The sequence below is a fragment of the Methylomonas sp. genome (assembly GCF_023228165.1).
Lineage (GTDB): Bacteria > Pseudomonadota > Gammaproteobacteria > Methylococcales > Methylomonadaceae > Methylomonas.
The window spans coordinates 1-57,671 of the sequence record NZ_JALOBS010000025.1; the positions used below are offsets into that span (position 1 = coordinate 1).

Consider the following 57,671-nt stretch of genomic DNA (forward strand, 5'->3'; position numbering starts at 1 on the left):
TTATCCGTTAAATTGGGCGGGGTTAGACTTGGCATTGTTGGAAGCGGGTGAACCGGATAATTGACGGTTTTACCGCTTTATCGGCGGATGACGCTTCGCTTATCCGCCCTACGGCCCTACAACAAGTTTTAACGGGCTTCTTGCAAACAAAAAAATGATTTATGCGTTCGGCGTCGCCGGGTCAGGTACGGTATCTCCAACCGCGTACGGCCAAGTGGATCAGGTCATTGTGAACTATCAATATTAAGAAAGACATGGCCGCCTCCATATTTGCAAATATAGAGGCGGCCTTTTAAGCCATTACGCCGATAGATATTGGCTATACTTATCAAGACCAGTTTTTGCTTGGTAGTCCTCCGGCAAGCTTTTATTAAACTGCATAATCTTGTTAAATATCTCGGCATCACTAGCTCCAGTGCCTTTCAACTCAGTATAAATCTGAATTCGCTGGTCTCTAATGTTATTCGCCTCATTTTCAAAGTCATTGACGTGCTGAGTGTATGCAGCCATGGCCGATGTATCGCTTAGACTGGGCAATTTGTTCAGATCGACAACTTCAAAATCTCTGGAATATGTATAGGCATTAGCCATATCCTTTGCGAACTCAGGATCGCTGTTTACTCGGTCAAAGATGAGCTTCACGCCATCTGATGTTGTGGCATTTGAATCGTTTAAAGCCTTATATGCGGAGCCACTTATTTGTACGCTATCATCGCTACTCGCAGCATTGCCTGCAATGATATTATTGGCCGAGTTAGATTGATAATTGCTAGCAACGGATGAGGTGCCGTAGATTGGGTTCGTATTCGATATTGTGTTTACAAACATACTCTATCTCCTTATTAAATCTGCAAGACAAACATTCAAGATCAGTTTTTAAATTATTAGCATGATTTGTGCCAGAGAATTTTGACGGCTTTATAGCGATCTAATGGCTTTTTCGGCATGGGCTTGCCGTTATTCGAGACTAGCACCAATAATAAGTGGCAATATTTTGCCGACATTGAGTACGGCTGCAATCATGGTCGTTATTTACGACTAATGGCGATTTAAGGATCAATATTTGCGACTTCTAATGTGTTGTTAGGCATAAAGCACCAATAAGACACCATTCACTGTAATATTACACTTAGAACTGTAATATCGGCCAAATATATGACACTAAAAACTGTAATATTTAATTACGTCCGCCGCGCAACTCACATGACCTTGGGTGTGCAAGTGGAAGGTTTTTTTAGCAGGATGACGCCATCAGAGTGGCCCCGCTTGAAGTTAAAAAGCATTAAGGCAAATATTGGTCTCTGAAGCACCGGGGTCAGGTCTTGCAACCAAGCATTTTCCTCGCGTAACACCAAAACAGCAAGATCGAACTCAGTGTTTAAACAAATCAATCTGTTTCATAGCGCTCCGATGTTCGAGCACTTCCAAAACCGAGTATTCCGCCCTCATGCCTTTTGGCGTAAGCCACTGGCATATACGCATTTTGACTTTTAAAATATCGCTTTTGGCAAAGGCTTCTTCGTTGGAATTAACTCGGTTCAAGAAGTCTTCGTCCAGTATTTCAGCAAAAAAAGATTGTGTGCCGTCGGAGAAGCGCCATTTGTTGCCATCGACAAAGGCGGCACTGGCGATTTGCAGATTAACAACGGTGGTTTGGTCGTTGATTTTCTCTTCACCGAGTTCCGGGGTGATAAAGTAGCCGGCTTCTGTTTTTTCGATCAATACCACCGGCGTTTCCGCCTCTCCCGGATCGACGACCGCTACAGATTCGATGCCGTCACGCTGTAACGGTTTAGCAATCATGTCTTCGAAGGCTTTGCGGATTTTGTAGTTTTGCAGCAATTTTAGAGTGAGCTGTTCGGTGTCTAAGTGGTCGTAGTCGATAAATACCCGTATACGGCCATCGTTAAGCGCTTCGGTTTTCGTGATTTTTCGGTTTTTCAGCCAGCGCAAAGCTACAATTAACGAGTTGTGCGAACCTTTTATTAAACCGACGATGCCGGCAGCGTTAAGTACAGCACTGGTGTTGCCGTGATTAAAGATATCGATAGCGTCCAATATCAGGCTTTTTGCCGATGCGACCATTTCGATTCCGAAGCAGCCCGTTTTGAACGAACCTTTTACGCTGACGCCGATTTTAAATTTGTCCCCGTGCATGACATTACCGACTTCTTCCATTAAAACTCCGATAGCCAGTAAAGCCGGAGCCAGATCGTTGACGTTCATTTCGTGGTGTTCCAACGCCGGGCCGTCGTAAACGATTTGGAATTGCGCAGGTTTCATGGATGCATGGCTTGTTAGCGGTTAAAATCAGCGTGTGATTTTAGACTAGGCGTTACGTTTTAGCGATATTTAAAACGCGCAAAAGCTAGATGTTGATTTATTTCTCCTGAATAGCCCGCGGAGCGCCCGGGTCAGGTTTTGCAATCAAGCATCGATAGCTACCATGAACGGCGGCTAACGAATCAACTGCTGTCAATGCCTCTAAAATGTGGCAGTCTGCTTATGGCCGTTTGGTTGAGGTCGCCAACGGCGGCTTTATAGACCTCCCGTCGCAGAATCTGGATTTGGCTGACTAGCCGCTATGGAGAAACGCGACCGGCTCTTATGGGTCGTAACCAGCCGATTATGCGTCACTCCAGCAAACTGTGAATGTTCCGGCGGCGAAATTCCAGCCTTATTTTGCAGAGCCTTTATTTCATTTCGGCCGCGGATGACTCTGCTACGCTATCAGGCTTTAGTTCCGCTAAATAGCGATACCAATCCGTTATCCAATCGACATCCCACTGCCGGCCGAGTTCTTGCCAGTTCAGCTTGGCATCATTTGCCCGGCGGCGGGTTTCCGCCATCACCTGATCGTGGCCCCAGCGCATATTTGCAAATAATGCAGGCTGAGGGGCATTCAGGCCGATCAGTACATAACCGCCGTCTTCCGTTGGCGCCAGCACTGCATCTTTGCCGTTGCGCAGTGCGTTAAAGGCTTGTTGCAAATCTGCGACGGTTAAACTAGGACAGTCGCAGCCCATCAGCACCACATGACGATAGCGGCCGAACGCAGCGCTAAAGGCATTCCGCATTCTACTGCCCAGCTCGTCGCCACGCTGTTCGGCCAAACCGACCGGAAATTGTTCCGCGCAAGTATGGAAGAACGGATGCCGGCTATCCGGTGCGCAATACAGCTGAACCGGGCAAAGCGGCTGCCGGAAGGCCCGGTTCAGCGTCATTAGCGTCAGTTGTTCATGCGCGGCGGCGGCCTGCTCCGCGCTTAAAGCCGGTTGCAGGCGAGTTTTGACTTGTCCGGGGATGGGGGCTTTACAAAATACGATCAGCACACTATCCGGAAATTGGTAATCCATCACTTAATGTTCGCGCAATGGTTTAAAGGGTAGCCAAAGCAGATTTTTGAAACTCAGTTCGTCGACTTGCCGAAACCCTGTTAAACCGATAGTCATTTTGGTTTGCGGCTGCTTTGCCGTGGGGCAATAGGTTTTGAACAACCTATCCCACCAGGATAGGGAAAAGCCATAATTGCTATCGGTTTCCTGACGTAGGGCGGAGTGGTGAATTCGGTGCATGTCGGGCGTCACCAGGATATATCGCAGACGGGGCTCCAAACCGGCGGGCAAACCGACATTGCCGTGATTGAACAAGGCGCAGCCGTTCAGAATCATCTCAAACACAATTACCACAGTGGGCGAAACCCCAAGCAACACCACCAATACCACTTTGTACAGCATGGACAACAGGATTTCCAGCGGATGAAAGCGCACGGCGGTGGTGGTGTCGAAATCGATATCGCTGTGGTGTACCTGGTGCAAGCGCCAAAACCAGCGCCAGCGGTGGGCGGCAATGTGCTGCGCATAAATCGCCAAATCCAGCAGTAGTAAACTGCAGGTAATCGATAGCCATGCAGGCGCGGACACAAGGTTGAACAAGCCGATGTGTTGCTTTGCGGCCCAGATAGCCGCCAGCCAGGCGGCCGCACCTATGCTGATTCGCATGAATAACACATTAATGGCCGCTAGACCCAGGTTAACCGGCCAGCGTTGCGCACGGCCCGAACTCAACTGGCGTTTGGGCTTGAAAAACTCCCAAGCCGCCATTAACAAAAAAATGCCGAAAAATACGCCAAAGCGCAGCAGTGCTTCCATCAGGACTTCCGGTAATATTGGGCCGCCAGCCGGTTCGGGTCGGCGCCGAAAAAATAGGCCAGTCGCAGGCACCACATCAATAATATGGTTTTCAGTACGCCATGCTGTTGCCAACGCCGTGCCGAGGTGACGACTTTAGCATGTAGGCAGCACGGCCAGCCCAGATTTTTCAAGCGGCTGCTGAGGCTGATATCTTCCATGAGGGCGATTTCCGGAAAACCGCCGGCGGCGGCAAATGCCTGCCGGGTTACAAACATGGCCTGATCGCCGGTGGCGATGCCGGTCAGTCGCGAGCGTCCGTTCATCATAAAAGCAATCATCTTAAACACGGGCCGGGAACTGTCGAACTCGACATCGAACCGCCCCCACCGGTAGCCCTGCTCAACGGCATCGACTATCAAGCTGACGGCATCGGCGGGCAGTCGGGTGTCGGCATGTAAAAATAACAAGATATCGGCATCGGCTTCGAAGGCGCCGACATTCATTTGTATGGCGCGGCCGCGCTGGCTGTGCAACACCTTTTCGACCCACGCCGCGGCAACGACCGGGCTGTTGTCATCGCTACCGCCGTCGACCACTATCAATTGGCAGTAGTCCCGCAAGCCCTGCAATGTTTGCAATTTTTCGGCGAGTTGCGCGGCTTCGTTGATGACCGGAATGACGATGCTGAGTTGCGGCTGCATGGTTTAGTGTTTGCGTAACCAGGCGTGATAGCGGCCGAGCCAGTGCAGTAGGCCTACCGGCGCATGCGCCCGTTTCCAGACGCCGGCCGCATATTTATTGGCTTCGGCGAGGGTCGGGTAGATATGAATGGTGCCGAGAATTTTATTCAAGCCGATGCCGTGTTTCATGGCCAATACGAATTCGGCGATCAGGTCGCCGGCATGTTCGCCAACAATCGTAACGCCGAGAATTTTATCCTTGCCGGGCTGGGTCAGGACTTTTACAAAGCCATGCGCTTCGCTGTCGGCGATGGCACGGTCCAGATCGGCTATGCCGTAATCGGCAACTTCATAGGCAATGCCTTGGGCTTGGGCATCCTGTTCGTTCAGACCGACTCGGGCGACTTCCGGGTCGGTGAAGGTCGACCAGGGAATCACCGAATAATCGGTACGGAACATCTTGAACGAACCGAACAGGGCGTTCACTGCCGCATACCAAGCCTGATGCGCGGCGGTGTGGGTGAACTGATACGGCCCGGCTACATCGCCGACGGCATAGATGTTCGGAAAATTGGTTTGTTGAAAGGCGTTGGTGTCTATGGTTTTGCGCGGCGACAAGGCGATGTTCAGCTCTTCGACGCCATAGCCTTGCAGATTGGCGGCGCGGCCGATAGCTACCAACACTTGATCAAAGGCTATCTTGACCGTTTGCCCTTGAAATTCGGCCAGCAGGATGTTTTCGCCGTTTTCGATCGCAAATTCCTTGGCGGTATGGTTGACGCGCAGGTCGACGCCTTCTTGCGCAAAACGGGTCATTACCAGTTCGGAGACTTCCGGGTCTTCGCGCAGCATGATGCGCGGAGCCATTTCCACTTGGGTGACCTGGCTGCCGAGACGGGCAAAGGTTTGAGTTAGCTCGCAGCCGATCGGGCCGCCGCCCAGCACCAATAGCCGTTTGGGTAATTCGCGCAAATTCCAGACCGTATCCGAGGTTAGATAGTCGACCGTTTCGATGCCTGTGATAGGCGGCACGAAGGGCCGGGCGCCGGCGGCGATCACAATCGAACGGGTACTGATGGTGCGCACCCCGTCAGCGCTGTAGACTTCCACTTCCCAAGGGGAAACGATTTTGGCCGTGCCTTGAATGACGTCCACGCCCAATTCGGTATAGCGTGCCACGGAATCGTGCGGTTCTACGGTTTTGATGACCTGTTGCACGCGCTCCATCACGGTGGCGAAATCGAAATCCGCGTCCGCCTTAGCGATGCCGAATTCGCCGGCCCGCTTGACGTGCGACAAGAACTTGGCCGAGCGTATCAGTGCCTTGGAGGGCACGCAGCCGGTGTTCAGGCAGTCGCCGCCCATTTTATGTTTTTCGATCAGGGTGACCTTGGCTTTTACCGCGGCGGCGATATAGGCCGACACCAGGCCACCGGCGCCGGCGCCTATCACCACCAGATTATTGTCGAAGCGGGCCGGTTTGTTCCAGCCCTCATAGACCTTGCGGGCTTGAATAAAATCGAGCATTTTCTTGGCCAAAAGCGGAAATAGCCCCAGCAGGGCAAACGAACCCAGCAAGGCCGGGGACAAAATACCGGATAAAGAGTCGAGTTTCGCTAATTGAGTGCCGGCGTTGACGTAAACCAGCGTGCCGGCCAACATCCCGACCTGACTGACCCAATAAAAGGTCCGGGTCTTAATCGGCGTTAATCCCATCGCCAGATTGATCATGAAAAACGGAAACAGCGGCACCAGACGCAGGGTGAATAAATAAAATGCCCCGTCGCGCGATACCCCGGCGTCTATGGCTTGCAAACGGGTGCCAAAGCGGGATTTAACCCAATCCCTCAGCAAAAATCGGGCGGCCAGAAATGCCAGCGTCGCGCCTATGCTGGACGCAAACGAGACAATCAGCGTACCCCATAACAGTCCGAATACCGCACCTCCGGCCAGGGTCATTACTGCGGCTCCGGGCAACGACAAACCGGTCACGGCGACATACAGCGCGCCATACAATAAAACGGCCAATGCGGGGTGCTGCTGCCGATAGTCGGCTATGCCGGCCTGTTGGGTTTTAAGGCTTTCCAGGGTTAGATAGTGTTGCAGGCCGAAGCCGAAAAATACCGCGATCAGGGCAGCGAGCAACAGCATTATTACGATTCTGGACCTAGTCATAGTATTTTTCCGTTACGGATGAACGATCCGCCAAATTGGGCTGGTAAAAGTATCTAAACGAGTCTGTCTGCTTGAGCATGCTAAAGTTCCTATAATACTGACGGAAGATGGCATTTGGTCGCCTACGGCCGGTTTTCCTTACAAATCCGTAGTCGCGACGCTATTTTCCGAAGCTGAATAGTTTATCGTCGTCGCGTAACAGATATAACATCAAACAACCCGCCAGCATCGGCCATGCCGCGAAAAATAGTAAATGCGGTCCTTCGAACGGTGATAAGTATTGCTGATAGGAGGATAGGGTGGAGACGGAATGAAACGCCAATACGGCGGCATAGCAAAAGCGTTTGTAAATGCCCAGTAAAAAGCCGCCCAGTATGGCCAGTTCCGCTGCGGCCAATACGGTCAGGACGGTGCTCTCAATGCCATGGATCAAATAAAACTTGGCAAAAATCTTCGCGGCATGGCCGGGGTTGACGAATTTGTCCAGCGTCCACATCAGCATGACCGTGAACACAGCCAGCCGCATCAAAAACAACGACCAGCGCAAGGCGGTTTGACGGCTCATGCTATCTCCAGTTTTTGCGCTAATGTTCTCAGCAGCGCTGCGTAAATTTGGTGGCAAAACTCTTTGGCGTCTTCGGTTTGTGCTTCCCAGGATGAGCGCCATTCCACGAATGTACCGTTATTTAAGGTTACCGGGCGCAATTGCAGGGTGCCGACATAATTTTTAATCTCCCGCGATGACACCGGAGAGGGGCCGTCATCGATGGAATAGCGGATGCGGCGCGCCGCAGTGTTACATTCCAACAAAGTCTCGTGAAACACCCCATTCAAAATTCGTTTGGCGCCGATTTCGTTACCGCGGATTTTCCCGACCGCATCGCAATGTTCGATGACGTCCGATGCCCATGAAAAATCATGGAAGTTTTTAATCGTTTCCCAGGCCTGCTCGATAGGCGCTGCGATAACGATGGATTGATAGCATTGCGGCATGAGCTGCTCCTTAATTTTGTATAGATGGATGGAGGGTGATTAGCGGCCGCTGTTGACCGACCAATCGTAGTCGATGTCTGTTTTGATTTTAAGGTCCGGTAAATCGGCTCTGTAATGTTTCAGAAAGGCTTTTACACCGCCGCCGGCAGCGAAGTCGTTTTCGAACCAGTCGAAAATTTGCGATATGCTCAGCGAGTCTTTGTTAACCCTTAAGCCCTTGCCGACATTGTTCAGGAAGCGTTGTACCTGATCGTCGAGCTGCGAGGATAATTGGCCGGCCGTGTAAGGCTGGTTGCGCAAATCCGGACAACCGACCGAGGCGCAGACGATGGCCAGATGGATGCGCGGTTCGCCCATCGGCCTTAAAATTTTATGTTCTACTTCGCCGAGACTGACGGTCTTGCCACCCAGCTCCCCGGCGGGTTTGTCCCACACCGGGCTGAACAGGCCGCCGACATCCTTGATACTGTCGACGGGCCAGCGGTCGGCCACTGTTTTTAAGGCCAGAATGTTGTAGGCATTAATATAAAACGCCAGTTGCTCTTCGCGGCCGACCAACCGCTTGACATCGAAATCAGCAAGCGCTTGATAGGCTTTATCCAGACTGCCGTCTGCCTTAATGGCCGGATAATCCACCAGCATCAGGTCAACACCGTTTTTAGTACCGGGTTTGACCCGACTCAATACGGTCTTATACCTAGTCCAATCCGGCTCTTCGGCGCCGGCGCTGCTGGCGAACCACAACAGGCCGGCGAATACCGTCGTCAATAACTTGTACAACATGCTTTTCTCCAGGATTAAAAAATATGAGTGGGCTTAAGCGCCCGACGGATCGGTTAGCGGATTATCGAAATTTGGCTGCGCCGCAGCCGGTTTTGCTTCGGGGTGATTAGCCAGCATGACGGCTCGGCCAGCGGCGGCATCGGTTGATGTGGGGTAAATCGACGGCGCAAAAAACCGCCGGTGGCCGGCTCGGCTTGGAACAAGGCTGTTTTACGCTTTTCGGCGATAATGCGGACCAAGCCGCCTCCCCAGGCGTCGAATAAGCTCCAGAATAGAGTTAGTCCGATATAGGCGCTAAGCGGTAGATCGGCACCGAACAAATGGAAACCGTCCATTAGCGCTGCCGTCAATAGCCCGAACAGGACGCCCGCCGACACGCCAAGAATACCGACAGCCGGCATGTCCGATTGACTGTAATGACGGCCTGAATGAGTCTTGAAGGTATTTAATCCGGTATCGCCCAAATTGGTGTAATTGGCGTGGGCACTATCCAAGCCCGAGTAGAGGTAATAAAGGCACTTCATGGCGCTCTCCCGATATTAAAATATCAGCCGCATTGCGTGGACGCGGCGATTTTTAACCAAGCGGATGTTGACAATTCCGGTAACAATCAGACGCTTAGTCGCCGAGAAACAGAATTCCTTACAGCCGCTGCCCATGGTAATTCCGGAGTGCCTGTCGGTTTGCCTAAAAGCTCGCTCAGAACATAGAATCAGGCAACCGCGACAAACCAGCTAACCCTTGGGTTGAACCCGTAAGTGTAGAACCCACGCCTTAAGGATAGGCTAAAAATAACATTCCCCGTTGGAAATGGGGGATGGCGGGGGATTTACTTGAAAAATTTCCGCCAGCCCCTCTTTGACAAAGAGGGGCGCGGCAACCGGTGCTTTAGGAGGCTCAGATTAGCAAAAAAAGCTTGTCAAAAACAACGCCGATCGGGCACGGCCTTTAATATTCGGCGTCGTGGAAAACGTTTTGCACATCGTCCAGGTCGTTCAGCATATCCAAAAATTTTTCAAACAATACCAGGTCGTCGCCGCTGATGGGGGTAGAACCCTTGGGCAGAAACTGGATTTCATCGACCTCAAAATCGATTTCGCCCACTAGATCCGTTAACGCCTGCTTGGCCTTAAAATAGTCGGCCTGCGGGGTGAAAACGGTAATTTTGCCGTCTTCGCTTTCAATATCGGTCACATCGACATCGGCTGATAATAATGCTTCCAGTACCGCATCTTCATCCGTGTGCATGAATGCCAAAATAGCGGCATGGTCGAACATGTGGCTGACAGTGCCCTGAGTGCCGATTTTGCATTTTGTTTTGGTGAAGCATAGCCGCACGTCACCGAAGGTACGGTTCGGGTTGTCGGTCAGGCACTCGACAATGGCCATGCAGCCGCCGGGCGCGAAACCTTCGTATCGGGCCGGAGCGAAATCTTCCCCGCCGCTACCCTTGGCTTTGTCGATAGCTTTGTCTATAACATGACTCGGTACTTGGTCTTTCTTGGCTCGGTCGATCAAACCCCGCAAAGCCAGGTTGCCGGATGGGTCGATACCTCCCGCCTTGGCGGCGACATAAATTTCCCGGCCGTATTTGCTGTAGACCTTAGTCTTTGCATCCGCCGTTTTGGCCATGGATACTTTACGGTTTTGATAGGCTCTACCCATTGGGTTATTGCTCCAGTGAAAAAATAAAAGCCCGGATTTTACAGGCAAGTATTTTCGGAGGAAAACTTTTAATCTTTTAAGAATGTAGCGAGAACATAGGCGTACGACAAATCGAACGCTGGGCGGCAGTTGAATTTTACTGCCGTATCCAAAAAATATCCGCGGGCTAACCTCAGCCGGTATGTCATCCTTCGCAACTACGGCATAATATAGGCCATGAAAACACCCAAAAGACTTGAACCTTTAATTGAAAACGGCATGGTTGATGAAGTACTTCGTTCGCTAAAAAGCGGCAAGGAGGCAGCCGTGTATGTGGTTCGCTGCGGCATGGAAACCTGTTGCGCCAAGGTCTATAAGGAAGCCGATCAACGTAGTTTTCGGCAAAGCGTTTTATACCAGGAAGGCCGTAAAGTGCGGAACAGCCGCCGGGCTCGCGCCATGGAAAAAGGCAGCCGCTATGGCCGCCAGGAACAGGAATCGGCTTGGCAGAATGCCGAAGTGACCGCGCTGTATCGCCTGGATGCCGCCGGCGTCAGAGTGCCGAAGCCTTATAACTATATCGACGGCGTTTTGTTGATGGAGTTGGTTACCGATGCGGACGGCCAGCCGGCGCCTCGCCTCAACGATCTCGAAATGACGGCGGAACAAGCCAGAACCTACCATGCGTTCCTGATTGCCCAAATCGTTCGCATGCTTTGCGATGGCTTGGTGCATGGCGATTTGTCCGAATACAACGTGCTGGTCGACAAGGATGGTCCGGTCATTATCGATTTGCCTCAAGCCGTTGACGCGGCCGGCAACAATAGCGCCAGGATGATGTTGGAACGGGATGTGGACAATATGGCGGCTTACTTCGGCCGCTTTGCCCCCGAGTTATCGACTACCGCCTACGGCAAAGAGATGTGGAAACTCTATCAAACTGGCGACCTGCATCCGGAAACCAATTTGACCGGCTTTTTCGAGGAAAGCAACCAGCCCGCGGATCTGCACAGCGTGGTGCGGGAGATTGACGCCGCGCGCGAGGAAAACCAAGCGCGCAAACGCTACTTGGATGGTGTTTCAACGACCTAGAGAAACCCGAGCAAGGTCATTCCCGTGATGATCTGGCTCGGGCAGCTTTAATCAGGCCGGAAGCGAGTGCTGGCTGGCCGATGAGAGGATATTTCCAATCGGACCGAAGCTTACCGTGATAAACTGCTGATTGGAAACGCATAGTCACTATGTCATCCCTTACATTCCGGACAAACGTCAAGATCGCACAAAGGATTTGAACGCTACTCCGCTTCCTTTCCCCTTTGAGACTCTTAATGCCATTTTCCCATCTCGGATTATCCGAAACTTTATTAAAAGCAATTACCGATTCCGGCTATACCACGCCCACCCCCATTCAGATTAAAGCCATACCCGCCGTGTTAACCGGCCGCGATTTATTGGCCGCCGCCCAAACCGGTACCGGCAAAACAGCCGGCTTTACCCTGCCGATTTTACACCGTCTGGCGCAAACCAGTTACGGGCGCAGTCGTCCGGTACGGGCGCTGATATTAACCCCCACCCGCGAACTGGCCGCCCAAGTCGGTGAATCCGTGCTGAAATACGGCGCCCACCAACTTCCGCGTTTAAAGTCGGAAGTGGTATTCGGCGGCGTGAAAATTAATCCGCAAATGATGCGTTTGCGCGGCGGCGTGGATATTTTGACCGCCACGCCGGGCCGGCTGTTGGACTTGGTCAGCCAAAATGCCGTCAAGCTGGATAAAGTCGAAGTGTTGGTATTGGATGAAGCCGACCGCATGTTAGACATGGGCTTTATCAGAGACATCCGTAAAATTCTGGCCCTGTTGCCGAAGCAGCGGCAGAACCTGTTGTTTTCGGCCACTTTTTCCGCCGATATCCGTAAATTGACCGGCGACCTGTTGGTTAACCCGGTGAAAATCGAAGTGGCGGTTGAAAATTCAGCAGCAGAGACCATCGATCAGCTGGTGTATACGGTTAACAAAACCGCTAAAACAGCCTTGCTGACCCATCTGGTTAAAACCAAAAATTGGCAGCAAGTGCTGGTGTTCACCTCTACCAAGCATGGCGCCAATAGACTCACCGAAAAGCTCAACACAGCCAATATCAAAGCGGCGGCCATACACGGCAATAAAAGCCAGGGTGCCAGAACCAGCGCCTTGGCCGGTTTTAAAGCCGGCGATATTCGTGTGCTGGTAGCGACCGATGTAGCCGCGCGCGGCATCGATATCGCCCAATTGCCGCACGTGGTTAATTTCGAACTGCCGCGCTCGTCCAGCGATTATGTGCACCGGATCGGCAGAACAGGGCGGGCCGGCAAAATCGGTCAGGCGGTGTCGCTGGTTTCGCAAGACGAATATCAAGCCTTGCGCTTGGTGGAAAAGCTTATCGGTACCCAAATTCCTCGCGAACAGGTAGACGGATTCGCCGCCGCCTGAATTCAGGCGAAAACGGCATTGGCTTAACCTTTTCGCGCCGGCCGGCTTAACAACTGTCAAAGCCGGTGGGTGTTCTCCTAAAACGTATTCGGTGCTTCCGGCACCGAATCTTCTTCAAAAAGCGGTTTGCTTTCAATACGACGATGTAATACTTGACGGGCAAACGCTAAATCAGTAAAAACGCGCTAATTTTTACAGCGCAATTTATTGTTCAGCATGAACCACGAAACCGTTGCGGCCCGCGTCGAACATATCTCAATGGCAACCGGCATTCTTGCGGGCTTATCCGCCGCGGGCGCGGTACTGGCCGCGCCAACCGGCTTGGACGCGCTTGGCGTGTGGCTGGGCATTTCCGACGAACCCTTGAGCGTCAGGCTGGCACCCGTTCTTGGTTCTTTGGCGACAGCCAGCGGCACAATATCCGGCTTTGCCTATTTCCTGGCCCAACGTCAAAAGCGCTACGCCAAAACAAAGGCAACACAGGATGGCGAGAGCTTGCCCGAATAGGCTAAGTCTATCCTACGGCAACATTCAAGGCTTTTGAGGCAGGAGTAGTGGCAAAAAACATTATTCAACGTTATTTTTTTTGGCCCGTACAAGCGCAAATTCCCCCCAAACCATCCATACCATTGCGCAAATAGTGAATGGCGAGTTTAGGGAGTGAGGTATTGTTGTTATCGACCCTAATCCGGCTGTGATCGGCATTTGCCCAATGGCCGCTCATTGTCACAATCCCGTCACTAAAATGTTATACGTTGCACAAGTCGAACTCGTGAATTCGAATGCGATAGTTGTGTTGCAAATCGACCCATCAATTTAATTTTAAGAATGAACTTAGAAACCAGCCCTTGTGTTCGTGCTGCCTTGGATTTGGGCAAAGCTGAATCCGATACTGGCTAGACGATTTGAAGTAAAGACTCGCTCATTGGTTACCTGTTTAACGCTTAATCCTACACAAATATAATTTCATGAATCTTGTTGCTGAACGTTGCTCGGAAGGGCTACTGCATAAACTCGGTATACCGCCAATTTCACCTGAGTGGTCCTACTTAAATCCTATCGGCCTACCCATTGCATACGACATTGCCGAACAAATCGCATTGATTGCTTATCCGGATCATTACGCGAAAGGGTCTAATCGTTTCTACCGACTGTTTATAGGGTCTATCTGGCTGAATATTAAGGAAAAGGATGCGACTGAAAAAGACCCCGAGAAAATAATAGAAGTGCTTGCGCGCGATACGGAAGATTACTTTGATATCGAACTCTTGGAACAAGCAATTCAGAAAGCATTTGCCGCCTTCAATGATCGCCAAGGTAGTTCCTTTCGAATTGCCATACAAGGTCGAGAGATTTTTCGTTCGCCACAACCAATTATCGATCACCTTAACCGATTCGCTGAGATGGCTTCGGCAACCCAAATGCAGACGGCCGAGGAAAACTTTACGCCTATTTTGGTTAAACCTGAGGAGTTAGAAAAATTTACTGATTACGTAAAGCAAACTTCCTGGGCCGGCCTTTCCAAACCGGCCCGCAAGTTGGTTGAACGCGCCATTAAACGTATCGAGCGGGAACAGAAAAAAGCGAACGAGCAAGCTAAGCGTCTCGAGGAAGTTGTCACTATGCTTGAATGCCGAGTCGATTTAGGACCAAAGTTAAAAAAGCTCTGTGATGACAAGGTGATATGGAAATATGTATGTGAGTATTGTTCTCGCCGGCGGGACGGCGTTTGGATGCATAGAGACGTTCCGCACGAATTCGAACAGCGTTCTCGTTCTTACCTAGGCGGTATTCCCAGCTTAAACTCCCATGCGGATTGGCCCTACGATAATCAAGGCCGTCGCGCATTTTTCGTCGGTCAGTTGGATTGCGCGGAAATCAACAGACTGGTGCCGGGTCACCTACCCGACACTGGCGTTCTTTGCTTCTTTGCCGATCAAGACCTCGAAAGAGGTTGGGATGAAAATCATACACGGAAATGTTACTTGGTTCATGTTGATAGAGATGTAGACTGCATTAGCAACGTGCCGGACGATTATCTTGAGCCGGGAGATTGGTTTAACCTTGTGGAGAGCATAGGCCCGTTCTTTTCTGCATTCGAAAAGCGCGCTGTTAATCCAATGCTATGGCCTAGGATGAATCTTAAGGCGCACAAGTTCGCCACGCTTGAAGACTGGTCTTATTTCTGCGATTCCGAGTTGCTAGATTTCGACGATGACTCTGAAATGGAAGACCGAAAGGACAATCTATGCGAATTGTTAGATCAGATTAACAAACAGTACCAACGCCGCAAAATAACGTCTATCCTCGGCCCTAAGCCAAAGGGAATACAACCAATAAAGCTGTTTCCCAAAACCGTTCCGGTTTATTTCTTTCAACACTTGGAAAAACCGTTTACGACCTATGAAATCGGCTTTCCATGGAGCCGAATGCACATTACCAGGACGATTTTGGAAATCCTCTCCAAAACGCGCGAAGAATTTGACAGTTTAATCAAAGGACATCTATCCGGACTCAAAGAATTATTGGGACTGGATAGCCGTTATCGAAATCAATACAGTTGGGGCTACGGCGAAATCAAAGAGCACCCGGATTATTTGCTCAATACCGACGATTTTCAGGCGTTAGATGAATCTGTTAAGACCCAACATCCGGATTTATACAACGGTTTCCAGTACTGGTTGGAACTCGAACATCTTTATCGCCAAGCGGTTACATACTACGAAGAATTCGTTGATGAGCCGTATGAGGAACCAACTACCGAAGAAAAAGCCCACTTCATCGATTGGGTGGCTGGTTGGATCAATCACGGCTGCGCTCGTGGTGGCATCCGTTTAGCGCATCTGATCGAATCGAAAGGCGATCCTGTTTGGCAAACTCCGTATAGCATTCCAAGAGTCGACACTTCGAACAGCGATAAAACATATTACCAGTTTTTCGGGGACCGTTTGCACTGGGCTTGCTTGTCCGCCTTAAATGCTGCTACTGCTTTGTGCGTCGGTAATTCCGCAGAAGCTGCGGCGCGAATCCCTATACAGGCGTTTAATGATCTTTTACCAAACGACGATATACCTTTGCATTTTCATAAATGCCTGGGCTACGGAGACTGCATCCAACATGCAGCAGATAAATTCAAAGTTAAAGTGCTATTGCTGGAAGTGCAAAACGATCGATATTTATTCAGCAATTTTGGCAGTGGAGCATTACAGTTTTGGATCAGCTCCGAGGATTTAAAGGCCATGCGTTTCGATAAAGCCTTTATGACGGCGGAGTGCACCTAGTTAAAAGCCGAAAATTTTTAGCGATTGAGCAATTGGGTAGAGGTAAAAATTAAAAGAGATGACATGGAGATGTATCAAGAATCTACAAAACAATGGTTTATATTTAATTCGCGCCTTCGAGTTGAGGCTAGAAGTAGTGGCTTATTTTTAGCGCAAGTATGGCCAAACTACTATCATGAAAAATCTCCTCTGATTTTGCCAGCAAAGATCACTTTAAAAAAAGAATACAAAGCCACAGGTCCGTATTTTCGGTTTCATTGCCTAACTCCCGATCAGATGCATAAGTTATTTTCCGACGGACATTTTTGTCGAGAAGACAAAGACATTGGCGTAATGTGGCAAAATGAAGGCTATCAAAGAGCAACTGATGGTGCTTATACGAGAGATATACGAACAATCACTGCTACCTGCAAAAATTCGGGTATTACATTGGAAATACGTCTTGAGGGAAATCTTAGCCCCGTGTTACCAGAATCGCCACCAATAATGCTCTCCGGATCAGATAAACAACCTACTAGTTATCAATTTGATTTTGCCTTGCCAATTGAAAGTATCGATGACTTCATGAGTAATACAAAATAGAACGACGCCTTTCTGGTTACCAGCTGCCATTAGTCGACAATGGGTGATTGACCGGTATTGGCCGCTATGGATAGCTATACATAGCGGCCACTATGCATAGAACCTAACTATGAATAGAAGTAATCTACACCCCACGGGTTTCCTGCGACTAACAGTAGAGTCGCTATGCATAGTTTTAATGCTTGAAGGAAACGCGTAAATTTATTACCAGCTAGAATAAGGCTTCAAACTGGTTGCACATGGCGACATTCAAGCAAGTGAGCCACGATGTAGAGTATCAATTGGCACTGAAGCAGCCATCCTCATATGCGATGCCTGACAAATGTTCTTTGAATTGTCTGAAGCGAATAAATTGTCATTTCAGAAAACCTGCAAAACTATGTAAAGCTTTTTAACTGATGACAGGTCGAAACATCAGTGAAATTAGGCTATGCAGCCGATAGCTTTTTAAGACTACTCATAGTTGCGTACTATGCATAGTGGCCGATGTCCGGCGTTCAAAATCTGGCTGGATTTGTATCGGAATGTCTGGCGGGTTTGATCGGAATACGCAGTCAGTGTTGTTCATGTTTCGCCAATGCTAAGCATAGCCATGCGGGCTCGATACTATGGGGATAATTGACTAATTCAGGGACAACTCCGCCCGCAAGCGCTCCGCCGTTAGATCGACGAAGGCACGAATTTTGGCCGACGAGTGTCGGCCTTCCCGGTGCAGGATATGCACCGGCACCGGCGGGCGCTCGAACTCGGCCAGCACGATTTTCAGTTTGCCGGCCCGCAGCGGTGCGGCGATTTGGTAGGACAGTAAGTGGGTAATGCCTAGGCCGGCCATGGCCGCGCCGGCCGCCGAGTCATTATCGCTGACGCTCAATAGCGGTTGTAACTTTACTGTCTGCGGCTGGCCGTCGCGCGCAAAACGCATTTCATTATGCGGATTCAAGCTGCGCGCCAGGATGATTTTATGCTGCAACAAATCGTCCGGCGTTTGCGGAATGCCGTGCGTGTTCAAATAATTCGGCGCCGCGCACAGCACCCGCCTTACCGAGCCGACTCGCAGCGCCCGGTAGGACGAATCGGGCAATTCGGCAATGCGAATCGCCACGTCCACGCCTTCTTCCAGCATGTTGACCACCCGGTCGACGAATAGCGCGTTGATTTCCACAGCCGGATAGCGGCGCAAATAGTCGACGATACCCGGCATTACATACAAGCGCCCGAACAACACCGAGGCGGTGACGGTGAGTTGGCCGCGCGGTTCGGCGTTGATGCCCAGCACTGCGTCGTCGGCTTCATCGGCCAAGGCGATGATGCGCTTGGCATCTTCGTAATATTTCTGGCCGGCCTCGGTCATCCTTACATAGCGGGTGGTGCGGTTCAGCAATTTAACCCCCAAACGCTCTTCCAACGCCGCCACCGCCCGCGTCACGGCCGGCGGCGACATGTGTAGCTTACGAGCGCCGCCGGCAAAGCCTTCCGCTTCGACCACCGCGACATACACGCTCATTAAATGCAATCTAGCCATTGATAATTCCAGTTATCGGAATAGTTAATTGAAAATTATAGATATTCTTTATTTTTATGCAATTAGGCACACTGTACCCGCCTGCTGAATTTCACCCAGGCCTAAGACTAACCTTTCATAATTTGGAGAACACTCATGAGCCGTATTACTACCGTCAGCAACGAAACCGCCAACATCGAACAACGCCATCTGTTGGATGCGATCCAAAGCCAACTGGGCATGGTACCTAACTTTTTGCGGGTGTTCGCCCACTCGCCGGATGCCTTGAAAGCCTTTCTGGGTTTGCATCACATTGCCAACCACGGTTCGCTGGATGCCGAAACCCGCGAGCGTATCGCATTGGCGCTGGCGCAGCAAAACCAGTGCGAATACTGCCTGTCCGCCCACACCGCCATCGGCCGCAAAACCGGTTTGAACGGGGCGGAAATCGAAGCTAACCGGGCCGGTACCAGCCAGGATGCCAAAGCGGCGGTGGCGGTCAAATTCGCCCGCGCCCTGGTTGAGCACAAGGGCGAGGTCACCCATACCGAGTTGCAATCCATGCGCGATGCAGGTTTTAGCGAAGCCGACATCGTCGAGGTGATCACCCACGTCGGTATGAATATCTTGACCAATATCTTGGGCAAAGCCAGCCGGGTCGATATCGACTTTCCGAAAGTGGCGCTAAAACAGGCCGCCTAGCAAGGTCTCCGGCGCAAGTCCAAGCGCGGACTTGCGCCCGGATTTTAGCGTTGAATCATAGCCGCTATGTTGATTCAACGTGGTCGGCGTCTGCGTCACGGCAAGCGCCAAGGTTTCAAATCCAAGCAGGAGTAGCGTCATGGCCCGTGCATTTGCCAACATCAGTTTCACCCCCGACGTGCAGGCGGTACAAACCGAAATGGGTAGTCGCGCCGCGTATCGAACAGCGGAGACCGGCGAAGCCGAAACGGTGTTGCTGAGCGACTTCGAACAGGCATTTATCGCCGAACGCGACAGCTTTTATCAAGCCACGGTCAGTCAAAGCGGTTGGCCTTACGTGCAGCATCGCGGCGGACCGCTGGGCTTTTTGAAAGTGTTGGACGAACAGACCATAGGCTACGCCGATTTCAGCGGCAATCGCCAATACCTTTCGGTCGGTAATTTACGCGGCGACGATCGGGTCAGTTTGATTTTAATGGACTACCCCGGGCGGCAACGCTTGAAAATCTGGGGTCGGGCGCGGGTGGTGGATGCACGCAGCGAGCCGGCGCTGCTGGCCAAGCTGGAGTTGCCCGACTCGCGCGCCCCGGTGGAGCGCGGCATCCTTATCCGGGTCGAAGCCTTCGATTGGAATTGCCCTAAATATATCACGCCACGCTATAGCCAGAACCAAATCGAAGCGCTGCTAGCGCAAGCCCGTCGCCAATCTGTAGCGGCGGATAAGACTATTCCTAGCGCCCTCGGCAGCGGCGTATTGCCGTTAACGATTAGCGGGATTCGCCAGTTGACGCCGCGCATTCGCGGCTATGAATTGCGCCATGCCGACGGCGAACCGCTGCCGAGTTACCGGGCCGGGGCGCATATCCGCGTGCCGATCGTGCTGCCCGATGGTAGCATTACCGGACGCACATATTCGCTGACCGACGTGCCGGACGAGCCGGATTGCTACCATATCGCGGTGTTAAGAGTGGACGACGGCGAAGGCGGTTCGTCGGCATTGCAGGACGGTTGGCAACTGGGAACCCGCATCAATGTCGATGCGCCGCACAACTATTTCCCCCTGCACGACGACCAGCGCCCGGCATTGTTGATCGCCGGCGGCATCGGCATCACTCCGTTAAAAGCCATGGCCGAAACCTTGGCCGCGCGGGGAGCGGAGTTTCAACTGCATTACAGTGGCCGTGCGCCACAAGAAATGGCCTTTGTCGGGGACTTGCGACGACATTTTTTCGAGCAAGGCCGGTTTTATTTTAGTCGGGCGCAAAACCCAACAAGACTGGACGTATCGGCGTTGCTCGGCAGCGTATCCGCCGATACCGTCATTTACGTTTGCGGCCCAACCAGCCTGATAGCCAGCGTGCGTCAAACCGCCCGCCGGCTCGGGATCGCCGACCAACGAGTGCAATTTGAAAGTTTTGTGTAAACGGCGGAGCCATAGTTTAATGCCTTTGCTGGTCTGGCGGGAGCGGATTAGGGCAGGCAGCGGGATGGGTTTGGTAAACCGGTCCTGAACGTTTCAAGCCCTTGTAGAGGCGCGGCAAAACGGTATGGGTGGATTGAATAATCCGCCCGGCAAAGTTGGAGTCAGGCCGGCAATCAACCTCTATAGCCAAACCGACGGGCAGATATCGCTCCGGCGGCTGTCGTTGGCGATCGAAACCTAACGATCGGATTTTGGCCGGATTGATCCGGCCAAATTAGGGTTTTTGTAGAGATAAACTTCGGTGCCATTTTGCGGGAAGTTTAATTGCTGTTTCGTCCTGCCGGCGCTAAAACCTAGTAAGACTAGACCTCCATTACTTTAATAACGGTTGTAAATACGGCCAGACCTTTTCGGCAATCAGCGGTTGTCCCGCTTCGTTCGGGTGCAGGCCGTCGGCTTGCATCAACTCCGGGTTTAAGGCGATGTCGTCCATGATGAAGGGTACCAGCGGTACCTTTAATTCGGCGGATAATTGCGGATAAACGTTGTAAAACATCTCGATATAGCGCTTGCCGTAATTGGGCGGGATTTTCATCCCCAGCAGCAGCACGTTGGCTCCGGCCTTGCGCGAACGTTGTATCATTTCGGTTAAATTGCTTTTCATGATTTGGGGCGTCAGGCCGCGCAGGCCATCGTTAGCGCCCAGTTCCAATATCACAATGGCTGGTTTATGCCTGGCCAATGCCTGGTCGATGCGCGCCAAGCCGCCCGCGGAAGTATCGCCGCTGATGCTTTCATTGCTGATAATATAGTTGCCGTACCTATCGTTGAACTTTTTTTGCAGCAAGCTCACCCAACCCTGACCGACATTGATGCCGTAACCGGCACTGATACTGTCGCCTAACACAACAATCGATTCGGCCATCGCGGCCATGGGCAGTAACCCGAGAATTAAGGCAAGGACAAGGCTATACATCATGCAAACTCATAGTGAACAAAGCAAACCTTTCATCATCGAGACCCAAAACCTGGGAAAATCGGTGCCGACTTCGGAAGGCGAGCTGCATATCTTGTCATCGGTGGACTTAATCATCAAGCCGGGCGAGAGTATTGCCATCGTCGGCGAGTCCGGTTCCGGTAAAACCACCTTGTTGAGTCTGCTGGCAGGACTGGATACGCCATCTACCGGTTCGGTTTCCATCAACGGTCGCGACATGACCGCAATGAACGAAGACGGCAGGGCGGCATTGCGCAACGAACTGGTCGGGTTTGTGTTTCAGTCGTTTCAATTATTGCCGGCGCTGACGGCGTTGGAGAATGTCATGCTGCCGCTGGAATTGCGCGGTGACGGCGATGCCGAGGCGGCGGCAAGAGCATTGTTGGCGCGGGTAGGGCTGGCCCGCCGACTCACGCATACCCCCAAGCAGCTTTCGGGCGGCGAGCAACAGCGGGTGGCCTTGGCTCGGGCCTTCGTCACCGAACCGGCTATATTGTTTGCCGATGAACCGACCGGCAATCTGGACAGCAAGACCGGTGCGCATATTATCGATTTGCTGTTTGAATTGAATCAGGAACAACATACCACACTGGTGCTGGTCACTCACGATGCATCGTTGGCTGCGCGTTGCGGGCGCATGGTCAGGCTGGCGGCGGGGAGTATGCTATGAACCGCTTTAAATTGGCGCTACGCCTGCTGAAGCGGGATGGCCGATCCGGCGAATTGACTTTGTTGGTGCTGGCATTGCTGATTGCGGTCGCCAGTGCCACCACGATTTCCTTGTTTGTCGACAGACTGCAGCGTACCTTGACGATTCAGGCGGCCGAATTTCTGGCGGGCGATCTGGTGGTGACCAGTTCGACTCCGATTGAAGATACTTGGAGCCAGCGGGCAGAGGGCTTAAATTTAACCCAATCGCAAACCGCCGAATTCAGCAGCGTATTGTTGGAAAACGAGCAGATGCTGTTGGCGGCGATCAAGGCCGTCAGTCAGGGTTATCCGCTGCGAGGCTTTCTAAAAACGCAGGAAGCCGAGGGCGCTACGGAAATCCAAATCACCCATGGACCCCAGCAGGGAACGGTCTGGGTGGAAAAACGTATCTTGTCGGCGCTGAATTTACAGTTGGGAGATATGTTGACAGTCGGCGAGAAACCGTTGCAGCTCACCCGTATCTTGACTTACGAGCCGGATAAACGCGGGGATTTTTACAGTTTTTCGCCACGGGTAATCATCAATCAGGCCGATCTGCCGGCCACGGGGGTGATTCAGCCGGGCAGTCATGTGCATTATTTTTATCAGTTTATTGGGGGGGAAACCCCGCTGGGCGTATTTAAGAAATGGTTAAAACCGCAGCTGAATCCATCCCAGCGGATTCTGGATATTCATGAAGACAGGCCGGAACTGGGTTCTGCGTTGCAACGGGCCGAACGTTATCTGGGTTTGTCCAGCATCGTGGTAATCTTGATAGCGGGCGTGGCCATCGCTATGGCGGCCGGACGCTATACCGAGCGGCATTTCAATGCTTCGGCGTTGTTGCGTTGTTTGGGCTGTAAACAACGGGAAATCCTGTGGTTATACACCGCGCAGTTTTTGGTTTTGGGGGCGCTGGCCAGCGCCGCCGGGTGTTTGTTGGGTTGGCTGGGGCAGCTGGGCTTGTTTTATCTGTTAAAGCCCTTGTTGCCGCAACAACTGGCCAATCCGAGTCTATTGGCCGTGGTCTTCGGTTTTATCACCGGGATGGCGATTTTACTGGGTTTCGCCTTGCCACCTCTGCTGCGTTTACAGAAGGTCTCGCCGTTGCGGGTGTTGCAGCGGGATCTGGAGCCGCTTCCGGCTAAGGCCTGGTTAATCTATGGCTTGGCTATTTCGATCATGTCGATGTTGATCTGGCGCTATAGCAACGACTGGCAAATGACTGCCGGTATCATCGGTGTCGGCATTTTGACCTTGCTGGTGTTGGGCTTGCTGGTAACCGGCATGCTGAAATTACTGCGACCGTTGCTGCCCAAGCTGGGGCTGCCCTGGCGGTTTGGCGTGCAAGGCTTGTTGCGTAACAGCCGGGCCAGTGTCAGTCAGATTTTGGCTTTCAGTATCACGTTGGCGGCGATGAGTTTGAGCTTTACGGTGCGCAACGATTTAATCGATCAATGGCAGCGACAATTGCCCGAACATGCGCCTAATCATTTTGTCCTGAATATTATCCCCGCCCAGCAGCCGGCTTTTGAGCAAGACTTGTTGCGGGCCGGTATCGACAGTAGCGCATTTTATCCGGTGGTTAGGGGGCGTTTGGTCGAGATCAATGCCGAGGCAGTGCAGAAACGGGTCAGCAAGGATAGCCAGGGAGAAGCCGCCATCCATCGCGAATTGAGCCTGACCTGGGCGCCTTCGTTACCGGAAGATAACGTCATAACCGCCGGCGAGGCCTGGTCGGTCGACCAGGCCGGTTGGGTGTCCGTGGAGCAGAAGCTGGCGGACAATCTGGGCATTAAAGTGGGGGACAATTTGCTGTTTACCGTCGGCAGCGCCCAAGTCAAGGCCCGGGTTGCCAATCTCCGCAGTCTGCAATGGGACACCATGAAACCCAATTTTTATATGATTTTTTCGCCGGGTACATTGAATGATTTTCCGTTTACCTATCTGACCAGTTTTTATTTGCCGGATGCCCAGAAAAATCTGTTGAATCAACTGCTGAAAACGTTTCCGGCCATCACCGTTCTGGAGGTTGATCAGATTTTGAAACAATTTAAAACCATACTCATGCAATTGACCCAGGCTATCGACTTATTGCTCTACTTTGCATTAGCGGCCGGGTTTACAGTGTTGTTTGCGGCGGTATATGCCACCCTGGACGATAGAATACAGCAGGGGGCATTGCTGCGTACTTTGGGAGCCGGGCGCGGCTGGCTCAGAAAAACCCATTTGGTCGAATTCGGTTTTATGGGAGCTTTGGCCGGCGCATTGGCGGCGATCATTTTTCAGGTGATTTTGTACGTGTTGTATAGCCGAGTCATGCATATTCCCTATGTATTATCCTGGCGATCAGCCGCGATATTGTTAACAATAGGCCTGTTTACGATTGGCCTTACCGGTTATTGGGGGGTACGCCAGGTCGTCAATCAATCGCCGTTGCGAGTTCTACGCCGCTTGTAATGTTTTACCGGTGAAAATCGTTGGCTGGGCCCAATAAAAATGCTGAATATGTATTTAAACCTTGGGAAATTTGGCTTTGTGGCTAAAATGTACAGCCGATAGCTGCCAGAATTGTCAGGTTGTACTGACAGAGGCGGCGTGGTGTCATGAAAATTCAGACAGCTGAACATTATTTAACGTAAGGATTATGCCGCAAAGTGTTTTTAAACTTGAATCGTTGCTAGAAACCCATGAACAACCCTTCATGGTGATCAGCGCCGATTTGCATGTGTTGGCGGTCAATCAAGCCTGGGAAACGGCGTTTGGTGTTGCCCGGGAAACTCAAATCGGCAAACCGTGTTGTGAGCAACAGGGGATTTGCCGGCATCAACGTTTGTTTCAAACCCTTGAGCCGTATACAGGTATATTCGAGTTTGAAGGGCGCGGAAAGGATAAAAAACTGCTGAATGTGCGGGGATATCCGTTGCTGGATGCCGATGGGCGCTTGTATTTAGGCGAGTCGCAAAGCCTGTTGCATAAAAAAGGCGACGAAGTCCACCAGAGCGGTATGGCGGGTAACAGCGAACCTTTCTTACTGTTGAAAACTAAATTGCAACAAGCTGCGGGCATTCAGGCTCCGGTATTACTATTGGGTGAAACGGGCACTGGCAAGGAACTTGCTGCTGAATTTATTCATCGTCATTCACAGCATGCGCAGGGCGAGTTTGTCATCGCCGATTGCACTGTGTTTGGTGAGGATTTATTTGAAAGCGAATTATTTGGCCATGAAAAAGGTGCTTTTACCGGAGCGGCTTCCAGTAAGAAAGGATTATTCGAACTGGCCGATAACGGGACTTTATTTCTGGACGAAATTGGCGAGTTACCTATTTCGCAACAAGCCAAATTGTTGCGGGCATTGGAAAGCGGACAGTTTCGGCGGGTGGGCGGCACCATCACGCTGAAGGCCAATGTCAGAGTACTGTGCGCAACCCATAGAAATTTGACGGACATGGTAAGGCAAGGCAGGTTTCGCGAGGATTTGTTTTATCGGCTGTCGGTTTTTCCGATCGATATTCCGCCGTTGCGCGACCGTAAACAAGATATTCCGCTATTGGTGGATCATTTTTTAAAGCAATTTGGCCAGTTAAAAGGCCAACATTTGACGATTAGCCGTGAGGGTTTAATTAAATTGATACAACATGGCTGGCCCGGGAATATCCGCGAATTGAAAAACTGTCTACATTTAGCCTGCGGCTTATGTAGCGGCGCCATTATTCAGCCCACGGATATCCATTTCATGCGCATGATAGGTGAGCAGGCTCAGTTGTTAGTCCCCGGTCCGGTCGACCTAGCGCCGCCGCAGCTGGAAAATACCGATAACAGGACTCCACTGGAACAATATGAAGCCAGTTTCATCGGTAGTTTGATCAAAAAATACCAGGGAAACCGTAAATTAATTGCCGCCGAAATGAATATTAGCGAAAGAACCTTATACCGTAAGCTTAATCGGCTTAATCTGAACTAGGTACGTACATGCAGTCATCGTTATTCAACTGGACGCTTAACGCAATTAATCCACAAAACAATGGGTTTACGCCACCCATGGATATGCGTGAGGCTATTTCCAGTATTAGAGCGTTGCCGCCATTACCGGGTAGCGCGGTACGTATCATCAATTTGATTTCAGATCCCAAGGCCGACGTAGACAAGCTGGCCGAAATTATCGAAATGGACCCGTTACTGACCGCGCAAATCATTCGCTGGTCGACCTCTTCGCTGTACGGCTATCGCGGCAAAATTTCCAGCGTGCGCGATGCGATCGTACGTGTGCTGGGATTTAACTTTGTGTTGGATTTGGCATTGGGGTTGGCGGTGTTGGCGCCATTGCGGGCGCCCAAAGAGGGGGTAATCGGTACCCGGATGTTCTGGATTCATGCACTGACCAGTGCCTTGCTGATGAAAAAGCTGGCGCAAAAAGTGCCTGCGGAGTTTAATCTTGATGCGCAGGAGGTGTTTCTAGCGGCCTTGTTGCACAATATCGGCTTTCCGCTATTGGGGCACCAATTTCCTGGTGAATTTGATTATTTAAATAAATTAATCAATGCCAACCCCGGTTTATCGATTTATAACCTCGAAACCTTTGCGTTTGGAGTCAACCATACCCAAATCGGCGCCTGGCTGATGAGTGCATGGTCGCTGCCGCGGTTGATAACCGATATCGTCTATCATCACCACAATCCGTTTTACCGGGGCGATCATTATCAGTTAACCCTTTTGACCTATCTGAATGACTATTTGTTGGGCCAGATTGGGATCGGCGATGCGGCTAATCAAAACTGTCCTGAAGACGTGTGGAGCGTTTTATCCCTGGAGCCGGCCATCGGACTGGAAGTAGTTGATAGTCTTCAGGATGAAATCGTGGCCATTACCGATCTGGCTGATATGCTCACCCAATAAACGCTTGCTGATGGAATGCAGATGATCGCCTCATCTGCCGCGAGTCAGCTAATGAACCCCTCATGAGCCATTCGTTTTGTCCCGCTTGTCTAAATGCCTTGCCCAATTTATCGGTTTGTCCGCGGTGCGGCTGGTATCAGGGTATGAGCGTGGATGCGCTGTATTTAAATCCCGGTACCGTTGTTAACCCGCCTTATCAAGTGGCTCGCGTATTGGGATACGGTGGGTTTGGCATCACCTATCTCGGTTGGGATGCCAACTTGCAAATCAAGGTGGCCATTAAGGAATATATGCCGCGTGAATTTGCCGGTCGCGACCCGCAAACCGGGCATGTATTGGCAAACGCGGGCGAGGCCGGGGTGCAGTTTTCCGCCGGCTTAAACCGCTTTCTGGATGAGGCCCGAACGCTGGCCAAATTTCAACAGCACCCCGGCATTGTGTCGGTACTATCTTTTTTTCCCGCTTTCGGCACCGGTTACATGGTGATGGAGTATGTGGAGGGCCAGACCCTAAAGGGCTATTTAGACCAGCGCGGCCGGTTGGCCTGGACCCAAACACTGGATATTTTCATGCAGATCATGGATGCCTTGCGGGCGGTGCATAAGGCGGGATTGCTGCATCGCGATATCGCACCGGACAACATTTATCTGTGTGGCGATGGCCGGGTAAAGTTATTGGATTTTGGCGCGGCGCAGGCGAGTTTAAGCGGGAGTGGGCAACCAGAGCCTCCGCGGACTGTGCTGGTCAAATCCGGATTTGCGCCGGAGGAACAATATCAAGACGATAGTCGGCAAGGCCCCTGGACGGATGTCTATAGCTTGGCGGCCAGCATGTATTTTTGCCTGGCCGGACAAGCCCCGCCGGATGCCCTGGACAGGCTGAAGCAAGATCGACTCAAGCCACTGGCCGATTATGGGGTGATGATTCCGCCCCTGGCGGAACAAGTTCTGCTGGAGGCCTTAGCGGTACATTCATTGCAAAGGCCGCAAAGTATCGAAACGCTGCAAAAGCAATTTATCGAGTTGCAATCCAAACCGGTATCGGTGCCGCCGGCAAATATAAGCGTTGTAAAGCAAGCTCCGCAGCCCCCTTTAGTGCCCTTGCCGGGCGAACAGCGTAAGTCCGGCCAGATTACGGGGCTGCGTTGGCTGCTGACGGCGGCTATTGCCGTGATTTTGACGTTGATACTGTTTAGTCGTGAGCAAGGCAAGCCGACGACGCTCAGCGAGCGTGAGTCCTTATCGAAACATCTCAACCCGCCCATCGAGCCGGTTCAGCCAGATGATGCCGAGCCGGCCCAACAACGGTTAAGCGAGCGTCAGGCCGCGGAAGCGCTTAAACAGCGGCAGGAGGCCGCATTGCAGCGCTTTGAGGAAAGGCGCCGCCAGGAATTTGCCGTATCGGTGCCGCCGGTCAAGCAGACCGATTCCCAACAATCAGAGCATATCCGTAGCCTGTGTGCGGAATGGGGCGCTACAATGGAATGCCTAGAGCTAAGAAAAAACCAATAACGCACTATGCTATGAACATAAATTCAAAGAAAAGGTAGACCGTTATGAAACTGATACGCTGTGAACGCGGCCATTATTACGACGCTCAGCAACATAGTCGTTGTCCTTCGTGCGGTGTGCCCGGACTAGGCGTTTCCAGTGGGCAAGAGCAAACGGCACAGGCCGAGCCGGATGCCATGGTGACGCAAGTGCGCGGTCAGGTCGGCGCCGTAGCGGATGTAGGCGTGACGGTGGCGATGGTGCGCAAGAAGATCGGTATCGACCCGGTGGTCGGCTGGTTGGTATGCATTCAAGGACCGGAAAAAGGCCGGGATTACCGGGTGCGCAGCGAGCGTAACGGTATCGGCCGTGGAGCGGACATGGCCATATGCATCAATGGCGATGAAGCAATATCACGCGAAAATCATGCCTATATCAGTTTTAATCCGCGGAAAGGCAGCTTCAGAATTGCCCCCGGCGATGGTCGCGGCATGACCTATTTGAACGGTGAAGAAGTGGATGTGCCGATGCCGTTACAGGCCTATGACCGTATCGAGCTGGGTCAGTCGCATCTGTTGTTTGTGCCGCTGTGCGGCGAAAAATTTAGTTGGGAAAGCGAGGAGGAATAAGCTATGCGATATTTTGCCGTGTTATTGCTGGGGGTTCTGTGCGGATTGGCGCAGGCCCAGGAAGTGGACGATTTACGCTTGATTCAGGCCCATGTGCATTTACCGACTTTGCAGGTTTGGTTAAATCTAACCGCCGATACGCAAATTGAGCGGGAACAATTTAATATCAGCGTAGGGCCGCACCCGGCCAAAGTCCTTGCCATAGACCCTTTTCTAAAGACCGGGGAAGGGGTAGGGTATATTTTTTTGGTAGATATCTCCAAGTCGCTGAACAGCCGGCAACTGGTGCAGATCAAACGTTCTCTGCACCGTTGGTTGGAAGGTATGGGGCCGCATGATCAGGCGGCCTTGATTACTTTTGGGCATGAGGTGACTCATACTCAGGAATTTACCAACGACCGGTTCAGGTTGAACAATGCGATTGGCTTGTTGGCGACCAGGGATATGGAAACCAGTTTGTACCACGGCTTGCTGGAGGCGATTAGTTTAGGCCGCAGTCAAGTGCCCGGTTTACCCAGTCGCCGGGCGATAGTGGTGTTGAGCGATGGGATAGACGATAGTCTGGACGGCGTGTCGATGGACGAGGTGTTTAAGCAGAATAGCGAATATCGGGTGCCGATCTACAGTATTGGTTTTGCGGTTCAGCCTATCAACGATAGCAAACGAGAAGGCCTGAAAGTATTAGGCATGTTGTCTCGCCAGTCCGGCGGGTATTTCGTGCAAGCCGATCCGGAACAGTTGGATAACGCTTACGAAACACAACACCAATTAATTTCTCAGGCTTACCGGTTGCGCATCGTTTGCCCGGACTGTGTGGCCGACGGGCAATTGCACCACATCGATTTAACCTGGAGCGACGGGCAAAGAACTTTGAACGACGGTTTCGATATGCGCTTGCTGCCGCAAAAAGTCGTAGCCAGTCGTCCGCATAATTCCCCGCCAGTCGCGGAAAACGATGCAGGATGGTCGATATTGATATTTGCAGTCGCTGTATTGGCATTTTTCCTTGGGCTGGCGCTGGTTTACCGGCAACGTCTGGCTCAACCGAAACAATTTATCGAAGAGAACGCGGTTAGTCCGCCGGCTCCCGCCACGATAACTAAGCCTGCCCCAGGCTTGCTGGTGAAGTTGACGGTGGTGTCGGGTGTACAGAAAGGCCGGAACTATCAATTGAATGTTGCCGAACGTGTCACGTTGGGCCGGGCCGGTCAGTGCGATTTATGTCTAGACGATGATGTTGAGATTTCTAGTCAGCATGCCCTGTTGCAGAACCAAGAGGGTAAGTTGAGCGCCCGCGATTTAAATTCTACCAACGGTACCTTGGTCAACGGCGTGCCCATTCATAACGATTATCCCTTGCGCAGCGGCGATTTACTGCTACTTGGCCGCACGGAACTGCGGGTCGAACTTTGATGATGGAGGTCATCCCCGGCAATGCCAGTCATATTGGGCAGCGTCAGCAGCAACAGGATGCGTTTGCTTTTTCGGATTTTGCCGATGAAACATTTATTAGGCATGGCGGCTATCTGGCCGTGGTCGCTGACGGGATAGGCGGTCTGCAAAATGGTGCGCAAGCCGCCAATATTGCGGTAACGGAAATGGTCAGCCGTTATTTGGCAAAATCAAGCGATAATGCGGTGGATTGCGCTTTGGACCAAGCGCTGGATATGGCAAATCAGGCGGTTTTGGATGCTGGGCATTGGTACAATAGTTTTCGCGAAATGGGCACAACTTTGGTTGTAGCGGTAATTCACCAAGATCATTTGTATTGGCGGGCCGTCGGCGACAGTCATTTGTATTTATGTCGGGATGGGCGTTTAAGCCAACTGAACGCCGACCATAATTTTGCCAGAGAGTTGCAAGCGCAAGTTAACGAGGGTTTGATCAGCCAGGATCAGGCCGATAACCACCCCCATCGTCACGCATTGGAATATTACCTCGGCTTACCTTATTTGCCTGAGGTCGAGCGGAATTTGAACCCCTTGTCGTTGCAGGCCAATGACAGGGTTTTACTATGTTCCGACGGTGTTGACGGGGTGTTGTCTGCCGATGAGATTATTGCTTGTCTGGCAAAAATGCCCATGGAGGCCGCAAAGTGCTTATGCGATATCGCCTTACAAAAACAGCAGGCCGGCCAGGATAATCTGACGGCGGTTATATTGGGATATCAAGTGCAGGAGGTATCAGCTAGTAAAACATCGACAGGCATATTTAAAAATCCTTGGTTGGTTTTTGGCTGCTTGGGGTTTTTGGTGCTATCGGTTTATCAACTATTTTTCATTTCTTGGTCTGGCCGGTTTTAACAGCATATTCATGTTGTTTTGCGCGAGGTAGTGATGAAATACCGGGTTTGCAATATGAATTGTTCCGATTACAAAAGTGATTAAGGCATTGTCATGAGTGCACATGACCGGATCGGTAATCGATATCTCAAGGGATTCATAAGATCGATCAAAAAGTTTACCCTGATTTTCCTCGGTTTTACGGTCGGTTGGTTTTTAGTCACCCAGCTTTTATTGGCCCAGCTGATATCTGACGTTCCGTCCAGCTGGCAATGGTTTAATGTTGCCAAGGATGTCGGCTTTATTGTGCTGGGGTCCGGGCTGTCTTTTGGATTGTTTCGGCGCTGTTTAACCAAACATATCAAGAATATCGCCGAATTAGAGCAAAATGAGGAGAGCCTGCTGTGTGTTTTGGCCGGCAGCCAGTTGGGTTTCTGGGACTGGGATTTGTTGACGGGTGAAGTCAACAGAAACGCCATTTGGGCGGAAATGTTGGGCTATAGTCTGGACGATATCGCATTCACGATTCAGCAGTGGAGCGATTTTGTGCATCCTGACGACAGAGCGGCTGCGTGGGAATCGATTCACGCCGTTTTGGAAGGACGGGCGGATCAGCATCAAATGATTTACCGCATGAAAACCCGGCAAGGTGAGTATAAATGGATACTGGATTGTGCCCGAGTGATTCGAAGAGATGAGCACGGTAAAGCCCTGCGCATGAGCGGTACCCATAGCGATGTCAGCAGATTGAAATTGACGGAAGACGCCTTAAAAATCAGTGAGGAACGCTTCCGGCGCATATTTGAAACCACGGGAGTGGGGATGTCGCAAGTGGGATTGGATGGGCGGTTTTTGCTGGTCAACGATACTTTTTGTCATATAACCGGCTACAGCAGGGATGAGCTGCTGAACCAGAAAAAAAACTTTCAAGCCATTACTTATCCGGACGATTTGCCTATGCAACTTCAGTTGATGAATAGGTTTTGCCAAGGCGAAATTAATCGCTACGATTTAGAAAAACGCTATGTCCGTAAGGACGGCACTATTGCCTGGGTGAAATTATCCATTGCCTTGTTGAGAGATACAACCGAAACCCCTTTGAGTTTAATTACCGCAGTACAGGACATCACCCGTTTGAAAGGTCTGCAACATGAATTGGAGTTGCGGGCGCATATCGATTATTTAACCGAGATTCCCAATCGCCGCTATTTTATGCAGTTGGCCGAGCATGAATTGGCCCGAGCGCAACGTTATGGCAACGATGTCGCCATATTTATGCTGGACGTCGATTTCTTTAAACGGATCAATGACGCGCACGGTCACAAAGCCGGCGATAAAGTCTTGCAAAAAATTGCTCGCATCATGCAAGGCATGCTGCGGGAAGTCGATATATTGGGACGCATTGGCGGTGAGGAATTTGCCATTGTCTTGCCGCAAACCAATCGGCGGATGGCCATGGAAGTCGCTGAACGGTTAAGGCGGCAAGTGGCCGACAGTGTGATGACGCTGGACAACGGTGTGTCGTTAAACGTGACGTTGTCGATAGGCGTGGCCATGATGACACGGCAACATGGCAATCTGGATTCGGTGATAGGGCAGGCGGATAAAGGCTTATATCAAGCCAAAGCCGGCGGGCGGAACAAAGTGATGTTCAGCGATTGATCCGGGTAACGCGCTACCCCAAATTGTCGCCCCTTTCGCCGCTGCTGATACGACCGCCTTCCAAACTGTCGACAATATAGACTTTACCGTCGCCGTGATGTCCGCTATGAGCGACCCGCATGATGGTCTGAAAGATGATTTCAACTTGACTGTCGGGAGCAAAAATTTCCAGACGGGTGCGGGGCAGGAACGGTTTATAGTCCTGGATATGGTCGGTGTGTTCACGTCCGAAACCCTCGCATTCGCTGACGCTCATGCCCGGAAAGCCCGGAATTTCCATTAAGGCCATGGTTAATTGATTCAGTTTATGCGGTTGAATATAGGCGCGTATTTCTTTCATAAACAATCCTTAGGGCTCGTTGGCTTCGGCAAAATAGCGATACAAAGCCGGTAATAAAGTTAACGTCAATAGCGTTGCCGTGATCAGTCCGCCGATAATCACCACGGCAAAAGGCTTGGCAGTTTCCGAACCGACGCTGGTGGAGAGTGCAGCCGGAAACAAACCCAACATGGCCATTAACGCCGTCATCACCACCGGTCGCAAGCGGCTCACGGAACCGTTAACGATGGCATCATGCAAGGGTTGGCCTTCCCGGCGCAGTTTATTCAATTGCGAGACTAAAATTACGCCGTTTTGCACGGCAATACCAAACAAGGCGATAAAGCCGACTGCCGCGGAGACGCTAAGGTTGATACCGGTAATCTGCAAAACTAAAATGCCGCCTATCATGGCAAACGGTACATTCATCACAATCAGCAAGGCATTTTTAACAGACATGAACGCCCAGAACAACAACACAAAAATCAGCCCCAAACTGATGGGCACGATCACCGCCAGTCGCTTCATGGCGCGTTGCTGGTTTTCGAATTGTCCGCTCCAGACGATATGATAACCCGGCGGCAAATCCACCTGCGCGGCCACTTTTTGCTGGGCCTCGGCGACAAAGCTGCCCTGGTCGCGATCGATCAGGTTACATTTGATGGCAATCCGGCGCATGTTGTCTTCCCGGCTGATGCGGGAAGCGCCCTGATTGACTTTGATGGTAGCCAGCTCGGATAACGGAATGCGTTGGCCGCCAGGCGACTGCACGGTCAGGTTTTCCAGCCCGGCCACCGAGTTACGGGCATTTTCTTCATAGCGTAAGGTAATATCAAAGCGTTGTTCGCCTTCTAAAAATTGCGAAGCCGCCTTGCCGCCCATACCGATTTCCATCACCCGCTCCACCTCGGCGATATTAATCCCGTAACGCGAGACCTTGGCGCGGTCGATGTCAACAATCACCTGTGCCAGGCCGGCCTGCTGTTCGGCGGCCACGTCGGTAGCACCTTGAATGGAAGCTAGAATATGCGTGACTTGATCAGCCCTATCCTGCAAGGTTTGCAAGTCGGTACCAAAAATTTTGATGGCGATTTCGCCTTTGACGCCGGAGATGGCCTCTTCGACGTTGTCTTGAATCACCTGGGAAAAGTTGGTCAAAATCCCTGGAAAAATAGCCAACTTCTGATCCATGGCTTTCACCAAATCATCTTTATTTTTATAGCGCCAGGTATCTTTAGGCTTAAGGTCGATCAATACTTCCAGGTTATTGAAGCCTTTGGGATCGGTGCCGTCTTCGGGGCGGCCCAGTTGGGTCAACACCATTTTAGCTTCGGAAAATGTTTCCAGTTTTTCTCGCACCTTGCGTTCAAGCTCCTTGGCAGTGGTCAACGATACCGGCGTCGGCAAGGTAATGGTCAGCCAAATATTGCCCTCGTCGAGTTTGGGCATGAATTCGGTGCCGATGAGTTTCACCGAAGCAAAGCTCAGCAATAATGCAGCCACGGCGGCGAAGAATACGCCGCGCGCGCGTTTTAACACCCATTCTAAAATGCGCCGATAATGCTGTTCCATGGCCTCGACCAGTGGATTATGTTTTTCGGCAATTTTGGGGCCCAGTAAGTATGTCAGCATGGCCGGCACAAAAGTCAGGCTGAACAGCATCGACGCCACCAAGGCAAAACTGAGGGTAAAGGCCATGGGTGAGAAGATTTTCGCTTCGACCCGCTGAAACGTGAAAATCGGCAAAAAGGCGATAATGATGATGGCTTTGGAAAACAGAATCGGCCGACCCATTTCGGTGGCGGTCGTAAGTAAGGATTGCCGCAAATGCCGGTCATCGACACCGCGTTTCAAATCCATCGTCACTTGCACCATGACCGCTTCCACCAGCACCACCGCGCTGTCGACGATAATCCCGAAGTCTATGGCGCCCAGCGATATCAGATTGGCGGAAATGCCATTCAGGTCGACCAGAATAAAGGCAAACAGCAAGGATAGCGGGATGATCAACGTGACTAACAAGGCCGCCAAAAATCGCCGCAGGAATACCAGCAGGATAATCATGATCAACACCGCGCCCTCGATCATGTTGTGTTCCACCGTACGCACGGTGTGGCCGACCAGTTCGGTACGATCATAAATGGGTGTGATTTTTACCCCGGGCGGTAAGCCGAAGTCGTTAAGATCCTGGATTTTCTGTTTGACGCCGCTCAATACCTCGACTGCGTCGCGACCTTTGATTAACAGCACGATGCCTTCGACGATATCGTCGCGTTGATTCATGGCCACGATGCCGGTGCGCGGTTGCGGGCCAATGCTGATATCGGCCACATCCTTGATGCGTATCGGTACTCCATCATTAGTATCGACCACGATCTCGCCTATTTCATCGGCGGATTTCAATAAGCCCACCCCACGGACCACCAAGGCTTCGTCGCCATGTTCGATATAGCCGCCACCGGTATTGGTGTTATTGGCGGCAATGGCGTCAAACATTTGATTGATGGAGATATTGTAATTCTTCAGCCGGTCCGGTTTGGCGGCAACCTTGTATTCCTTGATGCCGCCGCCGTAGGACACCACATCGGCCACGCCTTGCACCGTGCGTAAACGCGGCTCGATCAGCCAATCCTGCAAGGCACGCTGTTCCACCAGCGGCAGGTGCTTGGCATCGATTACATAGCGTAATATCTCGCCGACACCGGTTGAGAGCGGTCCCAATTGCGGTTTGCTGTCGTCCGGGATATCGGCATTCTGCAGGCGTTCCAGCACTTGCTGCCGGGAGAAATAATCCTCGGCATCGTCGTCAAACGTCAGCGTCACCACCGACAAACCGAAGATGGATACCGAACGCATATTCATTAAATGCGGCAAGCCGTTCATTTCCCGCTCGATGGGCAGGGAAATTAGCTTTTCGACCTCCTCCGGGGCTTGGCCGGGGTATTGAGTCACCACTTGCACAAAGACGTTTTGTACGTCGGGAAAAGCTTGTACCGGTAACTGCTCAAAAGCCACAACGCCGGATACGGCAACGGCCAGTGTGGCGCCGATTACCATCAGGCGTTGTTGCAGGCAAAACGCAATGATTCGCTCGATCATAGTCTGGGTTCCTGCCTGAGATTAGGGTTGGGCGGTGTCAGAGTCGACTTCTTCTTCGGCTCGCAGCATCAACGCGCCTTCCGTGACGAGTAATTCGCCCGGTTTGACGCCGGAGGTGATCAAGGCCTTGTCCTTTAAGCGTAAAGCCAGTTCCACCTTGCGTTGCTGAAAGTGATTGTCTTCCAACTGGATAAACACGTAATTCGCTTCGCCTTCCGTGAATACGGCAGCTAAAGGAACCATAATGCCCAAATCATCCGGGTTGCTATCGACGTTGATGGTGGCATACATGCCGGGTAATAAGCGACTGTCCGGATTGGGCAAGTCGCAACGCACTTGTACGGTGCGGGTGGCTTCATCCAGTACTTGGCCGATGTAGTGCACGGTGGCGGGAAAGGTTTCCCCGGGATAGGCGGGCACGGAAACCGATAACGACTGACCGATTCTGATTTTGCTTAAGTTGACTTCAAAAACCTCCATCAGCAGCGTGAGTTTTTTGATATCCGAGACCACGAATAAGGGTGAGTCCAAATCGGGACGGATTTCCATGCCAGGGGTGACACGCCTTTCCACTACAATGCCTGCCAGTGGCGAACGCAGGGCAAAACGGCCATTGCTTTGTTGGACAGGTAATTGTAGATTTTTCAGGCGATTTTGGCTGCGCTGCAATTCACTGCGGGCCGAACTTAAAGCGTCTTGCGCCTGCTCCAGTTCTTTTTGCGCGATGGCTTTGCCGGCGAAGAGCTCTTGTTGTCTTTTATAGGCATGACTGGCCAAGGTCAAATCCGCCTGGGCTTTGACGAAATCGGCTTCCGCGGCTGCTGCATCCGGGCTATTTAACGCCAGTAAGGTGGTGCCTACTTGAACGTGCGTACCCAAGGCGATAGGCGTACCCATCACCCGACCGGCGATAGGTGAGCTAATGCTTGCTGTCTGGTTTTCGTTATACGTCACCTTGCCCGCCAAGGGTTGCAGCAACGGGTGTCGAGACAGCGTCAGAGGCGCTGTTTTGACATAGGCTTTTTTGGGCGAATCGGCCGCCAGAAACACTTCGCCCGGCACGCTGGGCAGCTTGGCAACCGGCTTGGCGCCATCGCTGGAATCCGAGCAACCCGCTACTAGTAGGATCAAAAATAGCCCGCTTAAAGCGGATATTCGTTTAATTCGGCGCGAGGCATGTTTCATATAGGTTGATTCAGTGTGCGAGGATGTTGAGGCAGTGCATCTTGAATTTATTCCAGCGTCGTTGGTGTGAAATGCATCGTTTCCGGGGCAGGTTTATCCGAGTTAGGTTCCACGCCCAGTGCTTTAGCCAGATCGTAGTAGGCGTTGGCGCGATTGATCAGGGCGGCGTAGTAATCGTGCATGATGCTTTTATAACTGCGTTGAGCCTCGATAAAATCCAAAACGCTGGTGGCGCCTTTACTGTAGGCCAATTCGGAACTGTTTCTGACTGCTAATGCATCATCCAGTAAACCCGCTTTGAAACGCTGCACGATTTTGTCCGTGCTGGTCCATGAGGCTAGTGCGCCAACCACTTCATTGCGAATACCCAGTTCCGTTTGTTCTACCGCCAGTTGATTTTGGTTCATGTTTACGGCGGCTTTATCGGACTCCCCCTGGTATTGATAGAACAACGGAACCGGTACGCTGACGCCGACGAAGGCGGAATTAAGGGCATTATTACTCGGATCGCGGGCATAACCGGCCGTCAGGGTCACATCCGGGTATTTCAAGCGGCGGGCCAGCTCCAGTTCCTTTTCGGATTGCGCTTTGCGTTGTTTGTCTGCTTGTAAATCCGGTCTTTCCTGTAAGGCTTGGGTGATGAGTTCATCGGCTGCTAGGCTTGGGCCTAAGGCTTGGCTGTCGGGCCATTCTTCCTTGGCCACAAACTGCATGCCTTTATCCGGCCAACGCAAAATCATTGCAAAAGCGGCTTGTGCTTGTTCAACAGTGGCTTGGGTGGCGTCCAGGTCGGACTGGGCGCGCATGGCTTCCATTCTAACCCGCAAAAAATCCGACTCGGCAATATCGCCGCTTTTTAGCCGCAAGTGATTGGCTTTGCTGATGTCTTGGTAATGATCGACAATTTCTTGCGCCAACCAACGGTTTTTTTGCGCTTGCAGCAGGTCGTAATAGCCATCACGAACCAGGTTGGAAAAAATCCGCACGGCGTCTTTTAAATCGCTTTCCGCGGCTTGGGTGGCAAAACCGCTGCTTTCCATGCGCAAGCCGCGTTTGCCGGCCATTTCGATTAATTGGCTGAACGAAAAGTATTCAGCCGGTCCGCAAGACACCTTGGGGTCATGACTACAGCCGCTGGCATTGGAGCCTTTATTTAGGTTGTTGGCCAGTTCGGAAAGTTGAAAGCCCAGGGTCGGGTTAGGTATGGCCGATGCGATGACTTCATCGGCTCTGGCTTGGTCGATATTGTATTGTGCAGCCAGCAGGTCCAGGTTGCGTTGATAGAATAGGGTCAATGCTTCGTCCACTGAAATGGGGGTTTGCTCGGCATGTGCCTGACTCGTCAGTAGATTGCTTAGTACCAGTACTATTGCAAAGAATGAGCTGCGAACAGCTATGTTGGGCATGCATCAAGCTCCTACGCTAGATTGTTTATTCATTCTCTGCAAAAGCCAGACCAGTCGGAAAGTGTAAAAACGGGTGCTATATCCATCAGTCCAACTAATTGATACATAAGATATAAAACTATGTTTTATCGTTGATTGAATCAACGCCCGAGTTAAGCTGGCGAACAAAAAAGTTGGGTTGTTTGTATCAACCAGAAAAGTAGGCCGAATGCTAATGTTTGCGGGGCAAATGAACCGCTGGCAGTGTTGTAAAATGGCTCGCTTGCTTAACTTGGTCGACCGGAAAAGTATTAGACATAAAAAAGGCGCTGAATGAATAAGTCAGCGCCGGAATTACTGTTTAACGGTTTATTTGGACCGACCGGGGTGGACCATTTTGTCTTTTAGATTGGTTAAGGCCTTTTTTATTTTTCCCCACGTTGCCGACGATTTTTCGGTATGCATTTCATCTTTTAAGTCGTCAATTACCGTATACAGTAAGGCAAAATCATCCTGACTGCCGTAACCCAATAGTTCGGCAATTTTCAGTTCGTCCTTGGCCGCCGCTGTGTTCTTGAGTACTTCAGCCCGGCTGTCGGCTTTTGCCATGTCTTGCTGGTGCTCAATTTCCGAGGCTTTATTTAAAAAGGCTTCTGCCCGCAAAACCGGCAGCGGGGTCACTTCTATCTCCTCAACCAGGGTGTCCAATACTTGTTCCAATAGCTTTTGCGCCTCAACGTTTTTATCGGCATCGATTTGGGCGATCGCGGCTTTAATCACGGCAGGGTAAGTGCCTAGAGGGATACTGACAGTGGTGATACGCATTTCGCTGGCTAGTCCAGCTAATAGCTGTCTGGCGTCTTGTAAATGACCGCCATCAAGTAATTTGTCGGCTTGCTTGACTTGTTTCTCCAGGGTTTTGGCGTCACCCACATAATCGACCACGTCGACCTCCACATCCGCGGGCACAAGAACCATGGCGGGATGCTCGACCAGCAAGATATCCAGTTTGGTCAATACGTCTTGCAATAGTACCCGAGCCGCTTTGGGATCATTATTACTTAAACTGATCAATGCCTGTTGGGTGCCGGATAAAGACCCCTTGGCTTCGTTGATAAGATTTTGGAGTTTTTCGGACAGTACTTTTTGCTTGTTGATAGCCACGGCTTTATTACTGGCGACGGAAGAAGCCTTCTGGCTTTTTTTCTCGGCGTCGGCCAGTGTGTCAAAAGACAGCGGTAGTGATGAAACTAAAATCAAAGCCGTATAGCTTGCAAGCTTATGAATGGTATGCATAGTGTCCTCCTTATAAAGACTGATGACCTGATATTGGAAACGCAAGAGCCCAGGCTTTGCTTCATCAGGCAATGCAGTGAACATAAAGCAGCTATCGGGCCATGTTCGGCGATTGAAAATAAATTAATGTTAACAATGGGTTACTAGAAAATTGCTGTCGTTGTGCATAAGCCGCATGTTTAAATCCACCATCAGCTTGGGTTTTTCAACCAAGGCCCTATCAAAATTGAGTTTGCCGGTTAAACGGCAAATGTTTCATTTTTCCGGATACGTCCAGAGGAACATGCGGATGGGGGCGATATAAATGCCCATAATAATTAACCAGGAAAAGGGTGATATTTGGCGGACGAATGCAGATACGCTCAACACTCTACACGGCGACATTTAGTGCGGTTCCTTATAACAAACCCATCAAGGCGTTTTATCAACGCTTGATCGCTCGGGGAAACTCAAAAAGGTAGCTCGGGTTGCCTGCATGACAAAGCTATTGATTACTCTAAATTCTTTGGCGAAAACCAAGAGCAAATGGCACCCTGGCTTTGCAAAACCAGCTTGATTTTGAACACAGTTGCTTGGTTGTTGCCGAAAACCTTGGCGGAATCGACCGATGCAAACAACCATCCCCCGCTGTTGTAGGTTTTTAGCAAGCGGTTAAAACTCAAAATGGGCTCGCACGCCATAAACATGCACCGGTCCACGATCGGCGTTGTAGCCGGGGTTGGCAATATGCTGATAGTCCAGCGTCATCCAGGCAAAGCTCAGCAAATTGAATTTGTAGTAAAGATCGACTACTTGCTCCGGCCGGTAATTGATTTTGCCGTCGCCGATAAACGCATCTACCCCGCCCAAGTTTAAATACGCCACATGACTGCTTGCCAACCAGTTACCGGCATAGCCAATACCTAGCGCATCGTTGGGCCTACCCCAACGGTTGCCGCTGATTTGCGCGCCGAACGATAATGACCGGTCCGACGAGGTGTAGGAATACACCTCTGTTTTTCCATCGCTGACCATCCCGCGCAGAAACACGCCAATATCCTCGCGAATTTGTTGTTCGAGATTAAGACCCATGCCTATTTTGACATTGGCTTTTCGCGCCCAACAAAGATCCGGAGCATTACTATTGGTGGAATCGTAGCTAAAGGTGGCGCAGTTTGCGGCATTTTGCGCTGGATTGGTTTGCAGGGCGGCAATGGCGTCGTTCCAGCTTGCCATATGCTCCCGGTTTCGGTAGGCCAGTACCCGGATTGCACCGGGTTGATCAAAAATAACATGCCGATGTTCCAGTTCCGCTTGGTCGCCATAGTATTTGAATAATCTAAAATCCAACGGCAAGTCGTTGGGGTTTTGTGGGGTGGCGAAGCGTCCGATCCTGAAGGTCCAGTCGTCGTAATAATATTCGGCGGCCAGGCCCACACTATAGCCGCGCGCATCGGCGGCAAAGTCGTAAGCGGCGTTGGCCAGAAAAGCCATATTGAAAAACTGCTGGCGCAAGTTGGCGGCATAGTTGTTTTTATCGAAAATATCCAACACACTCAGGTTGCCGCCGGTAACAACCAGCCGTCGATTCTGTTTATATCCGCCTAATTGCAATTGACCCGATTCGACATGTTGCTCGCCGCCTCCGAAATTAAAGGTTTGTTGTAGATAAAAACGCGATTTGTACCAAGTGGCGCTGGCCGAGCCGTTCTTCTGCAGTTCGAAATTCTGGATGCTGCCGCCCAGGCCTTTCAGACCTGACAGCGGTAACTCGGAGATCATCTCCGGTGCCAGATAAATCTCGCCCCCCGTCCAGGCCTTTAAGCCGAAATAAGCCGTGACGGTGCCGGTAAAGCTGCGTTCGGCGTCGGGCGACAAGGAATGCGGACTGCCGTTGAGATTGGTATAGGCAGCTGGAAACGCCGGTTTCCAGCTGGAGATATAGGTGGCTTGCGCATAGGCGTTCCAACGCTCATCCTGCATAGCGTGCCAGTCCGAATCGGCTAACGACTGCATCAGGGAAAAGCGATCGCTCTGCTCGGCAGCCTGCACCGGCGGCGCGGATGCCTCTACTATTAGCCAAGATACCGCCGATATGAAAGCGAGGAATAATCGTGTTCTGGATAAAACTGCCGACATTCGCATATTCTCGCTGTAGAAAAGCCTTTTGGGTTAATGGGTAAAGCGCGGGCCCGAGCGCCGCGCCGCCGACCCGGTTTCGATCGAGACTACACTCGGCCCGGTCTTCTCGCGCTTCAATTTTTCAGAAGTCGGGGGTGAACAGCAGCAGTAAAGTGAACACCTCCAACCGTCCCAATAGCATAGCGATAGCGCAAATCCAGGTTTGAAAATCGTTCACACCGGCATAATTGCTGGTGGGGTCGACGTTGTTGATGCAGGGATTATGGCGCTGAGCGCGGAAATAGGCTACAGGCCGGCGAACATCCGCGCCACCGAGAAAGGCGAGCAATGAGCTAGATGGTTTTTGCACTATTGGGCCTGCTTGTGTCCGGCGTTTTTAGCATGTGTCGGGCGTATTGTTGAAACGCCACTAAGGTTTTGGCATCGGTAAACCGAGTCTTAACTAATGAGCCAAAAAAACCGGCATCAAATTACCGATGCCGGTCACCAGTGACCTCAGCGGGAACTAACTCTATACACTAATATCGTCTAAGCAAATATTTATTCGGACCGGTCGAGACAGGGGGTCCTTCTCAAGCCTGACGGCCGAGTCTTGGACGCGATTTAAAATTTATAGCTTAGATTGAACTGCACGTTATGCGTGAACAAGTTATTGCCGGCTTTGCTATACACGTATTGGCCCATGTACCCCAAATCGGCCCCCAGCTGTTTGGTGATTTGATAGTTGAATCCGCCAAAGGCGCGGTTTTCGCTAAAACCGGTGCGGCCGAAACTATTGTTGTTGACATAAAGCAGCATTTCTTCGCCGGCATACATACGTAAGTCTTCGTTTATGAACGCCAGCGGATAACTGAGCTGAAACAATTGCCGCAAGCGCACGCCTACATCGCCGGTACCTTGTCTAATGCGTTGTTCCAGTCGGGTGCGGGCCGTGAAGCGTAAATCCTTCAAGCTGGAGTTCCACAAAAAATCCTCGTAAGGCCGGCTTTCCTGATAAGCCAGTTTATCCAGCGGATGAAGCCAGTCATGCGTATAGCCGACCCAGAAACTGGCATTTTTAGTGACGTCATAGCCTACTTGGGCAAACAACAGGTTTTCCGAGAAACGGTTGCCGCCCGGATTATCGTCCTGGGTTCTGGCTTGATTCATGACCAGCCAACGAAAGCTCTTTAATTTTGGCGATATTTTATCCAGACTACCCGACAAAGTTAACGAACTCCAAGTGCCGCCCACATCGTTGGTCACTGCGTGACTGACGGGTGCAAACCCCGTAGCCAGTAAAGGCAAAATTTTTAATGTGGTTAAAAGTTTATTACGCATCGATTACCTCTAAAAATTGTGAGCCGCGGATAATGAATTTGTCTAAAACTCATTCCATAAAAGCTGGCTAAATCACTGCTGTTAATTAAAAGCAGTCGCTAGCGCTGAATGTTTACCGGACTATCCATCGCCCTCGCTAACGACTGACATAAATCATGCAATGCCAAAAATGTGCCAAGTGATTATGGCCGGGTCTGCCGAGGCTTTAGGTGGTTTTCCGCAGTCAAAGCGGTGTTTATGAACCGTTGTAAAGCGGTGGTTTTAAACTGTAATCAAGTTTTGTTAGAATTTTTGCTTAGCCGCTGAAATGGATGCGGGGGCTTCAGATATCGTTGCGTATGTCGTTTTTAGGGGGTACGGGGGGCATATTAAGCTTTTCTGCACCGAAAATCGTTTGAAAATAACACTCGGCTACGTGCAATCGCTAGTTATAAGCGCGTTTAATCAAAAAATAAGCAATTGCGACAAGCAAAACATTCTGAATGAATATAATAGAGGCGGTCCATAGGCTTGGGGGCGATTGGAATGTTACTGACTAACAGCCAATTTTACATTGCAATGCCAGTTGCAACGGTAATCAAAGAAATCAGCAAATGGGGGGGAAACTTTCCGTGTAAACCGCAATTTGCGAGGCTGTAAATTTCTAAAGTTAAAGCCATTTTTGTTTATAGCAACGCAATGGGCTATACGCACACAGCGTTCTCCTCTTGCGCTCGACGCCGTTACAGGCAACACGGTCACATGCGCTTGTACAAATTACAACGGTGCCAGTTGCACCGCGTTGCGTGTGCTGGCTTTGACTTTATACAAGGCTTTATCGGCCAGCGTTATCAAGGCTTGACAGCCCGGCTTGTCGCCCACGGAGCCAGCCACGCCCACGCTAACGGTGATGGGCCGTCTCAAAGCCAGCCCTTGTGGTTGATGCGTCTCTATGGCCTTGCGTATCCTTTCACCCAGCCATACGGCAGTGGCCCCGTCGGTGTTGGTGGCAATCACCAAGAACTCTTCCCCGCCGAAACGGCAGACGATATCGCTGGTCCTAGCTGCCGATTTCATGATTTTAGCGGCATGAGTCAGCACCATATCCCCGACATCATGGCCTAAAGTGTCATTGACGGATTTGAAAAAATCCAGGTCCAGCATCAATACACTGAACGGCCGGCGATAGCGCAGTGCTGTCGCCCACTCCTGTTCCAGGCGTGTCAGGGCATAACGGCGATTGGGCAGGCCGGTCAGGATGTCGGTATTCGCCATCATAGCCAGGCGGCGGTTGGCGACGGACAGTTCGGCGCTGTAACGTTCGATATCCTGTTTTTCCTTTTCCACGTCTCGTTGCAGCATGACGATACGTTGCCCGGCGTAGATTCGGGCCAGCAAAACCCTTAGACTGACCGGTTTGGTGACATAGTCGTTAATGCCGGCATCGAAGGCTTCCACCAGCTCGTCTTCGGTTTCCGCCGCAGTTAGCATGATGATGTACAGATTTTTGCCGAAGGTCGAACGGCGTAGGGTTTTGCACAAGCTCAGCCCGTCCATGGACTTAATGTGTCTGTCGGTGATCAGTAATTGCGGCATCTGTTCGAGAATTTGCTTCAATGCCGTTTCGGCATCGCGAAAACTTACGACACGATGACCGGCCGCTGTCAGCTGTTTTGATAGGTGTGCCAGCAGCAACGGATCATCATCGACCATTATAATATCCAGCCCCGACAAGTCGGCGCGGCCATTTTTGGCACCATCTGGCAGAGGCAAACGCGCCTGAGTGCGCATCTGGGTCTGGGTGTCTATGTCGATTTGCTTGCCCCATTGCTGCCATTGTTGCTCGATTTCGGCAATGAAGGCTTCAACCATGCTGGCATCGACACCATGGTGTTGCGCTAGCGGTTGCAACTCCGGCATCAGCAAAGCGCGCTGGACATCATCGGAGAGTAAGTAGCGGACAATTTGCCGGGCAAAAGTCAGTTGCTCGGCAAGGCGAGCGGCACGCGAGACTTCCGTGGTGGGTGCAAAGCTCAGTTTCAGTCCATTGACGAATATGTCCGGCAAGCCCCAGTCCCGCAACAGTAGCAGGTTGAGCTCGTGATGATCTACCGCAAAACGTTCACGTTCCAACTGCAGCAAGTTGCCTTCCTGCGCCGATTTTAGACATTCGCCATAACGATCGGACCATGCGGTGGCCAGGGTTAGTTTGCCGATATCCGACAACAAGCCCAGGGTGAAGGCTTCATCCGGCGCAACGGTACCTTCCCGACTGGTGATGGTAGCAATAGCAACAGCCATGGCCAAAGCCTGCGCCCAATATAGGCGGTAATCAAACCCGGGACATTGTCCGTTCTTATGGTTGCCTAGCAAAGACAGACTCAAGGCAAAATTGCGCACCGACTGCATACCCAGCATGATTACGGCATCATGGATGTTTGCCACCGGCCGGTGAGCGCCGAATGCCGCCGAGTTGGCAAAACTGAGGATGCGTGCTGTCAGGGCCGGATCTACCTTGACTAATTCGGATAGTTTATGGACATCGGCATCATCCCGTTGCATCAGTTGCATGATGGCCAATGCGGTACCGGACGGCGTTGGCAGGCGTTCGGTCGCCTTGAACTCCTGAAAGTTAAATTCACTGCGCATAAAATTATTCTCTTTTCAAAATAGACACTAGTTATTGTGGTGAAAATTTCAATTATCGAGTTCTCTGCCAGTCTCCTGGTCCGTTTGGCATCACCTCGATTTGGCGTTAGTCTACCGAGGCTGAATGGTGGTTATGATGGAGATGCAGCTTGATTTGATCCTGTACTTAGTGGCCGGTTTCGGCGCCTTAAGGCGTTTTGCCACGGGGCGTTTGTGCAGCGTTACAATGGGCTTCCCGACAGGCGAATTTTTGCTGGGACTGCAAGTCGCGTTAGGCTGCTGAAATCCGATAGACTTCTAGTTCGACAACGCTAAAGTATCTTCCAAAGCGATTTCCAGTTCGGCCAGTGTGACTTCGGATAGTCCAAGGCGGGTTGCTTCCTCGCTATGCGAAACGACGAGTTTGGGGTCCGGCCGCAGTGTAATGCCCAGTTTGTAGGACACCATGTCGGCAACCCTGACCATTAGTTCAATCGTGCCGGTTTCTTCTGTCATTAGGTGATGGTGTTTCCCCGCGATATCGCAATATATTTCCGGAAGATTCCACGATTTAAGTAACCAAGCGCCTTTTTCCTCGTGCTGGCGAATGATAACCTCGTGAATCAAGTCTTGGGGTAAATTCAAGGCCGGATTCTTTTCGCACATATCCTCAATACACCTAAACAACAAAAGCTCTCCAATATCGTGGAACAATCCCGCCATAAAGGTTTCCTCGGCGAGCGCATCGAAAGCTAGTCGCTTTGCCAGCCACTCGCTGCCTAAGGCGACCGCCACGCTGTGCTGCCATAATTTGACCATGAATTGCTCGGTTTCCGGATTCTTGGAAGAAAAAAGCCCTTTTTGCATGACCAGCGTAGCTATCTGTACCACGCGGGCTAATCCCAGCCGCACTATAGCTTCCTTGACGGTATTTATCTTACTCAAGCCGGCATAGTACGATGAGTTGGCAACTCTAAGAACTTGGCTAGCCAAACTGGCATCCATGCCGATTTGTTTGGCGATGGCGTCTATGGATCGGTTCTCGTCTTTTAAAGCATTGCGGAGTTCGCCGACGGCTTGGGGCAACACCGGCAATGCCGTGCTCCCTGATTCGATGGCTTCATTGATCAAATCCGTAAGTGATTTTTCGCTCATATCGGAGGTTTTAATTTAGCGGCTGCCCAGTAGGCGGCGTAGTTCGTAAAGGGGGCGAAGTTTACTGAAACGGGGTAAGTGATGGATAACTTCTCGTAACGAGGTAATTCCGGCTGCTGCTTTGACCAAACCGTCTTCCAGCAAGGTTACCAAACCGGCGGTTTCCAGACTAATCCGGCGGATTTCATAAGAGCTCTGGCGGCGCAGGATCGCGTCCTTGACCATTTCATTCATGGTTAAGAGTTCGAATACGCAAACCCGGCCAAGGTAGCCGGTGTAGCGGCACTTGTCGCAGCCTTTGCCCAGTAAGAAGGTGCTGCCGCTCAACTCGTTAGGCGTGATGTCCAAGCGGCGGAGCAAGGTCGGGTCGGGCGCCACTGGCTCTGAACAGTTGCGGCATACCCGGCGTATAAGGCGTTGAGATACGATGGAAACGACAGTGGAAGAAATCAGGAAAGCCTCGATCTCCATGTTAAGAAGCCGTAACAGGCCGCCAATGCTATCTTCGGTATGAAAGGTGGTCAATACTTTGTGGCCGGTCAACGCTGCCTAGATTGCGGTGTCGGCGGAAAACCGGTCGCGTATTTCGCCCAGTACGATGATATCGGGATCCTGCCTGACGATGTGCCGCAAGGTTTCCTCGTAGGTCAAATTGATCTTCGGGTTGATCGAGCACTGAGCGATCCCGTCGATCACGTATTCGACCGGATCTTCCGCCGTAACGATGCTGACTTCCGGCGCATTTAGATAATCCAGAGCGCTGTAGAGGGTAGTGGTTTTGCCGGATCCGGTAGGCCCTGTGACGATGACCACCCCGGTCGGTACGTCTAGAGAATCCTGGATAAAATGTTCCAGCATCAAAGGAGCCATACCGACTTCGTGAATATCAAGCAACTCCGTCTTGCGGTTCAACAAGCGCAGAACCACTTTTTCGCCATTGATGGTACTGAAAAATGAAGCCCGCATGTCGATAACATGATTCGTGACAGCTTGTTCGTATAGCACGCGCCCGTCTTGGTGCCGCCGCTTCTCGGCAATGTCGGCACCCGCCAGTACCTTGATTCGGCTAATCAGCGCTTGTGCAAATTTCGGCGAAAAGTCACGATAATGCACCATCATTCCGTCGATACGAAAACGGATGCGCAGTTTCAGTTCCAACGGCTCGATGTGGATATCGCTGACCTCCTGTTGAATGGCGTCGTCGAATATTTGATTGAGAATTGCCACTACGGATTGATCGGTGATCGATTTTTTATCGTAGTTGGTGTTCCGCTCATAATTCAGCAGAAATCGCAGTATCTGCGAATAGCGTCCCACTGCGGGTAAAATTTCGGCACCGAGAACATGGTGGGCAATTTCTATCGCCTCGCTGTCCAACGGGTCGCCGAAAGCCACCAAGATGCCGTCCGTCTGTTTTTCGATTGGCACAAAGCAGTGTTTAGTGGCTGATTTCAGCATCTGTTTCGACATCAGCGTCTGATCGACTCTGGCCACACTGAGGTCGATGACGGGAATTCCCTTCAGATTCGCCAAGACTTCCAGCATCTTGGTTTCGGAAATCAGGTTGCGTTCCACCAGAATTTCGCCCAACTTCTTGTGCTTGCCATCTTGCTGTTTAATCGCCAAAGCTTGCTGAAGGTCAGTGCTGCTGATAAAGCCGAATTCCACCAGGAAACACCCCAGCTTGACCTTAATCGGTTGGCTGCGGAAAATCTCTACGAGCTTGCTGTGTGTGACGTATGCCAAGTCGCAAAGCACAACTAATATGGGTTTGGGAAACTCCAGTTTTGCCTGAACGCGTCGCGCGTATTTCAGTTTGTCGGGATCGATTACGCCTTGTTCGATCAATATATCCAAAAAGCTATCGCGGAAGGTGGTTTCTGAATCCGGGGAGATGGTGTTGTTGGGCTCCATGGCTACTTTATTGTGGCGTTTGTTATTTAATCAAAGTTAAGTTCAGTGTAATTGTAGCTGAATAGCACCGCTATCAATAGGATAAGACGATTGGTCCCGCTTACAAAGGTTGCATGGCTCTATAAACGCCAACCCGATTTATCGCACTACATCGTCAATTATTACGCCGTCAAATTTATAATTTTTTGCCTGGCGTCAATTAACTTTGCCGAAAAGGCCAGTTGTCGCTGGGCAGTTTTACATCCCACCCAACACCGCCGGATGCTTTGAAACGCGACTGAGTAAAGACTCGCTACTCAAAACGGTACTCAGTTGTTGCCGATAGCAGGCACGGTTAAATCTTGCCGATTGTGATCGGCTTAAATGCACCGGCACAAAGGTTGAATTCAGCCGTTCATTTTCGAGGGTTGAGCCAAAAAATGGCCCAATTGAGCCATTGTCCGATGCCAAACGCATGGCATAATTTCTGCGTACTTGTTAAGTAACCGCGAACGATGTTCAATCGCTACCGTCTAAGCAAGTCACGGTGATTATTTTTAATACCTGATGAGGAATTTATGCGTCCATTTTTAGTATCAAGCTTTGCGGCAATTACTTTTTCGCTTGCCTCGCTAGGCCATGCGGATAGCCATCCGGTTAGTATTCCGGAAAAAGTCAGTCAGAATATTTTGAAACGGCATCCGTCCGCTTACGATCTGCGGGCCAGCCATGAAACCCACTTTGGCCAGCAATTATTGGAGGTCGGTTACAAAGACGAAACCGGGCAACCTATCCTGGAATTATTTACGTCTCATGGCCATCTGCTTACCAACGAACTGTTGATTGAAGATTTCCAGGAAATTTATCCACAAGTTACTGCTGTATTGAAACGGGAGTTTCCGCAGCACGAGTTTAAAAAGGCCGAACTGATCGGCAATCCTAATGGGGTGGGCGAAGAGTATGAAATTTATCTGCATGCGGCGGGTACGGACTGGAAGGTGTCGGTTTCCGGCGACGGAGAACTATTAGATAAACAACCGCTAACACCTTAAAGCCATGTCTATAGAATCGATTTCGCATTGTTTGGAGTTGACTGAATGAATACCGAGGAAACACTACAACTTAGCCAATTTTTACAGCAATTGGGTGAGGTTAAACTGCATGAAAAAGACAGCGAGGCGGAGCGATTGATTCAAGCGGCTGTTGCTAATCAACCGGATGCTGCGTATTTATTGGTACAGCGCTGTCTGTTGCAAAACCAGGCCTTGCAAACGGCGCAGACGCAAATTGCCGAGCTGCGAAATCAGTTGCAGCAAAGAAGCACGGGCTCAACCTCGGGCGGGTTTTTAAATCATGACCCTTGGTCCACTCCGGCCAAACCTGCCGCGGGGGTGCCGGGCGCGGAGCATTACCGCGTTCCCAATGCCGCTAATCTTTCCGGACAGGACTTAATTAGGCAGGCGCCGCCAGCGTCCGGGGCTGGGTTCGGCTCCGGCTTTTTGGGCAATGTCGCCACTACGGCAGCGGGTGTGGTGGCTGGATCGTTTTTGTTTCAGGGTATCGAAAATCTGTTGGGGCATCAGCAAGCCGCCGCCGGCTGGGGACAGCAAGCCGCTGGCGATCAGCAGCCGGAACAGACTGTGATCAATAATTATTACGGCGATAACGAAGAACAGTTGGCCGATAACGGTGACAGCAATGATTATCTGGCCAGCAGCGATGACTATTACGACGATGGCGATTCCGATTGGGGTTGACCCTATCCAGTGGATTGGCGGGTAATAGCTGCCAATCCACTGCTGCTTGAATCGGTTTGAACGTGTCATTCATATACCCGGCCGGCAATGATTCGGAGTAAGACCATGCCTATTTTACTTTTATTGTTTGTCGCGGTTGCTGTTCTCAATCGTCAATTCGCCGACAAAGCATTCCTCGGCCAAGATAAACTTATCCAATCTCGCTTACCATGAAATGGCCGTGGCATGCCGGCTGGATCTTGATACTAGGCTGCCTAATCTGGATTGTTATCGGACTCAAGCCGATGCCAGTGAATTTCTTGCATTATCTGGTTTGGCGATGCACAACTGCGGCGGCGAAGGAAACCGGCCATATCGAAACTCGCGGCGCTAAGATACGTTATCTGGTTTATGGCGAGGGGAAGCCGGTTTTGCTGTTGCATGGCGGATTGAGCAATAAACTCAGCTGGTTTTCGCAAATCCCCACGCTGGTGAACGCCGGCCGGCAAGTGGTGTTGATCGATACCCGTGGTCACGGCGAATCTACCCCGGGTCATGCCGAGTTGAAATATGAAACCTTTGCGCATGACGCTTTGCAGGTACTGGACCGCTTGGGGATTCAGCGCACCGACATCGTCGGTTGGAGCGATGGCGGCATCATTGCGCTGTTATTGGGGTTGGAGGCGCCGCAACGCGTGGACAGGATCGTAGCCATTAGCGCCAATTTTCATCCCTCCGGTTTGCTGATTGAGCAACAGGGGCAGGCAACGCGACTCGACAATCGGGTATGGCGTAACCCGTTGTTCGAAGCATTGCGTAGTTGGTGGTCGGGGGCTTACGAACGTCATGCCGGGCTGCAAGCGCAGCTCAACCGCATATGGCGTAGCGAACCGCGACTGAGCCGTGACGATTTAAAAGCGATCGGCGCGCCTACCCTGGTGATAGCGGGCGAAAACGATATTATCGATTTACCGCATTCCGGTGAATTGGCGCAAAGCTTGGCTAATGGACGGTTGGAAATTATTTTGGGGGCGGGACATGCCGCGCCGGTTACCCATGCCGATCAAGTCAACGCTCTGATTGCCGGTTTTTTGCAGCTGTAATCATGGAGACATACGCGTGGCGTTGAAAATTACCGGGCGTTCTCTACTGATTATCGGTCTGCTGATTGCGGGATTGGCGGTGTTTTTGCCGCTCAAGCGGCCCATTATGCATGGCCAACTCGACAGCGATACCTTGGGCAAAGTGGTTACGGCAGCGCCGTTATGGGGTTCTCGTGGCCTGACAGTGGTATTTGCCGACCCACAAAAATTCAACTTTAAACAATTGAGGCAACGACTGGCCGAATTGGGGTTGACGGCCGCCATTATCGATAGTCGGGACTTTCTGGCGCACTATACCGATGAGACTGAGCTGTGCCTGAGCGGTGACCTTATCGGTAACGCTTTGCAGGCATTAACAAAGCAGTTGTCATTGTCTTCGTCGCAACGGCTGTGGGTGGCGGGTATCGGCGAAGCTGGTTTAATCCCGTTTCTCAATGCGTTATCCGCCACCGATGACAATGTCAGTAACCTTTCAATAGGTTTTTCCGTCAAACTACCCGTTGATTTGAATCTATGTCCGCCCCTGCTCAGTCAACAGCAGGGGCAAGACCAAATTCTAGTGTCGGCTCCGGAAATCGAAGGCAGTTGGCTTACGGTTTGGAGCGATCAGCCGGACGATAAAACCGGCGTGTTCATACGTAATTTGGCCAATATCGACACCCGTATAGCGCCATATGGCACGCCGCTGGATGAACTGTTGCTGGATGAATTAAATACGGCTAGCGGCCATAACGATAAAGCGGTTCCGCCGTTGCCTGTGGTGGAGGTGCCGAGCAGTCAAGCCCAACAGACCGCGACGCTGTTTTATTCCGGCGACGGCGGCTGGCGCGATCTGGATAGAACGGTAGCGGAGGACATGGCCGCGCAGAATTATCCCGTGGTTGGCGTGGATGTATTACGCTATTTCTGGCAACACAAAACCCCGGAGCAGGCTGCCGTCGATTTGTCCGCCACCATGGCTTTTTACCGCAAGCAGTGGGGCGTCAAATCGTTTGTGTTGGCCGGTTATTCATTTGGTGCCGATATTTTGCCCGCTATTTATAACCGTTTGCCGGTTGAGAATCAGGACAGCGTGAAGTTGCTGGTGTTGCTGGCACTGGCCGAGCATGCCGATTTTGAAATCCACGTGTCGGGCTGGTTAGGGGAAAAAGGCGGCGAACTGGCCATATCGCCGGAACTGTCGAAAATACCCCGACAAAAAGTGTTGTGTGTCTATGGCGTGGACGAAAAAGCCGAAAGCGCCTGTACGACATTGCAAAATAGCGAAGCTACTGTTTTGGAATTATCCGGCGGTCATCATTTCGATCAAAACTATCCTAAATTGACGGGAGAGATTTTGAACGTATACCGGCGGCACGGCATTGATTGATCACCTCGACTAGACATTATGTTGCTGCTTATTTTGTTTATCGCTTCGTGCGTGGCTTTGTCCATCAGTGCCGTCTGTGGCGGCGGGGCGGGTTTAGTACTCATCCCGACCCTGGGTTTTGTCTTGCCGGTTACGCTAGTGCCAACCGCATTGACCATAGGCACGGCCGGCAGCGCATTTTGCAGATTCTGGCTGTTTTATCAGGCTATCCGCTGGGATATTTTTAAATTGTTTCTGTCCACGGCATTATTGGGCGTTTTTATCGGCACCTGGTTGTTGAGTTACCTGGACCCGGTTTATCTTGAGTTATGCATGAGTGTGTTTTTGGTTGCCAATCTCACCCAGTTGATAGGCGGGTCAAAATCAACCGCCGGCCAGTGCTTTTTGCCTGCCCGGCTGTTAAGGCTGAAGGGCTTTTTAGCCGGGTTTATTTCCGGCTTAACCGGTGCGGTGGGGTGCTGTTTAATCGATTTTATTTTCGTTTTGGTTTGAGCAATCAGGAAATCGTGGCTACGCGGGCCGCCAATGAAGCCTTATTACACTTGTCAAATATATACGTCCACTTGGGCTTGTTGACGATGCAGTCGTTACAGATAGATCTTATCGTGGCTTTGGCGGTGTTACTGTCGTCCCGAGCGATGAAAGCGCTGCTGCCCAAACTTTCCAAAACCTTATTTGTCCGCTTCGGTTATGGGGCGATGGTTGTAGCCGGGGTTTTGATGTTCAACAGCGCGGTTGTGCAGATCAAAATAGTCCATCATCCTGATATTAGGGTACAGCAATTGGCTAAGGGCTTGGATGCCTCCTGGTCATGGGATGCATTGATCTATTCCCTGGAATTTAAATACGCCGAAGGTTTGGAGTTTGAAAAAGTGGTGCCTTTTTCGCGTTATCGGCCGATGAACAGGCATTTGTGCATGCGCAACAGGCGCTTTATACCAAGGTGATAATCGAAAAGGTGTATACGCTGACTTCACAATCTTACGAAGCTTATTACTGTGATGAAAAAGACCGTTTGATAAACAAGGTCAAATTCAATTTCCTGCGCTAACAAGATACTGCCCAGGTTTGATTATCAGCCCTGAAACGCACTCAAAAAGGAATGCCGTTGTGACATTAAATTACCGTTTAAGTAGATTAAAAGTCGGTGGGTTCGAAGTCATCAGGCCCACGCGGCACGATGTATATATTTTTGCCGGCTGGATAGTGTCATTATTGCCGGCGCTCGGCATTTTCTTACCCGGGGTGACCGGTTTGGATGTTCCGTTTGTCGGATATTTTTCCGAGGCTTTGTCTGGTTTTGGCGACCTATATGGAACATGATATCGGTGTTGTCATTGCCATTTCGGTCATGATGCTGTGCTTGTCTGGCTATCCGGCTAAAGCAGCTGTCGAGATGGCCGGCGCAAACGAAACCGACCTGAGCTGAAACATTCAACATGACCCAAGAGTCCCTGAGTCGTCACATTCAGAAAATTGCGCAGTTCCTGCCGATGCTGTTGTTTGCCTGCGCGCTTTATATGGTGCATCAGCAACTGAAACAGTACGATTTGAGCGAAATTCTGGCTTCGCTGCAGAATACCCGGCTGGATGTCATTAGCGCCGCCGTGTTGTTAATGCTGCTGAATTATCTGGTGTTGGCCGGTTACGACTGGCTGGCACTGCGGTTTACCGGGCATGGCAATATTCCCTTGCCCAAAATGATCGCCGCGGCCCTGTTGAGTTATGCCATCAGTAATAACACCGGACACGCCTGGGCGGCCGGTGGATCGATTCGTTACCGGTTTTATGCCAAGTGGGGCGTACCGGGCTGGGATATTTTAAAAATCTCGTTTTTCCAGGCCGTTACTTATTTGCTGGGCGCACTCACTCTGGGCTTGGTCGGCAGCGTGTTGCTACCTTATTACCTGACTCGCGCCGAACAAGATCCGCCTGCCATTCATTGGGTCAGTCTGCTGTGCGGCGCCGCTTTGATCGGTTACTGGGCGGCGGTATTTTTATGGCGAAAACCGTTATTGATCAAAGGTTTTGAAGTGTATTTGCCAACCCCGAGCATGACGGTCTGGCAGACGCTGGTGTCCAGTGTCGATGTGGTGTTGTCGTCGTTAGTCCTGTGGCTGTTGTTGAAGGGGCAAATCGATATCGATTTTGGCGCTTTCTTAGTGGTGTTTGTGGTAGCTCAGGTGATCGGCGTGTTCAGCCAGGTGCCAGGCGGTATCGGGGTGTTTGAAAGTGCATTTTTGTGGTTGATGTCGGATATCGAGGCCAGCGATCAGCATTTGATCTTGATCGGCGCCTTATTATTGTATCGGCTGATTTATTATTTCGTGCCTTTGCTGCTGGCCGGCAGTGGCTTGCTGAGTTATGAAGTTTATAGCCGTCGGCATTTGCTGATTGAAGGCAGTGCGGTGGCGGGGCGGATGCTATCCGCCATCGTGCCGCAACTTTATTCGTTGTTGTTGCTATTGGCTGGCGGTATGTTATTGGTTTCCGGGGCTATTCCGGCTAATGCCGATGCACTGAGCTGGTTAAGTGATTTTTTGCCCTTGCCGGTGATCGAAATATCGCATATGGCCGGTAGTTTGATAGGCTTGCTGTTGCTGTTTTTGGCCCGAGGCATTCACCTCAAAATCGATGTGGCTTGGCAGGGTAGCATGTTGTTAATCGGACTGGGGATTTTTGCCTCGCTATTTAAAGGGCTCGAGTGGCGCGCGGCCTTATTGTTATTAAGTATTATGCTATTGCTATTACCGACCCGCGCTCATTTTCAACGGCATTCGTCGTTGTTGCGGATGGCGTTTTCCAAATCCTGGCTAGCCACTACTATGATGGTGTTGGGCGGGTGTTTGTGGTTGGGTTATTTTGCGCATCGTAATCTCGAATATGCCAACGAACTGTGGTGGCAATTTTCCTATGACGGCAGCGCGCCAAGATTTTTGCGAGCCTGGTTGCTGTTGGCAATCGTGATAGTCTGTTACGGTTTGTGGCGGGTGCTAAGTATTGCCGCACCGTATCCCTTCGTCAAGCCTTCGGCAACCGAACTGGATCAGGCTCAATGCTTATTGAGCCACGCAGAGCATACCCAAGGTTTTTTGGCCTTGCTGGGCGATAAATGTTTGTTCTGGAATCCCGAGCATACCGCTTTCGTGATGTTTGCCACGACACCGCAATTCTGGATTGCCATGGGCGACCCGGTCGGCGATGCTGCGGCCATGGAAAATTTGTTGTACCGGTTTCAGGAGCAGGCCGACCAATTTGGGGCGAAAATCGTATTTTATCAGGTCAGCCCACAGTGTTTGCCGCTTTATCTGGATTTGGGTTTATCTTTTTTTAAACTCGGCGAAGAAGCGCGAGTGGATTTAAGCCAATTTAGTTTGCAGGGCAAGTTACGGGAGACTCAACGCGGCGCAATTAATAAGTTTGGCAAACTGGGCTATGAATTTGAAATACTCTCAGGAACCGCTGTGAAGCAGGCTATGCCGACGTTGCGACAGATTTCGGCTGCCTGGGTTATGCAGAAAAATACCCGGGAAAAAGGCTTCTCGCTGGGTTTTTTTAATGAAGACTATTTATTACGCACCGGGATTGCCGTGGTAAAAGACCCGGCAGGCCGGATCAAGGCCTTTGCCAATCTTTGGCAAACCGCGGGTCGACAGGAATTGTCCATGGATTTGATGCGTTACGACCCCGATAGCCCCAAAGGTATCATGGACTTTTTGTTTGCCGAACTAATGTTATGGGGAAAGGCTGAAAGCTACCAGTGGTTTTCGCTAGGCATGGCACCGTTGGCAGGCCTGGAGCGGCGGCCCTTGTCGCCTATCTGGCATAAGGTCGGCGCCGCTATTTTTGAGATGGGCGATCGGTTTTACAACTTTGAAGGTTTGTATGACTACAAGGCCAAGTTCGCCCCGCAGTGGCAGCCGCGTTATCTGGCTGCTCCGGCGGGTTTGTCCGTGCCGTTTATCCTGATGAGCATCACGCGGCTGATTTCAGGCGGCTGGCAGGGTGTTTTCAGCAAATAGTTTTTTTAAAGCCCTAATGCCCTGGGCATCTGCCATGCAAATTGAATCTA

The 57,671-nt window shown here is 51.2% G+C and carries 49 protein-coding genes and 2 pseudogenes (1 of these 51 running past the window's edge); 26 read left to right on the forward strand and 25 right to left on the reverse strand.

Going from position 1 to position 57,671, the window contains the following annotated elements; genetic code table 11:
* Positions 1 to 124: 124 nt before the first annotated feature.
* Positions 125 to 247: pseudogene (locus M0R33_RS24470) on the forward strand (hypothetical protein); the annotation flags it as partial.
* Positions 248 to 300: 53 nt separating this feature from the next.
* On the opposite strand, the gene M0R33_RS17385 reads toward M0R33_RS24470, so the two are convergent.
* From M0R33_RS17385 to M0R33_RS17435, 11 genes are all read right to left on the reverse strand, one after another.
* Positions 301 to 828 (reverse strand): hypothetical protein, encoded by a 528-nt coding sequence (locus tag M0R33_RS17385; protein ID WP_292572144.1) that lies wholly within the window; start codon positions 826 to 828, stop codon positions 301 to 303.
* A gap of 543 nt (positions 829 to 1,371) precedes the next feature.
* Complete coding sequence (locus M0R33_RS17390) at positions 1,372 to 2,283, reverse strand: hypothetical protein (protein WP_292572147.1); 912 nt, start codon at positions 2,281 to 2,283, stop codon at positions 1,372 to 1,374.
* 410 nt (positions 2,284 to 2,693) lie between these two features.
* The gene (locus tag M0R33_RS17395; protein ID WP_292572150.1) at positions 2,694 to 3,356 is read right to left on the reverse strand and encodes a TIGR04282 family arsenosugar biosynthesis glycosyltransferase; all 663 of its coding nucleotides are present in this window, start codon (positions 3,354 to 3,356) and stop codon (positions 2,694 to 2,696) included.
* Between the two features lie 3 nt (positions 3,357 to 3,359).
* Positions 3,360 to 4,151 carry a sterol desaturase family protein gene (locus M0R33_RS17400; RefSeq protein ID WP_292572153.1) on the reverse strand — a complete coding sequence of 264 codons (792 nt, stop codon included), beginning with the start codon at positions 4,149 to 4,151 and terminating at the stop codon, positions 3,360 to 3,362.
* Entirely contained in the window at positions 4,151 to 4,834 is a 684-nt protein-coding gene (locus tag M0R33_RS17405; RefSeq protein ID WP_292572155.1) for a TIGR04283 family arsenosugar biosynthesis glycosyltransferase, read from the reverse strand. The genes M0R33_RS17400 and M0R33_RS17405 overlap by 1 nt, the downstream gene beginning before the upstream one ends.
* A gap of 3 nt (positions 4,835 to 4,837) precedes the next feature.
* Positions 4,838 to 6,988, reverse strand: a complete 2,151-nt coding sequence (locus M0R33_RS17410; protein ID WP_292572158.1) for a bifunctional TVP38/TMEM64 family protein/FAD-dependent oxidoreductase — start codon at positions 6,986 to 6,988, stop codon at positions 4,838 to 4,840.
* A gap of 160 nt (positions 6,989 to 7,148) precedes the next feature.
* Entirely contained in the window at positions 7,149 to 7,553 is a 405-nt protein-coding gene (locus tag M0R33_RS17415; protein ID WP_292572161.1) for a hypothetical protein, read from the reverse strand.
* Entirely contained in the window at positions 7,550 to 7,981 is a 432-nt protein-coding gene (locus M0R33_RS17420; protein ID WP_292572164.1) for an SRPBCC family protein, read from the reverse strand. Before M0R33_RS17420 ends, M0R33_RS17415 begins: the two co-directional genes overlap by 4 nt.
* Positions 7,982 to 8,020: 39 nt before the next feature.
* Complete coding sequence (locus tag M0R33_RS17425) at positions 8,021 to 8,764, reverse strand: DUF547 domain-containing protein (RefSeq protein WP_292572167.1); 744 nt, start codon at positions 8,762 to 8,764, stop codon at positions 8,021 to 8,023.
* A 53-nt stretch (positions 8,765 to 8,817) separates the two neighbouring features.
* Positions 8,818 to 9,288 (reverse strand): hypothetical protein, encoded by a 471-nt coding sequence (locus M0R33_RS17430; protein WP_292572169.1) that lies wholly within the window; start codon positions 9,286 to 9,288, stop codon positions 8,818 to 8,820.
* A gap of 424 nt (positions 9,289 to 9,712) precedes the next feature.
* Positions 9,713 to 10,429, reverse strand: coding sequence for a YebC/PmpR family DNA-binding transcriptional regulator (locus M0R33_RS17435; RefSeq protein WP_292572172.1), 717 nt, complete (start codon positions 10,427 to 10,429; stop codon positions 9,713 to 9,715).
* 216 nt (positions 10,430 to 10,645) lie between these two features.
* Here M0R33_RS17435 and M0R33_RS17440 point away from each other — a divergent pair, with 216 nt between their 5' ends.
* From M0R33_RS17440 to M0R33_RS17460, 5 genes are all read left to right on the forward strand, one after another.
* Positions 10,646 to 11,500, forward strand: coding sequence for a PA4780 family RIO1-like protein kinase (locus tag M0R33_RS17440; protein ID WP_292572174.1), 855 nt, complete (start codon positions 10,646 to 10,648; stop codon positions 11,498 to 11,500).
* 236 nt (positions 11,501 to 11,736) lie between these two features.
* A complete protein-coding gene (locus M0R33_RS17445) occupies positions 11,737 to 12,876 on the forward strand; it encodes a DEAD/DEAH box helicase (protein WP_292572177.1) in 1,140 nt (379 codons plus the stop codon).
* Between the two features lie 216 nt (positions 12,877 to 13,092).
* Positions 13,093 to 13,383 carry a hypothetical protein gene (locus M0R33_RS17450; RefSeq protein ID WP_292572180.1) on the forward strand — a complete coding sequence of 97 codons (291 nt, stop codon included), beginning with the start codon at positions 13,093 to 13,095 and terminating at the stop codon, positions 13,381 to 13,383.
* A 461-nt stretch (positions 13,384 to 13,844) separates the two neighbouring features.
* Positions 13,845 to 16,157 (forward strand): DUF1963 domain-containing protein, encoded by a 2,313-nt coding sequence (locus M0R33_RS17455; protein ID WP_292572183.1) that lies wholly within the window; start codon positions 13,845 to 13,847, stop codon positions 16,155 to 16,157.
* Between the two features lie 63 nt (positions 16,158 to 16,220).
* On the forward strand, positions 16,221 to 16,739 hold the full coding sequence (locus M0R33_RS17460; RefSeq protein ID WP_292572186.1) for a hypothetical protein: 519 nt from the start codon (positions 16,221 to 16,223) through the stop codon (positions 16,737 to 16,739).
* Between the two features lie 622 nt (positions 16,740 to 17,361).
* On the opposite strand, the gene M0R33_RS17465 is transcribed toward M0R33_RS17460, so the two are convergent.
* Positions 17,362 to 18,261: a LysR family transcriptional regulator gene (locus M0R33_RS17465; RefSeq protein WP_292572189.1), complete on the reverse strand. Its 900-nt coding sequence runs from the start codon at positions 18,259 to 18,261 to the stop codon at positions 17,362 to 17,364.
* Between the two features lie 135 nt (positions 18,262 to 18,396).
* Here M0R33_RS17465 and M0R33_RS17470 point away from each other — a divergent pair, with 135 nt between their 5' ends.
* The gene (locus tag M0R33_RS17470) at positions 18,397 to 18,942 is read left to right on the forward strand and encodes a peroxidase-related enzyme (RefSeq protein WP_292572192.1); all 546 of its coding nucleotides are present in this window, start codon (positions 18,397 to 18,399) and stop codon (positions 18,940 to 18,942) included.
* Here the strand turns inward: M0R33_RS17470 and M0R33_RS17475 are convergent.
* Positions 18,925 to 19,083, reverse strand: coding sequence for a hypothetical protein (locus M0R33_RS17475; protein ID WP_292572195.1), 159 nt, complete (start codon positions 19,081 to 19,083; stop codon positions 18,925 to 18,927). The two genes, M0R33_RS17470 and M0R33_RS17475, sit on opposite strands and share 18 nt — an antisense overlap.
* On the opposite strand from M0R33_RS17475, the gene M0R33_RS17480 reads away from it, so the two are divergent.
* Positions 19,082 to 20,365, forward strand: coding sequence for a pyridoxamine 5'-phosphate oxidase family protein (locus M0R33_RS17480; protein ID WP_292572196.1), 1,284 nt, complete (start codon positions 19,082 to 19,084; stop codon positions 20,363 to 20,365). The two genes, M0R33_RS17475 and M0R33_RS17480, sit on opposite strands and share 2 nt — an antisense overlap.
* 373 nt (positions 20,366 to 20,738) lie before the next feature.
* Here the strand turns inward: M0R33_RS17480 and M0R33_RS17485 are convergent, their stop codons facing one another.
* Positions 20,739 to 21,341 (reverse strand): arylesterase, encoded by a 603-nt coding sequence (locus M0R33_RS17485; protein WP_292572286.1) that lies wholly within the window; start codon positions 21,339 to 21,341, stop codon positions 20,739 to 20,741.
* A gap of 1 nt (position 21,342) precedes the next feature.
* Here M0R33_RS17485 and M0R33_RS17490 point away from each other — a divergent pair, with 1 nt between their 5' ends.
* The 9 genes from M0R33_RS17490 to M0R33_RS17530 all read left to right on the forward strand — a co-directional run bounded on the left by M0R33_RS17490 (position 21,343) and on the right by M0R33_RS17530 (position 33,011).
* Positions 21,343 to 22,032 carry an ABC transporter ATP-binding protein gene (locus tag M0R33_RS17490; protein ID WP_292572199.1) on the forward strand — a complete coding sequence of 230 codons (690 nt, stop codon included), beginning with the start codon at positions 21,343 to 21,345 and terminating at the stop codon, positions 22,030 to 22,032.
* Complete coding sequence (locus tag M0R33_RS17495) at positions 22,029 to 24,512, forward strand: FtsX-like permease family protein (RefSeq protein WP_292572201.1); 2,484 nt, start codon at positions 22,029 to 22,031, stop codon at positions 24,510 to 24,512. The genes M0R33_RS17490 and M0R33_RS17495 overlap by 4 nt, the downstream gene beginning before the upstream one ends.
* Positions 24,513 to 24,699: 187 nt before the next feature.
* Positions 24,700 to 26,016: a sigma-54-dependent Fis family transcriptional regulator gene (locus tag M0R33_RS17500; protein WP_292572203.1), complete on the forward strand. Its 1,317-nt coding sequence runs from the start codon at positions 24,700 to 24,702 to the stop codon at positions 26,014 to 26,016.
* Between the two features lie 8 nt (positions 26,017 to 26,024).
* Positions 26,025 to 26,948 carry an HDOD domain-containing protein gene (locus M0R33_RS17505; RefSeq protein ID WP_292572205.1) on the forward strand — a complete coding sequence of 308 codons (924 nt, stop codon included), beginning with the start codon at positions 26,025 to 26,027 and terminating at the stop codon, positions 26,946 to 26,948.
* A 62-nt stretch (positions 26,949 to 27,010) separates the two neighbouring features.
* Entirely contained in the window at positions 27,011 to 28,459 is a 1,449-nt protein-coding gene (locus M0R33_RS17510) for a serine/threonine-protein kinase (RefSeq protein ID WP_292572207.1), read from the forward strand.
* Positions 28,460 to 28,503: 44 nt separating this feature from the next.
* Positions 28,504 to 29,067, forward strand: coding sequence for an FHA domain-containing protein (locus M0R33_RS17515; RefSeq protein WP_292572209.1), 564 nt, complete (start codon positions 28,504 to 28,506; stop codon positions 29,065 to 29,067).
* Between the two features lie 3 nt (positions 29,068 to 29,070).
* Positions 29,071 to 30,480: an FHA domain-containing protein gene (locus M0R33_RS17520; protein ID WP_292572211.1), complete on the forward strand. Its 1,410-nt coding sequence runs from the start codon at positions 29,071 to 29,073 to the stop codon at positions 30,478 to 30,480.
* Positions 30,480 to 31,370 (forward strand): protein phosphatase 2C domain-containing protein, encoded by an 891-nt coding sequence (locus tag M0R33_RS17525; RefSeq protein ID WP_292572214.1) that lies wholly within the window; start codon positions 30,480 to 30,482, stop codon positions 31,368 to 31,370. Before M0R33_RS17520 ends, M0R33_RS17525 begins: the two co-directional genes overlap by 1 nt.
* 93 nt (positions 31,371 to 31,463) lie before the next feature.
* On the forward strand, positions 31,464 to 33,011 hold the full coding sequence (locus M0R33_RS17530; protein ID WP_292572218.1) for a sensor domain-containing diguanylate cyclase: 1,548 nt from the start codon (positions 31,464 to 31,466) through the stop codon (positions 33,009 to 33,011).
* Positions 33,012 to 33,024: 13 nt separating this feature from the next.
* On the opposite strand, the gene M0R33_RS17535 is transcribed toward M0R33_RS17530, so the two are convergent.
* The 11 genes and pseudogenes from M0R33_RS17535 to M0R33_RS17585 all read right to left on the reverse strand — a co-directional run bounded on the left by M0R33_RS17535 (position 33,025) and on the right by M0R33_RS17585 (position 49,412).
* Positions 33,025 to 33,351, reverse strand: coding sequence for a P-II family nitrogen regulator (locus tag M0R33_RS17535; RefSeq protein ID WP_292572221.1), 327 nt, complete (start codon positions 33,349 to 33,351; stop codon positions 33,025 to 33,027).
* Positions 33,352 to 33,360: 9 nt separating this feature from the next.
* Complete coding sequence (locus M0R33_RS17540; protein WP_292572224.1) at positions 33,361 to 36,429, reverse strand: CusA/CzcA family heavy metal efflux RND transporter; 3,069 nt, start codon at positions 36,427 to 36,429, stop codon at positions 33,361 to 33,363.
* A 21-nt stretch (positions 36,430 to 36,450) separates the two neighbouring features.
* Positions 36,451 to 37,560, reverse strand: a complete 1,110-nt coding sequence (locus M0R33_RS17545) for an efflux RND transporter periplasmic adaptor subunit (protein ID WP_292572227.1) — start codon at positions 37,558 to 37,560, stop codon at positions 36,451 to 36,453.
* A gap of 101 nt (positions 37,561 to 37,661) precedes the next feature.
* Positions 37,662 to 39,020, reverse strand: a complete 1,359-nt coding sequence (locus M0R33_RS17550; RefSeq protein WP_292572230.1) for a TolC family protein — start codon at positions 39,018 to 39,020, stop codon at positions 37,662 to 37,664.
* 348 nt (positions 39,021 to 39,368) lie between these two features.
* Positions 39,369 to 40,295, reverse strand: a complete 927-nt coding sequence (locus tag M0R33_RS17555) for a YfdX family protein (protein WP_292572233.1) — start codon at positions 40,293 to 40,295, stop codon at positions 39,369 to 39,371.
* Between the two features lie 651 nt (positions 40,296 to 40,946).
* On the reverse strand, positions 40,947 to 42,413 hold the full coding sequence (locus M0R33_RS17560) for a carbohydrate porin (protein WP_292572236.1): 1,467 nt from the start codon (positions 42,411 to 42,413) through the stop codon (positions 40,947 to 40,949).
* Between the two features lie 124 nt (positions 42,414 to 42,537).
* Entirely contained in the window at positions 42,538 to 42,765 is a 228-nt protein-coding gene (locus M0R33_RS17565; RefSeq protein WP_292572239.1) for a hypothetical protein, read from the reverse strand.
* Between the two features lie 254 nt (positions 42,766 to 43,019).
* Positions 43,020 to 43,736 carry a DUF2490 domain-containing protein gene (locus M0R33_RS17570; RefSeq protein ID WP_292572240.1) on the reverse strand — a complete coding sequence of 239 codons (717 nt, stop codon included), beginning with the start codon at positions 43,734 to 43,736 and terminating at the stop codon, positions 43,020 to 43,022.
* 756 nt (positions 43,737 to 44,492) lie between these two features.
* Positions 44,493 to 46,364: a diguanylate cyclase gene (locus M0R33_RS17575; RefSeq protein WP_292572243.1), complete on the reverse strand. Its 1,872-nt coding sequence runs from the start codon at positions 46,362 to 46,364 to the stop codon at positions 44,493 to 44,495.
* Between the two features lie 297 nt (positions 46,365 to 46,661).
* On the reverse strand, positions 46,662 to 47,498 hold the full coding sequence (locus M0R33_RS17580) for an HDOD domain-containing protein (protein WP_292572245.1): 837 nt from the start codon (positions 47,496 to 47,498) through the stop codon (positions 46,662 to 46,664).
* 15 nt (positions 47,499 to 47,513) lie between these two features.
* Positions 47,514 to 49,412 (reverse strand): annotated as a pseudogene (locus M0R33_RS17585) (GspE/PulE family protein).
* 557 nt (positions 49,413 to 49,969) lie between these two features.
* Here M0R33_RS17585 and M0R33_RS17590 point away from each other — a divergent pair.
* From M0R33_RS17590 to M0R33_RS17630, 9 genes are all read left to right on the forward strand, one after another.
* Positions 49,970 to 50,443, forward strand: coding sequence for a hypothetical protein (locus M0R33_RS17590; protein WP_292572247.1), 474 nt, complete (start codon positions 49,970 to 49,972; stop codon positions 50,441 to 50,443).
* A gap of 45 nt (positions 50,444 to 50,488) precedes the next feature.
* Complete coding sequence (locus M0R33_RS17595; RefSeq protein WP_292572250.1) at positions 50,489 to 51,148, forward strand: DUF2076 domain-containing protein; 660 nt, start codon at positions 50,489 to 50,491, stop codon at positions 51,146 to 51,148.
* A gap of 284 nt (positions 51,149 to 51,432) precedes the next feature.
* Positions 51,433 to 52,230: an alpha/beta hydrolase gene (locus tag M0R33_RS17600; RefSeq protein WP_292572253.1), complete on the forward strand. Its 798-nt coding sequence runs from the start codon at positions 51,433 to 51,435 to the stop codon at positions 52,228 to 52,230.
* A 16-nt stretch (positions 52,231 to 52,246) separates the two neighbouring features.
* Positions 52,247 to 53,599 carry an AcvB/VirJ family lysyl-phosphatidylglycerol hydrolase gene (locus tag M0R33_RS17605; RefSeq protein ID WP_292572256.1) on the forward strand — a complete coding sequence of 451 codons (1,353 nt, stop codon included), beginning with the start codon at positions 52,247 to 52,249 and terminating at the stop codon, positions 53,597 to 53,599.
* 18 nt (positions 53,600 to 53,617) lie between these two features.
* Complete coding sequence (locus tag M0R33_RS17610; protein WP_292572258.1) at positions 53,618 to 54,091, forward strand: sulfite exporter TauE/SafE family protein; 474 nt, start codon at positions 53,618 to 53,620, stop codon at positions 54,089 to 54,091.
* Entirely contained in the window at positions 54,055 to 54,546 is a 492-nt protein-coding gene (locus M0R33_RS17615; protein WP_292572260.1) for a hypothetical protein, read from the forward strand. Before M0R33_RS17610 ends, M0R33_RS17615 begins: the two co-directional genes overlap by 37 nt.
* Positions 54,547 to 54,709: 163 nt before the next feature.
* Positions 54,710 to 54,922, forward strand: a complete 213-nt coding sequence (locus M0R33_RS17620; RefSeq protein WP_292572262.1) for a hypothetical protein — start codon at positions 54,710 to 54,712, stop codon at positions 54,920 to 54,922.
* Positions 54,923 to 55,038: 116 nt separating this feature from the next.
* On the forward strand, positions 55,039 to 57,621 hold the full coding sequence (gene mprF, locus M0R33_RS17625) for a bifunctional lysylphosphatidylglycerol flippase/synthetase MprF (protein WP_292572264.1): 2,583 nt from the start codon (positions 55,039 to 55,041) through the stop codon (positions 57,619 to 57,621).
* 34 nt (positions 57,622 to 57,655) lie between these two features.
* Positions 57,656 to 57,671 carry the 5' portion of a GGDEF domain-containing protein gene (locus M0R33_RS17630; RefSeq protein WP_292572266.1) on the forward strand. It continues 845 nt past the right edge of the window, so only the first 16 of its 861 coding nucleotides appear in the window; its start codon is at positions 57,656 to 57,658; its stop codon lies off the right edge, out of view.

Bases quoted from the DNA above. Each gene is read 5' to 3' on its own strand.
- M0R33_RS17385 (WP_292572144.1), bottom strand. From the start codon at position 828: ATGTTTGTAAACACAATATCGAATACGAACCCAATCTACGGCACCTCA.
- M0R33_RS17390 (WP_292572147.1), bottom strand. From the start codon at position 2,283: ATGAAACCTGCGCAATTCCAAATCGTTTACGACGGCCCGGCGTTGGAA.
- M0R33_RS17395 (WP_292572150.1), bottom strand. From the start codon at position 3,356: ATGGATTACCAATTTCCGGATAGTGTGCTGATCGTATTTTGTAAAGCC.
- M0R33_RS17400 (WP_292572153.1), bottom strand. From the start codon at position 4,151: ATGGAAGCACTGCTGCGCTTTGGCGTATTTTTCGGCATTTTTTTGTTA.
- M0R33_RS17405 (WP_292572155.1), bottom strand. From the start codon at position 4,834: ATGCAGCCGCAACTCAGCATCGTCATTCCGGTCATCAACGAAGCCGCG.
- M0R33_RS17410 (WP_292572158.1), bottom strand. From the start codon at position 6,988: ATGACTAGGTCCAGAATCGTAATAATGCTGTTGCTCGCTGCCCTGATC.
- M0R33_RS17415 (WP_292572161.1), bottom strand. From the start codon at position 7,553: ATGAGCCGTCAAACCGCCTTGCGCTGGTCGTTGTTTTTGATGCGGCTG.
- M0R33_RS17420 (WP_292572164.1), bottom strand. From the start codon at position 7,981: ATGCCGCAATGCTATCAATCCATCGTTATCGCAGCGCCTATCGAGCAG.
- M0R33_RS17425 (WP_292572167.1), bottom strand. From the start codon at position 8,764: ATGTTGTACAAGTTATTGACGACGGTATTCGCCGGCCTGTTGTGGTTC.
- M0R33_RS17430 (WP_292572169.1), bottom strand. From the start codon at position 9,288: ATGAAGTGCCTTTATTACCTCTACTCGGGCTTGGATAGTGCCCACGCC.
- M0R33_RS17435 (WP_292572172.1), bottom strand. From the start codon at position 10,429: ATGGGTAGAGCCTATCAAAACCGTAAAGTATCCATGGCCAAAACGGCG.
- M0R33_RS17440 (WP_292572174.1), top strand. From the start codon at position 10,646: ATGAAAACACCCAAAAGACTTGAACCTTTAATTGAAAACGGCATGGTT.
- M0R33_RS17445 (WP_292572177.1), top strand. From the start codon at position 11,737: ATGCCATTTTCCCATCTCGGATTATCCGAAACTTTATTAAAAGCAATT.
- M0R33_RS17450 (WP_292572180.1), top strand. From the start codon at position 13,093: ATGAACCACGAAACCGTTGCGGCCCGCGTCGAACATATCTCAATGGCA.
- M0R33_RS17455 (WP_292572183.1), top strand. From the start codon at position 13,845: ATGAATCTTGTTGCTGAACGTTGCTCGGAAGGGCTACTGCATAAACTC.
- M0R33_RS17460 (WP_292572186.1), top strand. From the start codon at position 16,221: ATGGAGATGTATCAAGAATCTACAAAACAATGGTTTATATTTAATTCG.
- M0R33_RS17465 (WP_292572189.1), bottom strand. From the start codon at position 18,261: ATGGCTAGATTGCATTTAATGAGCGTGTATGTCGCGGTGGTCGAAGCG.
- M0R33_RS17470 (WP_292572192.1), top strand. From the start codon at position 18,397: ATGAGCCGTATTACTACCGTCAGCAACGAAACCGCCAACATCGAACAA.
- M0R33_RS17480 (WP_292572196.1), top strand. From the start codon at position 19,082: ATGGCCCGTGCATTTGCCAACATCAGTTTCACCCCCGACGTGCAGGCG.
- M0R33_RS17475 (WP_292572195.1), bottom strand. From the start codon at position 19,083: ATGACGCTACTCCTGCTTGGATTTGAAACCTTGGCGCTTGCCGTGACG.
- M0R33_RS17485 (WP_292572286.1), bottom strand. From the start codon at position 21,341: ATGTATAGCCTTGTCCTTGCCTTAATTCTCGGGTTACTGCCCATGGCC.
- M0R33_RS17490 (WP_292572199.1), top strand. From the start codon at position 21,343: ATGCAAACTCATAGTGAACAAAGCAAACCTTTCATCATCGAGACCCAA.
- M0R33_RS17495 (WP_292572201.1), top strand. From the start codon at position 22,029: ATGAACCGCTTTAAATTGGCGCTACGCCTGCTGAAGCGGGATGGCCGA.
- M0R33_RS17500 (WP_292572203.1), top strand. From the start codon at position 24,700: ATGCCGCAAAGTGTTTTTAAACTTGAATCGTTGCTAGAAACCCATGAA.
- M0R33_RS17505 (WP_292572205.1), top strand. From the start codon at position 26,025: ATGCAGTCATCGTTATTCAACTGGACGCTTAACGCAATTAATCCACAA.
- M0R33_RS17510 (WP_292572207.1), top strand. From the start codon at position 27,011: ATGAGCCATTCGTTTTGTCCCGCTTGTCTAAATGCCTTGCCCAATTTA.
- M0R33_RS17515 (WP_292572209.1), top strand. From the start codon at position 28,504: ATGAAACTGATACGCTGTGAACGCGGCCATTATTACGACGCTCAGCAA.
- M0R33_RS17520 (WP_292572211.1), top strand. From the start codon at position 29,071: ATGCGATATTTTGCCGTGTTATTGCTGGGGGTTCTGTGCGGATTGGCG.
- M0R33_RS17525 (WP_292572214.1), top strand. From the start codon at position 30,480: ATGATGGAGGTCATCCCCGGCAATGCCAGTCATATTGGGCAGCGTCAG.
- M0R33_RS17530 (WP_292572218.1), top strand. From the start codon at position 31,464: ATGAGTGCACATGACCGGATCGGTAATCGATATCTCAAGGGATTCATA.
- M0R33_RS17535 (WP_292572221.1), bottom strand. From the start codon at position 33,351: ATGAAAGAAATACGCGCCTATATTCAACCGCATAAACTGAATCAATTA.
- M0R33_RS17540 (WP_292572224.1), bottom strand. From the start codon at position 36,429: ATGATCGAGCGAATCATTGCGTTTTGCCTGCAACAACGCCTGATGGTA.
- M0R33_RS17550 (WP_292572230.1), bottom strand. From the start codon at position 39,020: ATGCCCAACATAGCTGTTCGCAGCTCATTCTTTGCAATAGTACTGGTA.
- M0R33_RS17555 (WP_292572233.1), bottom strand. From the start codon at position 40,295: ATGCATACCATTCATAAGCTTGCAAGCTATACGGCTTTGATTTTAGTT.
- M0R33_RS17560 (WP_292572236.1), bottom strand. From the start codon at position 42,413: ATGTCGGCAGTTTTATCCAGAACACGATTATTCCTCGCTTTCATATCG.
- M0R33_RS17570 (WP_292572240.1), bottom strand. From the start codon at position 43,736: ATGCGTAATAAACTTTTAACCACATTAAAAATTTTGCCTTTACTGGCT.
- M0R33_RS17575 (WP_292572243.1), bottom strand. From the start codon at position 46,364: ATGCGCAGTGAATTTAACTTTCAGGAGTTCAAGGCGACCGAACGCCTG.
- M0R33_RS17580 (WP_292572245.1), bottom strand. From the start codon at position 47,498: ATGAGCGAAAAATCACTTACGGATTTGATCAATGAAGCCATCGAATCA.
- M0R33_RS17590 (WP_292572247.1), top strand. From the start codon at position 49,970: ATGCGTCCATTTTTAGTATCAAGCTTTGCGGCAATTACTTTTTCGCTT.
- M0R33_RS17595 (WP_292572250.1), top strand. From the start codon at position 50,489: ATGAATACCGAGGAAACACTACAACTTAGCCAATTTTTACAGCAATTG.
- M0R33_RS17600 (WP_292572253.1), top strand. From the start codon at position 51,433: ATGCCAGTGAATTTCTTGCATTATCTGGTTTGGCGATGCACAACTGCG.
- M0R33_RS17610 (WP_292572258.1), top strand. From the start codon at position 53,618: ATGTTGCTGCTTATTTTGTTTATCGCTTCGTGCGTGGCTTTGTCCATC.
- mprF (WP_292572264.1), top strand. From the start codon at position 55,039: ATGACCCAAGAGTCCCTGAGTCGTCACATTCAGAAAATTGCGCAGTTC.